45 protein-coding genes and 2 tRNA genes (2 of these 47 cut by a window edge) are annotated in these 57671 nt (G+C 33.7%); 22 read left to right on the plus strand and 25 right to left on the minus strand.

The genetic code is table 11. From position 1 onward, the window contains the following. Together bglX and AC5ZCW_RS06865 are read left to right on the plus strand one after the other, a co-directional pair. Window positions 1-239, plus strand: partial view of a beta-glucosidase BglX gene (gene bglX / locus AC5ZCW_RS06860; RefSeq protein WP_496118713.1) — the 3' portion only. The gene continues 2059 nt to the left of window position 1, outside the view; the window shows 239 of its 2298 coding nt (coding positions 2060-2298); its start codon lies beyond the left edge, outside the window; it ends in the stop codon at window positions 237-239. A gap of 372 nt (window positions 240-611) precedes the next feature. Further along, a complete protein-coding gene (locus AC5ZCW_RS06865; protein WP_343541281.1) occupies window positions 612-1178 on the plus strand; it encodes an HdeD family acid-resistance protein in 567 nt (188 codons plus the stop codon). Between the two features lie 93 nt (window positions 1179-1271). Here the strand turns inward: AC5ZCW_RS06865 and AC5ZCW_RS06870 are convergent, their stop codons facing one another. Further along, window positions 1272-1607 carry a DUF5615 family PIN-like protein gene (locus tag AC5ZCW_RS06870; RefSeq protein ID WP_343541282.1) on the minus strand — a complete coding sequence of 112 codons (336 nt, stop codon included), beginning with the start codon at window positions 1605-1607 and terminating at the stop codon, window positions 1272-1274. After that, complete coding sequence (locus AC5ZCW_RS06875) at window positions 1607-1837, minus strand: DUF433 domain-containing protein (protein ID WP_343541284.1); 231 nt, start codon at window positions 1835-1837, stop codon at window positions 1607-1609. Before AC5ZCW_RS06875 ends, AC5ZCW_RS06870 begins: the two co-directional genes overlap by 1 nt. 172 nt (window positions 1838-2009) lie before the next feature. Here AC5ZCW_RS06875 and mgrA point away from each other — a divergent pair, with 172 nt between their 5' ends. Next, window positions 2010-2966, plus strand: coding sequence for an L-glyceraldehyde 3-phosphate reductase (gene mgrA, locus AC5ZCW_RS06880; protein ID WP_496118716.1), 957 nt, complete (start codon window positions 2010-2012; stop codon window positions 2964-2966). 25 nt (window positions 2967-2991) lie between these two features. Further along, window positions 2992-4377, plus strand: a complete 1386-nt coding sequence (locus AC5ZCW_RS06885) for a hypothetical protein (protein ID WP_496118718.1) — start codon at window positions 2992-2994, stop codon at window positions 4375-4377. 31 nt (window positions 4378-4408) lie between these two features. On the opposite strand, the gene AC5ZCW_RS06890 is transcribed toward AC5ZCW_RS06885, so the two are convergent. From AC5ZCW_RS06890 to AC5ZCW_RS06915, 6 genes are all read right to left on the minus strand, one after another. Further along, window positions 4409-6388, minus strand: coding sequence for a retaining alpha-galactosidase (locus tag AC5ZCW_RS06890; RefSeq protein ID WP_496118720.1), 1980 nt, complete (start codon window positions 6386-6388; stop codon window positions 4409-4411). A gap of 145 nt (window positions 6389-6533) precedes the next feature. Beyond that, window positions 6534-7820 (minus strand): glycoside hydrolase 5 family protein, encoded by a 1287-nt coding sequence (locus AC5ZCW_RS06895; RefSeq protein WP_496118722.1) that lies wholly within the window; start codon window positions 7818-7820, stop codon window positions 6534-6536. A gap of 132 nt (window positions 7821-7952) precedes the next feature. Beyond that, window positions 7953-9143 (minus strand): AGE family epimerase/isomerase, encoded by a 1191-nt coding sequence (locus AC5ZCW_RS06900; protein WP_496118724.1) that lies wholly within the window; start codon window positions 9141-9143, stop codon window positions 7953-7955. Between the two features lie 7 nt (window positions 9144-9150). Then, complete coding sequence (locus AC5ZCW_RS06905; protein WP_496118726.1) at window positions 9151-10341, minus strand: glycoside hydrolase family 130 protein; 1191 nt, start codon at window positions 10339-10341, stop codon at window positions 9151-9153. Between the two features lie 24 nt (window positions 10342-10365). After that, window positions 10366-11757, minus strand: a complete 1392-nt coding sequence (locus AC5ZCW_RS06910; protein WP_496118728.1) for an MFS transporter — start codon at window positions 11755-11757, stop codon at window positions 10366-10368. A 37-nt stretch (window positions 11758-11794) separates the two neighbouring features. Then, window positions 11795-12931 (minus strand): glycoside hydrolase family 26 protein, encoded by a 1137-nt coding sequence (locus AC5ZCW_RS06915; protein WP_496118730.1) that lies wholly within the window; start codon window positions 12929-12931, stop codon window positions 11795-11797. Between the two features lie 305 nt (window positions 12932-13236). Here AC5ZCW_RS06915 and AC5ZCW_RS06920 point away from each other — a divergent pair, with 305 nt between their 5' ends. From AC5ZCW_RS06920 to AC5ZCW_RS06955, 8 genes are all read left to right on the plus strand, one after another. After that, window positions 13237-14115: an AraC family transcriptional regulator gene (locus AC5ZCW_RS06920; RefSeq protein ID WP_177212433.1), complete on the plus strand. Its 879-nt coding sequence runs from the start codon at window positions 13237-13239 to the stop codon at window positions 14113-14115. A gap of 312 nt (window positions 14116-14427) precedes the next feature. Then, window positions 14428-17595, plus strand: a complete 3168-nt coding sequence (locus tag AC5ZCW_RS06925) for a SusC/RagA family TonB-linked outer membrane protein (protein WP_496118732.1) — start codon at window positions 14428-14430, stop codon at window positions 17593-17595. An 11-nt stretch (window positions 17596-17606) separates the two neighbouring features. Continuing rightward, complete coding sequence (locus tag AC5ZCW_RS06930) at window positions 17607-19169, plus strand: RagB/SusD family nutrient uptake outer membrane protein (RefSeq protein ID WP_343541297.1); 1563 nt, start codon at window positions 17607-17609, stop codon at window positions 19167-19169. Between the two features lie 20 nt (window positions 19170-19189). Next, window positions 19190-20260, plus strand: a complete 1071-nt coding sequence (locus AC5ZCW_RS06935) for an IPT/TIG domain-containing protein (protein ID WP_343541298.1) — start codon at window positions 19190-19192, stop codon at window positions 20258-20260. Between the two features lie 83 nt (window positions 20261-20343). Continuing rightward, window positions 20344-21603: a fasciclin domain-containing protein gene (locus tag AC5ZCW_RS06940; protein ID WP_343541299.1), complete on the plus strand. Its 1260-nt coding sequence runs from the start codon at window positions 20344-20346 to the stop codon at window positions 21601-21603. A gap of 95 nt (window positions 21604-21698) precedes the next feature. Further along, window positions 21699-22931, plus strand: coding sequence for a glycoside hydrolase family 27 protein (locus tag AC5ZCW_RS06945; RefSeq protein ID WP_496118735.1), 1233 nt, complete (start codon window positions 21699-21701; stop codon window positions 22929-22931). Between the two features lie 12 nt (window positions 22932-22943). After that, window positions 22944-23909, plus strand: a complete 966-nt coding sequence (locus tag AC5ZCW_RS06950; RefSeq protein WP_343541301.1) for a glycoside hydrolase family 5 protein — start codon at window positions 22944-22946, stop codon at window positions 23907-23909. 595 nt (window positions 23910-24504) lie between these two features. Further along, complete coding sequence (locus AC5ZCW_RS06955) at window positions 24505-25593, plus strand: outer membrane beta-barrel protein (protein WP_343541302.1); 1089 nt, start codon at window positions 24505-24507, stop codon at window positions 25591-25593. A 283-nt stretch (window positions 25594-25876) separates the two neighbouring features. Here the strand turns inward: AC5ZCW_RS06955 and AC5ZCW_RS06960 are convergent, their stop codons facing one another. The 5 genes from AC5ZCW_RS06960 to AC5ZCW_RS06980 form a co-directional block, all read right to left on the minus strand. Next, window positions 25877-26782, minus strand: a complete 906-nt coding sequence (locus AC5ZCW_RS06960) for an N-acetylmuramoyl-L-alanine amidase (RefSeq protein WP_177212440.1) — start codon at window positions 26780-26782, stop codon at window positions 25877-25879. Between the two features lie 28 nt (window positions 26783-26810). Next, on the minus strand, window positions 26811-27368 hold the full coding sequence (locus AC5ZCW_RS06965; RefSeq protein ID WP_343541303.1) for a hypothetical protein: 558 nt from the start codon (window positions 27366-27368) through the stop codon (window positions 26811-26813). Window positions 27369-27410: 42 nt separating this feature from the next. Next, a complete protein-coding gene (gene rimO, locus AC5ZCW_RS06970; RefSeq protein WP_111378318.1) occupies window positions 27411-28724 on the minus strand; it encodes a 30S ribosomal protein S12 methylthiotransferase RimO in 1314 nt (437 codons plus the stop codon). Between the two features lie 208 nt (window positions 28725-28932). Beyond that, entirely contained in the window at window positions 28933-30516 is a 1584-nt protein-coding gene (locus tag AC5ZCW_RS06975; protein WP_496118739.1) for an OmpP1/FadL family transporter, read from the minus strand. Between the two features lie 42 nt (window positions 30517-30558). After that, window positions 30559-31560, minus strand: coding sequence for a hypothetical protein (locus AC5ZCW_RS06980; protein WP_496118741.1), 1002 nt, complete (start codon window positions 31558-31560; stop codon window positions 30559-30561). 102 nt (window positions 31561-31662) lie between these two features. On the opposite strand from AC5ZCW_RS06980, the gene proS reads away from it, so the two are divergent. From proS to rpsT, 4 genes are all read left to right on the plus strand, one after another. Beyond that, complete coding sequence (gene proS, locus AC5ZCW_RS06985; RefSeq protein ID WP_496118743.1) at window positions 31663-33141, plus strand: proline--tRNA ligase; 1479 nt, start codon at window positions 31663-31665, stop codon at window positions 33139-33141. A gap of 78 nt (window positions 33142-33219) precedes the next feature. Further along, a tRNA-Glu gene (locus AC5ZCW_RS06990) sits at window positions 33220-33291 on the plus strand. A 45-nt stretch (window positions 33292-33336) separates the two neighbouring features. After that, a tRNA-Glu gene (locus AC5ZCW_RS06995) sits at window positions 33337-33408 on the plus strand. Window positions 33409-33561: 153 nt separating this feature from the next. Then, window positions 33562-33813, plus strand: a complete 252-nt coding sequence (rpsT, locus tag AC5ZCW_RS07000) for a 30S ribosomal protein S20 (RefSeq protein ID WP_012026903.1) — start codon at window positions 33562-33564, stop codon at window positions 33811-33813. 158 nt (window positions 33814-33971) lie between these two features. Here the strand turns inward: rpsT and AC5ZCW_RS07005 are convergent, their stop codons facing one another. Continuing rightward, the gene (locus tag AC5ZCW_RS07005) at window positions 33972-34379 is read right to left on the minus strand and encodes a response regulator (protein WP_281633575.1); all 408 of its coding nucleotides are present in this window, start codon (window positions 34377-34379) and stop codon (window positions 33972-33974) included. Between the two features lie 5 nt (window positions 34380-34384). Then, on the minus strand, window positions 34385-36040 hold the full coding sequence (locus AC5ZCW_RS07010; protein ID WP_496118746.1) for a PAS domain-containing sensor histidine kinase: 1656 nt from the start codon (window positions 36038-36040) through the stop codon (window positions 34385-34387). A 222-nt stretch (window positions 36041-36262) separates the two neighbouring features. Between AC5ZCW_RS07010 and typA the strand changes: the two genes are divergently transcribed. Further along, the gene (gene typA, locus AC5ZCW_RS07015) at window positions 36263-38059 is read left to right on the plus strand and encodes a translational GTPase TypA (RefSeq protein ID WP_111378311.1); all 1797 of its coding nucleotides are present in this window, start codon (window positions 36263-36265) and stop codon (window positions 38057-38059) included. A 146-nt stretch (window positions 38060-38205) separates the two neighbouring features. On the opposite strand, the gene AC5ZCW_RS07020 is transcribed toward typA, so the two are convergent. Genes AC5ZCW_RS07020 through AC5ZCW_RS07030 form a run of 3 tightly spaced genes read right to left on the minus strand, consistent with a single transcriptional unit; the run spans window position 38206 to window position 42328 of the window. Then, window positions 38206-40563 carry a T9SS type B sorting domain-containing protein gene (locus AC5ZCW_RS07020; protein ID WP_496118748.1) on the minus strand — a complete coding sequence of 786 codons (2358 nt, stop codon included), beginning with the start codon at window positions 40561-40563 and terminating at the stop codon, window positions 38206-38208. A gap of 13 nt (window positions 40564-40576) precedes the next feature. Then, the gene (locus tag AC5ZCW_RS07025; protein WP_343541316.1) at window positions 40577-41413 is read right to left on the minus strand and encodes an ABC transporter permease; all 837 of its coding nucleotides are present in this window, start codon (window positions 41411-41413) and stop codon (window positions 40577-40579) included. 3 nt (window positions 41414-41416) lie between these two features. Then, window positions 41417-42328: an ABC transporter ATP-binding protein gene (locus AC5ZCW_RS07030; RefSeq protein WP_343541318.1), complete on the minus strand. Its 912-nt coding sequence runs from the start codon at window positions 42326-42328 to the stop codon at window positions 41417-41419. Between the two features lie 106 nt (window positions 42329-42434). Between AC5ZCW_RS07030 and AC5ZCW_RS07035 the strand changes: the two genes are divergently transcribed. Both AC5ZCW_RS07035 and AC5ZCW_RS07040 read left to right on the plus strand, forming a co-directional pair. Then, window positions 42435-43487, plus strand: coding sequence for a hypothetical protein (locus AC5ZCW_RS07035; RefSeq protein WP_496118751.1), 1053 nt, complete (start codon window positions 42435-42437; stop codon window positions 43485-43487). A gap of 98 nt (window positions 43488-43585) precedes the next feature. Next, complete coding sequence (locus tag AC5ZCW_RS07040; RefSeq protein ID WP_496118753.1) at window positions 43586-44449, plus strand: hypothetical protein; 864 nt, start codon at window positions 43586-43588, stop codon at window positions 44447-44449. 135 nt (window positions 44450-44584) lie between these two features. Here the strand turns inward: AC5ZCW_RS07040 and AC5ZCW_RS07045 are convergent, their stop codons facing one another. Beyond that, a complete protein-coding gene (locus tag AC5ZCW_RS07045) occupies window positions 44585-48316 on the minus strand; it encodes a metallophosphoesterase (protein ID WP_496118755.1) in 3732 nt (1243 codons plus the stop codon). Between the two features lie 26 nt (window positions 48317-48342). Here AC5ZCW_RS07045 and AC5ZCW_RS07050 point away from each other — a divergent pair, with 26 nt between their 5' ends. After that, a complete protein-coding gene (locus AC5ZCW_RS07050; protein WP_343541325.1) occupies window positions 48343-49521 on the plus strand; it encodes a Pycsar system effector family protein in 1179 nt (392 codons plus the stop codon). Window positions 49522-49691: 170 nt separating this feature from the next. Here the strand turns inward: AC5ZCW_RS07050 and AC5ZCW_RS07055 are convergent, their stop codons facing one another. After that, a complete protein-coding gene (locus tag AC5ZCW_RS07055; RefSeq protein ID WP_496118757.1) occupies window positions 49692-52061 on the minus strand; it encodes a GAF domain-containing protein in 2370 nt (789 codons plus the stop codon). A 226-nt stretch (window positions 52062-52287) separates the two neighbouring features. On the opposite strand from AC5ZCW_RS07055, the gene AC5ZCW_RS07060 reads away from it, so the two are divergent. Together AC5ZCW_RS07060 and AC5ZCW_RS07065 are read left to right on the plus strand one after the other, a co-directional pair. Next, the gene (locus tag AC5ZCW_RS07060) at window positions 52288-53040 is read left to right on the plus strand and encodes an SDR family oxidoreductase (protein WP_496118759.1); all 753 of its coding nucleotides are present in this window, start codon (window positions 52288-52290) and stop codon (window positions 53038-53040) included. A 71-nt stretch (window positions 53041-53111) separates the two neighbouring features. Beyond that, entirely contained in the window at window positions 53112-53693 is a 582-nt protein-coding gene (locus AC5ZCW_RS07065; RefSeq protein WP_496118760.1) for a TetR/AcrR family transcriptional regulator, read from the plus strand. 89 nt (window positions 53694-53782) lie between these two features. Here AC5ZCW_RS07065 and AC5ZCW_RS07070 read toward each other — a convergent pair whose 3' ends face one another. The 5 genes from AC5ZCW_RS07070 to AC5ZCW_RS07090 all read right to left on the minus strand — a co-directional run. Continuing rightward, window positions 53783-54841, minus strand: coding sequence for a nucleoid-associated protein (locus AC5ZCW_RS07070; RefSeq protein WP_035647713.1), 1059 nt, complete (start codon window positions 54839-54841; stop codon window positions 53783-53785). Window positions 54842-54878: 37 nt separating this feature from the next. After that, entirely contained in the window at window positions 54879-55244 is a 366-nt protein-coding gene (locus AC5ZCW_RS07075) for a four helix bundle protein (RefSeq protein ID WP_496118762.1), read from the minus strand. Between the two features lie 95 nt (window positions 55245-55339). Further along, window positions 55340-55882, minus strand: a complete 543-nt coding sequence (locus tag AC5ZCW_RS07080) for an IS1096 element passenger TnpR family protein (RefSeq protein WP_111378299.1) — start codon at window positions 55880-55882, stop codon at window positions 55340-55342. 211 nt (window positions 55883-56093) lie between these two features. Next, window positions 56094-56693, minus strand: coding sequence for an HPP family protein (locus tag AC5ZCW_RS07085; RefSeq protein ID WP_496118764.1), 600 nt, complete (start codon window positions 56691-56693; stop codon window positions 56094-56096). Window positions 56694-56777: 84 nt separating this feature from the next. Next, window positions 56778-57671 carry the 3' portion of a chloride channel protein gene (locus AC5ZCW_RS07090; RefSeq protein WP_343541335.1) on the minus strand. Its footprint extends 390 nt past the window's final position, so the window shows 894 of its 1284 coding nt (coding positions 391-1284); the start codon falls outside the window, past its right edge; its stop codon occupies window positions 56778-56780.

Consider the following 57671-nt stretch of genomic DNA (forward strand, 5'->3'; position numbering starts at 1 on the left):
AATTATACATTCATGATGAATTTGCAAGTATCGTTCGGCCAATAAAAGAATTGAAGGGTTTTGAATTGGTTAATTTGAAAAAAGGTGAAACTAAAACGATAAACTTTACTTTAACCGATAAGGAACTTGGGTTTTATGATAATGAAGGAAATTATTTGGTAGAACCTGGAACGTTTAAAATCATGGTTGGAGGAAGCTCTGATAAAGGTTTGCAGAGTGCTTTTGAAATTAAAGAGTAGCTTTTTTGAGGGACAAAGAAGCAAAGTGACAAAGGTTCAGCGTTTTTTAATCTCGCAAAGGCGCAGAGTCGCAAAGTTTTTTTGAATAGTCGCTAGTTTTAGCTAGGGAAATAAGATCTGAAGTTAGAGAGGGCTTTAGTCAAACCTGTAAAGTTTGGCTAAAGCCCTTTTCATTGTGATTATGTTTTCATCCAGCTAAAGCTGGAGGCTATTGATTTGTTAAGTGTTTATATGTCAGTATTTTATTATAGAAAAACTGTTTTGGCTTGCACTTTTGTCTTATCTTTGATAGACAGCCAATTAAAAATATTTTTTGGTAATTAAAGGTAAGCTGAAAACTTTATAGAGTAGGCAAGATTTTAAAATAGTATTATGGAACATTCTTTATTTAAAAAAGTGAAAGCAGCAATTGATTATTGGTACATTCCGTTATTAGTGGGAATACTTTTTGTAATCATCGGATTTTGGTCTTTTGCCACACCTGTAAAAGCATATTTAACATTGGCATTTTTATTTAGTGTGTCGTTTCTGGTCAGCGGAATTTTTGAAATTATTTTTGCACTTTCAAACAGAAAAAAAATAGACAATTGGGGTTGGACACTGGTATCAGGAATTATAGGTTTGGGTGTTGGAATAGTATTAATTGCTAATCCGTTAGTTTCGGTAACCCTTTTGCCGCTTTATGTTGGATTAGCTATTTTGTTTCGTTCTATAATGGCTATTTTTATGGCTTTTAATTTAAAAAGCTATTCGGTTCCAGATTGGAAAAATCTTTTAGGATTAGGGATTTTGGGAGTGTTGTTCTCCTTTTTATTATTATGGAATCCTATTTTTGCTGGACTTTCAATAGTATATTGGACTGCTTTTGCTTTCATCGCAAGTGGTATTTTTTATATTTATTTTTCTTTCAAACTGAAAAGAATTCATGATTTAGAATAAACAATATAGTTTGGTTTAGCTTTTATATAAACAATAAATCCGACCGTTTTTTGAAATTGGTCGGATTTATTGTTTATATGAATTAATAAGCACTTAGTAAATTTCTAGAATCATTAGTTCAGTATTAGTTATAAACGATTCGATTATATGCTTTTTTGAGAACAAAATTTCAGCTATTTGTTTAGTGTTTTTATTGAAAGTTTTTAGAATTATAACTTTTGGAGGGGCTCCTTTTAAAAGTAATAACTTTTCAAAATCATCATCATGAGTCAAAATAGTTAAATTATTTACTTTCGCAAATTGCCAAATCTCAATATCTTTTGCTGGTTGATTTACTGGAATATCATTAGCATGTAAACAATTGAAAAAAGTATTTTCAACTAATTTAATTATTCTCCATGAGATATTTGCATCCAGAAGTAGCTTCATTACGCGGCTATTATTTTCGTAATATTTTCTCTGTTAGCAGCAAAACTTAACGCAGCAAGAATGTGCTCTTTTTTTAATTCAGGAAAATCTTCAATGATTTCTTCAAAAGACATTCCTGTAGATAACCATGAGAGAATATCAGAAACACAGATTCTGGTTCCATTAATTATAGGTTTGCCAAACCTAATATCTTGGTTTATCGAAATTAAATTTTGCCAGTTATTTTCCATAGTTTTTATTATTTAAACAAATTTACAAAAATTAAAATGAATGATGTTTTTAATTTTCTCCCGCAGATTTAGCAGATCAAGTAGATTTTTTTAATCTCCAAAATCTGCTAAATCTGCGGGAGTTTTTTTTACCTTTAAAATCTATTAAAATTCCAACTTATAAATTAAGAACATGAAATATAACAGATGCGGAAAAAGCGGTTTGCTGCTTCCTGAAATTTCTTTAGGATTATGGCACAACTTCGGTTCGGTTGATAATTTTGAAAATGCCGAAAGTATTGCCATTGAAGCTTTTGATAAAGGAATTACCCATTTTGATTTGGCGAATAATTACGGACCAGTTCCAGGTTCTGCTGAGGAAAACTTTGGTAAAATCTTATGGCATAATTTTCAGGGAAATCTTCGTGATGAAATCGTAATTTCTACTAAAGCAGGTTATACGATGTGGAAAGGTCCTTATGGAGATTGGGGTTCGAGAAAATATCTATTGTCAAGTTTAGATCAGAGTTTGAAAAGAATGAGCATTGATTATGTCGACATTTTTTACTCACACCGCCCAGATCCAGAAACGCCAATTGAAGAAACCATGATGGCTTTAGATCACGCTGTTAGAAGCGGAAAAGCTTTGTATGTTGGAATCAGTAATTATTCTGCTGAGCAAACTAGAGTTGCGGTTGATGTTTTGAAACAATTAGGAACACCATGTTTGATTCATCAGGCAAAATATTCAATGTTGGAACGTTGGGTTGAAAATGGTTTATTGGATGTTTTAGAAGAAAAAGGAGTGGGCTGTATTGCATTTTCTCCTTTGGCACAAGGTCTTTTAACAGATAAATATTTAAACGGAATTCCTGAAAACTCAAGAGCGCATAATCCGAATGGGCATTTGAAAGAAGATGAGGTAACGCAGGAAAGAATTCAAAAATTAATACAATTGAATGATATTGCTCAGAATAGAAATCAGTCTTTGGCGCAAATGGCTTTGGCTTGGCTGCAAAAAGACAAACGAATTACATCTGTTTTAATTGGAGCAAGTTCTGTAAAACAATTGTGCAATAATATTGATTGTTTACAGAATACAGAGTTTTCGCATGATGAATTGAATGCAATTGAGAGTATTTTGGTTTAGACAAGTAATCTGGTTTTTCTTAATAATGAAGCGCATTTATCTTGATAGTAATGTTTTTAGGTACTTAAAACAGAATCCTGATTTGTTAGAGATGACTTTTGATGTCATAAATAATTTTATGTTTTACTATTCTTATGCACATCTAGCTGATCTATCTAGGGATAAGACTGATAAAAAGTTTGATGATCTAATTTTTATGGAAAATTTAGTCGATCAAAATTTTTTAAATCTTCAACCAGATAGAAAATATGTCAATGTCCAAATAGTTTCTCCTAGAAAAGCTTTTGAAAGTCTAACAAATTTCAATTTTTCGGATATAAATTTTCATGATATTATTGATGATGCTTTTCCAAAAGATAACTCGACTCCTGAAATTGACAAGGCTAAAGAATTATTAAAAATGTTCCTTACTTTTCCAATTAAATCTTTAGGAATGGAAGACTTAAATTTTCAAACAAAAGATTCTGCTGTAGATATTATTTCTCCAAATGGAACAAATTCTATTCTCGAATACTTGGAAAAGCTTGTAAATACGTTTGATAATTTAAATACGGATGTAAAATTATGGAGAGAATTAAGAAATTACACAATTGAGAGTTTGAATTTTTCAAATTTTGAAATAGATATTCAGAATATTGAATTTGATAAACAATTAGAAAACACAAAACTAAAATCAACATTTATTGAATTTGTTGAAAATGCTCTAAGTAGCTTTAAGAAAACAGAGAACAGAGATCAATATAATTTTTTTATTACTGCATATACATGTTTAAATCTTTTAGGGATTGATAAAGAAAAAAACAAAAAAGTAGTTTTTTCTAGTTTTCAGAATGATGCTCAGCATGCATATTATGCCGCCCACTGTGAGTATTTAGTTTCAGATGATGAACAGCTCTTATTTAAAGCAAAAGCACTTTACAATTTATTAAATATAAATACTAAAGTCTTGCATGCAAATGAGTTTTTTAATAATTTAAATAAAATTGGTTGTAATGGTGAATTAGAATTTGATGATTTTATGGATAGTTTGAAAAATTTAAAGAATAATATTAATTTTTCGGAGTCAACTTCTTTTGATGGGCGAACTTTTTTTCGTTTAAATGATTCGTATTTTGATTATTTTAATGAAATGCAAATTATTGAAGTAGAAAATGAAAATCCTATTTTTGCTTTTTATAAAGAATATGAAAATTATTCTAATTTTTCTTCATTTGAAGAAATGGAACTTATTACAAATAGAATAGTTAGGACACTTGGCCGAGATTTGTATAATCTTAAAAGTTATTCTGAAAATGATACTTTACAAATAAAAAATGATGAGTGGCAGGGAAGAATTTGGGATTTTGATTATTCAAAGTTTTATTTAGAAATAAATAATAAACGTTTCACACTTCATTATCAACTTAAATAAAAAGAGGAGAACATATATTGTTCTCCTCTTTTTATTTGATAATCATTGCCAATCCGCCGCCACTCGCTAAATGATATTTTAGTTTTGTCGTTGAATCGACTATTATAATTTCTCTTTTATAATCGGTTGCAGCTTTGTCTGCGTTTAGTCCGTCTGAGAAAATTTCAGCTTGGAATTTTTTGCCTTTTTCAAGGAAAGAAAAATCAATTGTAATGTCTCTGGAATCCCAATTGGTTATGGCACCCAAATACCAAGTATTTCCTTTTCTTCTGGCAATTGAAACGTATTTTCCAACTTCACCATCGAGAGCTACAGTTTCATCAAAAGTCGTAGGAACTTTAGCGATAAAATCAGTACTTTCTTGTTCTTTCATAAAAGCGGTCGGACTGTCGGCCATCATTTGTAAAGGCGCTTCAAAAATGGTGTAAAGTGCCAATTGGTGACATCTCGTTCCTTGACTCATTGGAGTTGAATGACTTGGCTTGAATTCGCTTTTTGTAGCATTTCGCATAGCGCCTGGCGTATAATCCATTGGACCCGCCATCATTCTAATAAACGGAATTGTGGTATCGTATAACGGAACATCATCATTTGGTGTCCATTTATTGTTTTCTAAGCCTTTTACGCCTTCAAAGTTTAAAATATTTGGGTATGTTCTCTGAATTCCAGTTGGTTTGTACATTCCGTGAAAATCGATTATCAATTTATGATTGGCTGCTTTTTGTGCAATATCATAAACTGAATTTACCATTTTGGCATCGTCGCGGTCAATAAAATCTACTTTAAAGCCTTTTACGCCTAGTTTTGCATAATTGTCAAAAACACCATCAATATTTTCATGCAAAGCCATCCACGAAGCCCACAAAATAATGCCAACGTTTCGTTCTTTCGCGTAAGCGATTAAAGCTTCCAAATCGACATTTGGATTGTGTTTCATAATGTCGGTTTCGATACTCCAGCCTTCATCCAAAACCACGTATTCGACTTTGTTTTTAGAAGCAAAATCAATATAATATTTATACGTCTGCGTATTAATTCCAGCTTTAAAATCTACGTTGTAAATATTCCAGTCGTTCCACCAATCCCAAGCTACTTTTCCTGGTTTTATCCATGAAATATCCTTTATTCTAGAAGGTTCTGCTAATTTCTGAACCATATCATTATTGGCCAAAGCCGCATCATTTTCACAAATGACAATCGCTCTCCACGGAAAAGTTCTCGTTCCTTTTGTTTTTACCAAATAATCGGCTCTTTCGGTAATCAGTTTGTTGAGATAATTAAATCCGCCGTTGGTTTCTTGAGTAGGGTATTTAGAAAAACGAGATTCAAAGCCAGTTTTATTTTTATTATTGGTTACAAAAAGTCCCGCATAATCTTCTAGATCAGCTTCTAAGAAAACGGCTTTTTTATGGTTTTTATAATCAATTAGAAATGGAAGAAAAGCCAGTGTGTCTTTAGAAAATTCACTTATTTTTTTGTTTTCATAATGCGATTCAAACGAAGATATAAACTGATCTTTCGGATTTCTTAAATCACGTACATACGGCATCAAAGTATTATAATCCTTGTCGAAATTCAGCACCACTTCTTCGTCTTTAACCGTAATCTCTTTTTTCTTTTTTGTGATGAATCGATATGCAGCCCCATCATCAAAAACACGAAATTCGAGAGCGAAATCATTTTTAAAATTTAGAATCAGTTTGTTGTATTGATCTTTTACGGTTTTCTTTTTGTAAAAAGGTGTTTCAAAAGAAGTATTTACATTTTCTTTTTTTGAATTTAAAACAACTGGATTTTTTCCTAAAACCTCATTTTGACCTAAGATCATCGACATTTCAGACGTAGCCAAAATCAAATCTTTTTCATGAGAAATTGACCAAGAGATTTTATCATGTACAGCAATTTTAACTTCGATTTTTCCGTCGGGAGATTTCAGAATAAAGTCTTGTTTCTTTTGTGAAAAAGAGATGTTCAGAAATAAAAAACAAAAAAGAATAAATATATTTTTCATGCTGTGCTTTTTTATCAAATTTCGATTTTGTTATTCTGTAGAGGCGCACCGCAGTCCGTATACGTCCAGTTTACGACGCGTATAATCGTTGCGCATAAGACGCACTACGGTGCGTCTCTACAGAAAATAGGGATGAATGATTCTTTTATTTCTTTAATTCTGAATTGTATTTTTTTACAATTTCTAATGTCGACTTATCTCCATTAAAAACAGAATTTAAACCTTGTGGTTCTTGTGGAGGATCTGTTGTAAAAGGCTCTCCGGGATTCCATTTTCCGTCTGGGTGAATTGCTTTTCCTTCACCGCCATAACCCCAGAAATTGGCAGCTCTTAACGGGCCATTGTTTTTAACGCTTTCAGCGACTCTTCCAAAAATGTAGCTGTAAAATTGATTTCTGTAAACAGAAGATGCTCCCGCATTCAGATTTTCATTTTCTCTCGGAAGTCCAAATTCTTCAATGATTATGGGTCTTTTCAGATTGTTTGCCACTTTTATATGATCGTCAATGTATTTACCAGCGTTTTCAATAGTTTTTGGCATTGTCGCTTCGGCATTGTCAGCTTTAAACCAATTCCAGTTTTTAGGCCAGATATGCATTGTCAAATAATCAATGTTCGGATTTTGATGTGTTCTTTCGAAGATTTCCATGCTGTCGTTCGAACTATTTTTTCCTTCAGAACCTGTAGAAACCAAATGGTTTTTGTCTAAACTATCAATCAAATCCACAATGTTATTGAGCCATTTTGTGAATTTAGCTTCATTTTCTACTGTAAAAAGTCTAGGTTCGTTTCCAACTTGCCAAGACATAATCGTGTTGTCTTCGTTATATTTCTTTTTAGAATAGGCATTTGTTCTTCCAATAATAAACTTCACGTGATTGTTTAAAGCTTCCATGCAAGGCTCACAGCTATGAAATTGTTCTGTATACGACATAAACTGTGGCCAAGTATTTGGCGAAATATTCGGAACAGGAACTGGGCCTTTACCATTCCATTCCAAATATTGCGACATTCCGCCCGACCATTCCCAGTTATTGGTCAAGTATAAAACGGCGTACATACCGCGTTTGCTCATTTCGTTAATCAGAAAATCCAATCCATCCAATAAATCTTCATCATATTTTCCTTGTTCATATTGCAGTGCTGGACGAACTGTAAAATCATATTTTCCGCCATCAGCACCAACTAAAACCCGTAAATTATCGATTCCGTTTTTCTTCATTAAATCCAATTCGCGCAAAAGTCTTTTACGATCGCCTATTTTTTTAGAAGCCAACATACTTCCATACCAATAATTGGTACCAATATAAGCGTACGGTTTATCACCTTTGTAAAATTCATTTCCTTTTACGGTTATTCTTTCCTGCGCCTGACAAGCAATTGCAGTAAAAATTAAGGCCAATGAAAGGGTTTTAAAGAATCTGTTTTTCATAATTTATATTTTAAGGAGCTAATCCCGCTATACGCTATATCTTTTATGGTGAACCCCACCATAAAAGGATGCCGCTTCTATCGGGGCTAGGGCTTTACGTTCTGTAAGACGTTTTGATTTTTATTTGAAACCTTAATTCTCAATTCGATGAATAAGTTCTAGGCAAGCACGGCCATTATGATAGGGGCATTTCCAGAATCCAGCTTTGTCTTTTTTCATTATACTATAATCGTCATAAACTCCCCAATACCATTCTCCGTTTTGTCGGTCGATCATGTGTTTTTTTATAAATTTCCAGTTTCTGTAAACACTATCCAGATATTCCTCTTTTCCTGTTAATTGATAAGCATTATAAAAACCAATTAAGGCCTCAGCCTGTGGCCACCAATGCTTTTCGGCAATTAACTCATTTTTTTTAGGATCAAATTCGTACCATAAACCGCCATCAGCATCTAAACCTTCTTTGGTTGCCTCTGCAATTTGAACGGCATGTTTTTGATAATTGGCAATCAAAGTTTCATTTTCTGAAATTTCGGCGCATTGCTGTAAAAGCCAAGCTGCTTCAATATCATGCCCGTATGAAATAACATCTGGTTTTTCTTTCCAATTTTCATCAAAAAACAAATGCAAATGTCCCGTTTCGGTATTGATAAAATATTTTTCGATGGTTTCTAATAATTCGATGATAGTAGCAAGCAGTTTTTCATCCTTCCAAACTTTATATAAATTCACATAACCTTCAATAATGTGAAGATGTGTATTCATGGTTTTCTTTTCATTGGCATCTTTTGCACTCAATCGCAAATCTTCAATTGGCTGCCAATCTCTTGTGAAAGCTTCAAAATATCCTTTGTTTATAGGATCGTAGCTGTGTTCCTCAATTTTTAGATACAGTTTCTTAGCAATTTCTAAAGCTTTTTCTTCTTTTGAAATCGAATAATATTCAGACAATCCATAAATCGCAAAGGCTAAAGCATAAATCTGGTTTTTGGTGTCTTTTGGAGTTTTATCCTCATTAATACTCCAAAAAAGACCTCCAAATTGGGTGTCATAAAAGTAAGCTGCAAGAAACTCAAATGCCCTTTCTGCCAGTTTTTTGTGGTTTTTGTTTTTTGTGGTTTTATAGCTGGCAGAGAATGTCCAAAGAATTCGGGCGTTTAAAACCGAACCTTTTTCGGCATGGGCAATCAGATGATCGTTAAAATCGATTTGACCAACAAAACCACCATTTTTCTCATCAATAGTTCGTTGCGACCAATAATTTAGAATGGAATCCAGTTCTGCAGTTAGTTCCGATTTTAAAAGCTTTATTTGTAATGACACGGTATTTTTAGATTGCGTTATTTTTTTCGATTTGATTAATAATCGTTTGAACTGAACCTGCAGAAATAAAAGTATCTGCGGGCGTATTAATCACATAATCAACCAATTTATCAACTGTAGAAACTGCCACATGCATTCTTGTATCAGACGAAGCATAATATATGTAAACTGTTCCGTTTTCGCCTTCAATCCATCCGTTAGAAAACAAAACATTCGAAACATCGCCAACTCTTTCAATTCCTTCAGGTCCCATAAAATGTCCTGCAGGAACATGTGTTACTTTCGAAATATCATTCAAATCCGTCATGAACATGTACAGAGTGTAGCGTAATCCTGCAGCCGTATTACGAACTCCATGGGCCAAATGCAACCAACCTTTTGAGGTTTTAATTGGAGCTGGACCCAAACCATTTTTCAATTCATAAATGGTATGATATTGTTTTCCAAAAATAATTTTTTCGTCTTTTACGACTGGATTTTTCATGTCTTCAACATAACCTAAACCAATTCCGCCGCCTGAACCAACATCAATAAAACCATCTTGCGGACGTGTGTATAAAGCATATTTTCCATCTACAAATTCAGGATGCAACACTACATTTCGCTGCTGTCCAGTATTCGAAATTAAATCAGGAAGTCTTTCCCAGTTTACTAAATCTTTAGAACGAACAATTCCAGCATTGGCAACAGCCGAACTTGTATCGCCTTTTGGAGCTTTTGGATCTTTTCTTTCGGTACAGAAAATTCCATACACGTAACCGTCTTCGTGATTGATCAGACGCATGTCGTATACGTTGGTGTCAGGTTCTTCTGTTTGCGGAATCACGCAAGGTTTATCCCAAAATTTGAAATTATCTATTCCGTTTGGACTTTCGGCGATAGCAAAAAACGATTTTCTGTCAATTCCTTCTACACGAACAGCAAGTAAATATTTGCCATTCCATTTCATTGCTCCAGCGTTGAAAGCGGCATTTACGCCAATTCTTTCCTGTAAAAACGGATTTGTGTTTTCGTTAAAATCAAAACGCCAGTTTAAAGGAACATGAGCAGCAGTAACAACAGGGTTTTTATAGCGTTCGTAAATACCGTTTCCTGCAATTTTTTGCGGTTCATTTTTTTGCTCAATCAGCGTTTTATGTTCTTTTTCTAATGCCGATTTTCTTTCTTGAAAATGGACTGAAGATGTTATTGTTGCCATATAATTGATTTCTATGTCTTTATTTTATTGATTTTGCTCTCTCTTTTCGTTTAAATCTTGTTCTATAATCTGTAATTTTTCTTCTGATAAAGGGTAAAATGCTATAAAAGCGACTGAGATTGCGGCGGCTATTGCAGGCAGTATGCTTAACATTAATTGAATTCCGTTTTGAGCTGTTGCAGTTTGCTCGACATTGGCCTGAAAACCAAAATAACCTAAAAGCCATCCAGCTCCTGCGCCGCCAATTGTCCATCCAAATTTTTGCGACATTGAGGATGCTGAAAATACCAATCCTGTTGCTCTGCGTCCTTGTTTCCATTCTGAATAGTCAGCGCTGTCGGCATACATTGACCAGATTAATGGGAAAATACAGCCCGCGCAAATACTAATTAAAATTTGGAAACTCATGATTAAGAAAACATCTTCTTTTCCGAATAAATAGAAAACAAGACTTAAAATTGCTGCCAAAGCCATTGCTCCAAAAAAGGTTTTCTTTTTACCTATTTTATTGGCAATTGGAGTTGCAATGATAACTCCGATAATATTTGCTGCTTGTCCTAGAACCAGGTAAATAGAAGTTGGTGTCATATGAAAATCGGTTCCGAAAAGTGAAAAATCGAAATTTACAGCACTGCTTACATAATATTTGAAGTAATAAACCGCAGCGCCATCACGAATTGAATTGAATACCAAAGCTCCAATTCCTGCTCCCAATAAAATCCACCAAGGTTTATTTTTCCAAAGATCTTTTAAATCTTCTTTTAAGTTGTTTTGTTCGTCTGCAATAGGTTTGATTCTTTCTTTTGTAAAGGCAAAACAAGCCCAGAAAAATGCGGTGGTAATTAAACCGAAAACGGCAATTGTTGCCAGCCAGCCAGTTTTAGAATTTAAATTTCCTCCAAAATAATTCACCAAAGGTTCAATTAGCCAAAGTGCCAATAAACTTCCTCCAAAAGCAAAAACCATTCGATAAGACGAAAGTGTATTTCTTTCTTTTCTATCAGATGACATTACGCCCAAAAGTGATGCGTAAGGAACGTTGATCAAAGAATAAATCATCATCATTAATGAATAAGTTACGTATGCATAAATGATTTTTCCTTTTTCGTCAAAATCAGGAGTGTAAAAAGTTAAAACCCCAATTACGGCAAAAGGTATCGCTACCCAAAGCAAGTATGGTCTAAATTTTCCCCATTTGCTTTTGGTTCTGTCAGCCAGAATTCCAACAATTGGGTCAAAACAAGAATCCCAGATACGGGTAATTAAAAACATGGTTCCGACTACAGCAGGCGCCAATCCGAAAACGTCGGTGTAGAAAAACAGTAAATACATACTGAAAATTTTCCAGAACATAGATGAAGCAGCGTCTCCAAGTCCGTAACCGATTTTTTCTTTTAAACTAATTTTGTCGTGCATTGGTTATTTTTTAAGGTTTTAATTTATTTTGGGGCAATTATTTTAATTTTTTCTGAATGTCTTTTTCAAAGATAGTCTGATCGAGATTGTAAAAATCAACAAAATCTTTTTCGCTTACTTGTCCGGAAAATGGTGCATAATAATGCATTTTTTGTTCTTTTTCTTGCCAGCCGTGATTTCTCCACATCAAGACATAAGAAATTTTATAATCTCCAATTGCTTTTAGTAAAGTTCCTGTCCACCATTTTGGATCTGGAATGGCTTCATAACCAGCTTCGGCAAGTGCCATTGGTTTATTTTTTTGAATAGAAATTTCATTTAAAATCTTAAATTGTTTTTGAACTTCACTTATAAATTTTTCACCATTCGGGTCATCATTGTTTTGATAAGTATCAAAACTTAAAATATCGGCATAATCATCTCCAGGATAATTGGCTAAAAAGTCTGCTTCGCTGCCAAAGCTACCAGTATTGTATACATAAATCAGGTTGTGAACACCTTTTTTCTGCAAATAATCAACTGTAAATTTCCAAGCCGTTTTAAATTCCTCTGGAGTGCAATTTCCTTTTCCCCACCAAAACCATCCGCCAGTAAGCTCATGAAAAGGTCTAAAAAGTATCGGAATGCTCTTTCCGTTTTTATCTTTTAAAGACAAAAAGAAAGCCGAAGCTTTATCTAGCCAAGAAGTAAATTTTTTATGATTTTCGGCACCAGGCAAAATTGTTTTTAAAGAATTAGGAACGTTATCCCAAGCATTTTTTCCAGTTGCAGGATTATCAAAATGCCAGCTTATGGTAGAAATTCCGCCTCTGGCATTGGCATCAATAATATATTGTTTCATTTTAGCAAAAGGAACGCCGTCAATATTATTAGGTTTGTCGTTTTCTAAACCTGCAATATCCCATCCATAAATAGCTGGATAATCGCCAACGACATCTTTTATGTCGCTTCGTCCTTCTTCATATTTCCATTTTACACCATAAGCCAAATCGTCTTGATGTCCAAACAGAAAACCTTTTTTCGATAATGTATTTAGGTTTTTATAAAGTGATTGCGTCTCTGAAGTGGCTTTTTTATCTGAAAGTGACAAAATTGTATTACTGTTGTTTTTTTGAGATTCACACGAAGTGCTTATCAAAACAGCAGTTAGGAGCATAATAAAATGTTTTTTCATTGTCGGATTATTGGTTGTTAATGGCGCTAAACGATAAATATACAATGATTTATGATTTGAAAATCTACTGTTTATATTACTCGAAAATTCTTTAGCGATTACTCTTTAAAATTATTAAAACTATAAAAAGATATTTGATTAAAAATGATTAATGTTTATTATTAATATTCTTTTTAAAGAAATGATAATTAATTTTTTCAAAGATAAACGGATGATAATAGTGTAATTAATATTATTTTATCAATTATATATCATATTATTGCAGTCAAAAATATACACATTACTTTCCTGAAAATAGTTTTAAGATGGGTACTACGAAAAATTTTTATAGAGAAATTGCACCGCTTGCTGCGGGTGACAGCTTTTTGGTTTTTGATCGTGTAAAAGATAGTTTTGATTTTCCGGTGCACTATCATCCGGAATTTGAAATTAATTTTATCCTGAACGGAAAAGGTGTTAAGCGAGTTGTGGGTGATAATATTGAAGAAATTGATAATGTCGAATTGGTTTTGATTGGTCCGAATTTATATCACGGCTGGGAATTGAATAAATGCACAAATAAAAAAATACACGAAATTACGATTCAGTTTCACAACGATTTATTTCATGAATCTTTACTTGCAAGACGTATTATGAATCCGATTCGGGACATGTTTAACCGATCGATTCATGGCATTCTGTTTTCAAAAAAAACTGCCGAAGAGCTGACACCAAGGCTTGTGAGGCTTTCAAAACTGGACGGGATGGATTATTTTCTTGAAATAACGTCTTTATTGTATGATCTTGCCAATTCTAGAAATCAGCGTCTGCTTTCGACTTATACCGTCGATTATGATACGTTTGATGATTATGATAAAATGAAATTAGTTTATGAGTATGTGCAGAAACATTTTGCTGAGAAAATCACTTTAGAAGACGTGGCAAATGTGGCGAGCATGTCAATCATTTCTTTTAACCGATTTATAAAAAAACGTACAGGAAAAACTTTCGTCAATTACATAAATGACATTCGAATTGGTTATGCAGCACGTTGGTTGGTTGAGAAAGATATGAGTGTTTCTGAGGTTGCTTTTAAATCTGGTTTTAATAATATAGCCAATTTTAACCGCAGTTTTAAAGCGACTAAAAATTGCACTCCAAGTCAGTATCGCGAAGAATTTTCTGGTTTGAAGCGTATTTTGTAGTGATACTTTTTTATCACTTATAAATATTATTTTTAACGAAATCGTTTGATTTTATAGATTTCATTAGTTTTTATTCATGGTTGAGTTGTTTTAGGGGTTTGTCTTTGCGAATAATTCAATTTTTACCCATATTTATTTTGATATGTGTTTTTTTAATCGATTATAGTAAAAATATTATCATTAAATGATATAATACTATTGATTTGATAATGGTCTCTGTTATAGATTTGTTAAATAATTTAAGAGTAACTTTTCCCTGGCATTTACTTTAAGATTATGCAATAAACAAATTTAACTAACCAAACACTTATTATGAAAAAACTAATTACTAGCTTCATTCATTGGAGGGCTGACCACAGAGCCGTTCCTTTGATATTATTTTTGTTACTGACCAGTAATTTTATTACAGCACAGGTAAAGGTTTCTGGAACAGTATCTGACGAGAAGGGGTTGTCTATTCCTGGTGCCAACATCATGGTTACAGGTACAAAAAAAGTAGCCTCGACAGATTTTGATGGGAAATATTCTATAGAAGCACCCGCAAATTCTACTCTTTCTATTTCATTTATTGGCTACGTTACACAGACAGTCAACATAAAAAATGGAGGAACATTCAACGTGATTTTAAAACTAAGCGCTGAGGATTTGCGTGAAGTATTGGTAAATGTAGGATATAGAAGTGTAAAGAAAAAGGATTTGACAGGCGCTATTTCTACTGTTACTTCTAAAGATATTGCAGACTCTCCACAAGTATCTGTAGATCAATTGTTGCAAGGACGTGCTGCTGGGGTAACAGTTACGAACAACTCTGGACAGCCAGGAAGTAGTGTGTCAGTTAAAATACGTGGAACTACTTCTATTTCTGGAACCAATGAGCCATTGTATATTGTTGATGGTATTCCTATTTCTGGAGATGCGGCCAATACTGCAACTGGAGGTTCTATAGTTACAGGTTATTTGGGAACAAATACAGGAAACGTAACTTCGAGTCCAATCTCTTTTTTAAATCCGAATGACATTGAAACGATGGATATTTTGAAAGATGCTTCTGCAACAGCTATATATGGTTCTAGAGCGTCGAATGGAGTTGTTATTATTACTACAAAAAGAGGTAAGAAAGGAACAGGAAAAATCACTTTTGATTCTTATTTCTCTATTCAAAATGTAACTAACTTGTTAGATACAATGACTTTGAGTCAATATGCTGCACAGCAGAATGCTTTGGCTGCTGTTTATGGCGTTACGCCGAGAGACGAATTTGCTGTTCCGTCTGTTCTTGGTAAAGGAACAAATTGGCAAGATGAGATTTATAAAACGGCTATAATGAATAATTATCAGGTTTCGTTTTCTGGTGCAAAAGATGGTACAAACTATTATATTTCTGGAGGTTATACCAATCAGGAAGGTATTGTTATAGGTTCTGCTTTTAAAAGATATAATTTTAAAACAAATGTTGATAGCAAAATAAAAGATTGGCTAACAGTTGGAGTGTCTGTTGGTGCTGGTATAACAAATGAAGATATTACTATAAATGGAGCGAGTAATGGTATTATCAGTACTTCTATTTTATCTACTCCAGATGTTGCGGTAAAAGATACGAATGGTAATTATTCTGGTCCGCCAGCAGACGGATCAATTGGAGTTTGGATCAATCCTGTTGCTTCGGCTTTGATGAATACCAATAAATTAATCAAAAAGAATTTCTTGGGGAATTTTTATGCGAGCTTTAGAATTGCAAAAGGATTGGAATATCGTTTTGATTTTGGAGGCTCTACAAATGTTGATAATTTTGAAGGTTTTCAGCCTACTTATAAGTGGGGCTCAGCGGTTAGAGAAACCAATATGCTGACAGAAAGAGCAAGCAATTGGTATCAGCTTAATGTTAAAAACCTTTTGACTTATAAAGCTGATGTAGGGAATCATCATTTTAACGTCTTAGCTGGTCAAGAGGCAAATGATAGTCATTGGTTTGGAAATTCGCAATCTGTTTCTGGGTTATTGAGTAATGATATTCATTCTATTAGTTTAGGGGATCCTGATTCAGTTGTTGCTTCAGAATATAAAGGGAGCTCTGCTTTGTATTCTTTCTTCGGATCTTTTAATTACGATTATGATAATCGATATGGTTTGCAGGCAACTATGAGAGCGGATGGAAGTTCAAATTTCGGGCCAGGTCAAAAATGGGGTTACTTTCCTTCGGTTTCAGGTTATTGGAAACTTTCGAACGAAAAGTTTATGGAAGGAACGAGAGAATACATTGATAATATCAAGTTCAGAGGTGGATATGGAGAAACTGGAAACCAGAATATTGGCGGTGGCGGTTACATGAGTACTGTTCGCGCAATAAAATCGGCAATGGGTAACTTCTTTACGGTTAATAATATTGCAAATCCAGATCTAACTTGGGAAACTTCTAAACAAACCAACTTTGGTTTAGATTTTACACTTTTCAAATCAAAACTTCAAGCAACATTTGATGTATACAAAAAAGAATCTGAAGGATTTTTATTTGTATTGCCATTGCCGTACTACGTTACAGGTACAGATGCTTATCAAGGTGGTTTAGGAGCGCCAAGCGTAAATTTAGGAAGTTTAAGAAATCAAGGTTTTGAAATGACTTTAGATTATAATGAAAAGTTCGGAAAAGACTTTTCTTGGAATTCAAAAGTAATTTTCTCTACAAATAAAAATAAATTGTTGAGTCTTCAAGACAATTTTGATTTGACAAAAGATGTAATGCTTAATGATTATACGACTAAAGCAGTAACCAAAACTGTAGTTGGTCAGCCAGTTGGACAGTTTTACGGATATCAAGCAGTTGGTATTATCAGAACAAACGAGCAATTGGCCAATGCACCAATTCCTTTTACAGGAAATAAAGCGGTAAAAAGCCAGTTGGGAGATGTTGAGTATGTAGATCAGAACAAAGATGGTTTGATTGATGATAAGGACTTAACCTATATTGGTAACCCAGCACCGAAATTTACTTATGGCTTCAACAATACTTTTAAATATAAAAATGTTGATTTAGGTGTCTTCTTACAAGGATCTTATGGCAATAAAGCAATGAACCTAACAAGACGTGCTGGTACAAAAAACCAACGTTTGTATGAAAATCAGTTGGCAGAAGCTGCAGATTTTTGGACACCAGAAAATACCGATGCAAAATACCCGAGACCTGATGGAGGAGACGGACATCCAAATATTGCAATCTCTGATCGTTATGTAGAAGATGCTTCTTATTTAAGAATCCAGCAAGTTACTTTAGGGTATAATATGCCTTCAGATGTGATTTCAAAAGCGAGCATTAGTAAATTAAGATTTTACTTTGGTATTCAAAATCTTTACACATTTACCAAATATACAGGCTATGATCCTGAAATTGGATCATATAACCAAGATCCATTATTAACTGGAATCGATTCAGGGCGTTACCCAACCAATCGTAGTTTCACTTTTGGAATGAATTTAGAATTTTAATTACTACTCTTATGAAAAAATATATCAATATAAAGACCTTAGTTTTATTCTTAACGCTAGGTTTGGCAACTACTTCTTGCAGCGAAGATTTTTTGGATCGCCCATCAGAAGATAGTTACAGCAGTGACCAGTTTTATAATACTGATGAGCAGGTTGCAAGAACTACTTATGGAATGTATGGTGCAATGTGGGCTCCTTATTATACTAAAAACTTTTACGCATTGTCAGAACTGTCATCAGGGAATTGTTTGGCTTATGCTGATGGGCCAGAATTGATTCAGTTTAAATTGACTTCTGATAGTCCAATATTGTTAGATCCTTGGAGAGCTTGTTTTGCAATTATAGCGCAAGCCAATAACTTAATTAACAATATTGAAAAAAATGCCACAGCAGATGTGAATAGGGCAGTTATTAAAAACACAATTGCAGAAGCACATTTTTTTAGATCGATCGCGTATTTTTATTTGGTTCGTTTGTATGGGCCAGTGCCTATTATAGAAGATAATTTGGCTTTGGCAAAAAATCCAATGGTGAATACAAATAGAATTGAAGACGTATATACCTTCATTGAAAACGATTTAAAATTTGCCGCAGCAAATCTAAAATCAAAAATTAGATCTAGGACTCCTAGTGGAGACAATATTTTTGTAACTCAAGGTTCTGCTGAAGCATTTTTAGCCAAAGTATATTTATATGAAAAGAAATATGCAGATTCTAAATCAATGGCTGAAAAAGTAATCAATTCTGGTGAGTTCGATTTGATGCCAAACTTCGGAGATTTGTTTCTCACAAGTAGAAATAATAATCAGGAGTCTATTTATTCATGGCAGTGGTCAGGAGCTATAAATACTTATGGAGGAGGAAATTTTTCTAATATTCAATATGGTTTAGATATTTTAAATGATAACGCTTCATACGGTGCTACTTATGTGCCGAGTAATGATGTTCAGGATGCTTTTGAAATCGGAGATTTAAGAAGAAAAGAGTCTTTTATGATTTATGGAGATTCTTATCCTAACATTAAAGGAGATGGTGTTGTAGGTTTTGTTATGGATAAAACAAAATATCCAGATGCGCTAGCCAATACAGGAGCAGCGGTTAAAAAATATGTTGTTGGGCAAGTGACTAGCGAGACAGGACCAGCTGATGGATGGGGAGGAATGAATAACTGTAATTATATTATGCGTTATGCCGATCTTTTATTAATACATGCCGAAGCAACTATGGCTGGAGCTGATGAAACTACAAATGCTGCAGCAAAAGAATCATATAACAAAGTGAGACTTAGAGCAGGTCTTGGCATTTTAGGGACTAATGTGCCTTTAACAAAAGCAGCTTTATTTCATGAGCGTAGAGTTGAATTTGCTTTTGAAGGAGAATTTTGGTTCGATTTAGGAAGACTGCCACGTCAGGAAGCAATCAATATAATTTCTAAGCAAGATAGAGGTTTCGATTCTCAAGGTGTAATACATTATACGCCAACGCCAACTGATTTTATTTATCCAAAACCAGATGTCGAAGTTAGAAAAAATCCAAAATTGAAAGAGGCACCAGTTCCTTACACTTTCAAATAATTTTTTAAAAGTAAATCACTATGAAAAATATAAAAAATAGCATGTTATTGAAGTTGTATTTTTTGGCTTCGATTTCAATTTTCCTCTTCGCTTCCTGTTCAAATGATGATTCGGCAAGTTCATCTGGAAAACTCGAAGTAACAGGTATCAGCAGATCTGTTGTTGACGACCCTTTGGTTGAAGGAGACAGAAAAGTAGATGTTCCTACAGATGTTATTAATGCAGGAAACTACTATATCATTAGAGGATCTGGTTTTTCGACATTAAAATCAATTTCGTTCAACGGATTAGAGTCTTATTTTAATCCGGCATTCGTAACAGACAACGCAATTGTGGTTTTAGTAGATTCAAAAACGCCATACTATAATGAGATGGACGAAATGAAGATCGTAACCGGAAATGGCAGCTTGAGCTATAAAGTAGCGATTAGACCTCCAAGTCCTAATATTACGGGATTTCCTGTTAATCCAAATCCAGGAGATATCATTACCATTACAGGTGAATATTTCTTGCGTCCTGTAGTTAATTTTGGGGACATCCAAGTTGAGCCAATATCTTCTACATTGACAGAGATTCAGGTTAAAGTTCCTGAAGGAAGTTACTTGAAAAGTTTATCTGTAACAAATGTATCTGGAACAACAGTAGCTCCACAAGTAATAGGTTCTGAAATTTATGATGATGCTTTCACTAATATTTGGGGCTGGCAATCTCTTTGGGACGGAACTAATGAATTTGATGCGGCCTATGCTAAAGATGTTTATCAGGGAACTAAATGTATTCAATGGAAAGCTGGTGAATGGGATGGGTATGTAATTGGTATTAACAACTGGTCTTATCACGATACGGATAAATTTAAAGCAGTAAGATTTTGGGCTAAAGGTGAAAAGGCAGGAAAAGTGAAGTTTTTTGCTAATGGAGATGCTGAGAAAAACATTGTGGTTGTTGATGTTAGAACATCTTGGACTTATATTGAAGTGCCATATAGTTCACTTGGTAATCCAACTGAATTAACCCAAATTGGATATCAAGAATTTGGCGGTTTTGGAGGAAATGTAATCTATCTAGATGATATCGGTTTGGTATTGAAATAATTGGGTGGGATTCGAAAATAAATTTCGATTCTTAAACTGAGTTTGTTTAGTAAGATCCATAATTAAAAACTAAAAAAGAATTTATGAAAAATATATATAATAAAGTAAAACATATTGCTATATGCGCCTTTTTGGTTGTCGCAGCTTCTTCCTGCGATAACGAAATTGAAGATATTGGAGGAGCACAGCAAAATTATAATACGGCATACGGCTTGCTTCAGGCAAATAGTAATTTAACTACGTTTACAAAAGCGATAAAACTGGCTGGTTTAGAATCGACATTAGATACAGCTGATAATTACACTTATTTCGTGCCTAACAATACTGCTTTTGATGCATATTTGGTAGCTAATGGTTATGTAAATGATTTAGGATATCCAGATGTAAACTTAGTTCCTGTAGCAGATTTGAAACAGCTTGTTTTAAGTCACGTTATTAAAGGTGTTAAGAAAAGAGTGGCTAAATTGGAAGGGGTTCAAGCAGACTATCTGGAAACAGGAGATTATGCGACAATGGCAAATGCAGTAAATGCAGATTTATATTTGTTAAGTATTAATGTAACCAATAACACTTTAAAGGTAAACGGATCAGATAAAGAAGCGCCAGGATTGGATTATTACGGAACAAATGGTTTTGTCAATGTTTTAAGTAATGTGATTGAATTGACTCCTCCGGCTCCAGTAATTAGCAGCTTGTCGCAAGTTCTGGCTTCTCCAGGAGATGTTATAACTATTACAGGACAAAATTTTGTAAAAGTTAAAAGCGTTAAGTTCGGATCTACTGAAGCGACATTTACTACGGTTTCTAAAACAGAAATAAAAGCAACTGTTCCAGCTGATTTTGATTCGTATGCGCTTATTGTTATTGAAACGGAGTTTGGAGTGTCTGCTCCAAGCGGAATCGGACTTAAATATTTATTATACGAAGACTCATTGAAAGGATGGGGCTGGGGCTGGGGAGGAGACATAACCTGGGAAAGCACTGAAAAAGTTAGCAGAGGAACAAATGCAATCAAAAAAGTTGCTGAAGCTTGGAGCGGACTTTTCATGCACTCTGATCTTCTTCTAAAAGCATCAGATTACCAATTTGTTAAAATGTCTATTTTCCCAACAGAAAGCACTAAAATTATGGTTACCATAAATAGTGATACGGGCGATTCTGCCAAAGGTACGACGGTTACTTTAGTGCCAGGGCAATGGAATAATATTTCAATTCCTATTTCGGCTTTGCATCCTGAACTTTTAACTGATGGAAATTTTGATAGTGTGTTTATTCAGGAGTTTTCTGGAGGAACAATTACTCCGTCTAGTATTCTTTATATAGATGATATCGGATTTTTATAAAAAAAGAAATAATAGGTTATGAGTTAGTTTGAGGTATTCCCTAATTGAGAAATTAGGGAATATCTTTTTATATGTCTTTTTTAAATGAATAAAGAATGAAAAAAATAATTTTAGGGCTTATTCTGGGTATTTCGAGTTTTGCTTTTAGCCAAGGCAATACACATAAACAGCAAGGCGGTAAATTTGAAGGATTAGCAATGACACCGCCAATGGGCTGGAATTCTTGGAATACTTTTGGAACCAATATAAATGAGAAATTAGTGAAAGAAACTGCAGACATCATGGTTTCTTCGGGTTTGGCGGCTTCGGGTTATAATTATATTGTTTTAGATGATGGCTGGATGACGCACGAACGTGATGTAAACGGTGATTTGGTGCCCGATCCTGAAAAATTTCCAAACGGAATGAAAGCGCTTATTGATTATGTGCATAGTAAAGGTCTGAAATTTGGTTTGTACAATTGCGCAGGAACAAAAACCTGTGCAGGTTATCCAGGAACAAGAGGTTACGAATATCAAGATGCTAGATTTTATGCAAAACTCGGAATCGATTTTTTAAAATACGATTGGTGTAATACAGAAGGAATTACAGCAAAAGAAGCTTACACCACAATGAGCAATGCAATTAAAACAGCTGGAAGACCAATTGTTTTCAGCCTTTGTGAATGGGGAGACAATCAGCCGTGGGAATGGGGAAAACCAATTGGGAATCTTTGGAGAATATCGGGAGATATTTATCCATGTTTTGACTGCGAATTCAAACATCCAGAAAATTGGTCGTCTTGGGGATTCATGAAAATTGCCGATATGAGAAAAGATATTCGAAAATATTCAGGTCCAGATCATTGGAATGATTTTGATATGATGGAAGTTGGAAATGAAATGAACGATACAGAAGATAAAACGCATTTTACAATGTGGTGTATGCTTTCATCGCCTTTGTTTACAGGAAATGATTATCGAAAAATGTCTAAAGAAACTCTGGCTATTTTAACGAATAAAGAATTACTGGCTGTCAATCAAGATAAATTAGGGATTCAAGGCTTTAAATATGCTATATTAGATGGAGTAGAAGTATGGGTAAAACCACTTTCACATGGAGATTGGGCAGTTAGCTTTGTAAATAGAACAGAAACTTCAAAAAAGATCGCTTTCGATTGGAATAAAAATAGCTTTAAAGACGCAGATTTTGGTTATGAAGCTGATTTCGTAAAAACGACATTTAAAATAAAAGATCTTTGGAAAAATAAAGAAGTAGGAAATACGAAGAAGCCTTTTAGTGCAGAAATAGTTTCACATGATGTTGTTACTCTAAAACTAATTCCTTAAAACTAATGTAGTATGAAATCAAAGTTCTGTTATGCTGCTATTTTACTTTTGATGTTTATAAATATTTCAAAAGCACAATTTGTGAAAAAACATGGTCAATTAAGTGTTCTTGGAACTCAGCTTGTTGATAAAGATAATAATCAGGTTGTGCTTCGCGGATTAAGTTTTGGTTGGCATAGCATGTGGCCGAGATTTTATAATGAAAAAGCAGTGAGTTGGCTAAAAAAGGATTTTAATTGTAATGTGGTTCGTGCCGCAATGGGTGTCGAACTTGGAGATTTCTCCTATATCAATAATCCGCAATTTTCTAAAGAGAAGATAGAAGCTGTTGTAAATGGTGCTATAAAATCTGATATCTACGTAATTATAGACTGGCATAGTCATAATATAAATCTGAAAGAAGCTACAGCCTTTTTTTCAGAAATATCCAAAAAGTATGCTAAGTATCCTAATATTATATATGAGGTATTTAATGAACCAGATTATGAAACTTGGTGGGAGGTTAAAAATTACGCCGAAGAGATAATTCGAGTAATTCGTGAAAACGATCCTAATAACATTATTTTGGTCGGCTGTCCGCATTGGGACCAGGATATTGATCTTCCAGCCGAAGATCCGATAAGAGATTATACTAATATAATGTATACTATGCATTTTTATGCGGCAACTCATGGTAAAGAATTGAGAGATAGAACAGATATGGCCATTAAGAGAGGGTTGCCAGTTTTTATTTCAGAATCTGCTGGAATGGAAGCTTCCGGAGACGGACCTTTAAACTATAAAGCTTGGCAGGAATATATCGATTGGATGGAAGCTAGAAAATTAAGTTGGATCACATGGTCCGTGTCTGATAAAGATGAAACTTGCTCTATTTTGAAAAAATCTGCCAAATCGGATGGGAAATGGAAAGATGAGGATTTGAAAGAGTCAGGAATTAAAGTTCGCGAGTATTTAAGAAAATATAATATAGAAGAATAGATCATTCGAGTCGTCTATACAAAAGTCCGTTCATTTAAATGAATGGACTTTTTTTTGTTTTTCTATATCGTAAAAGTGCTTTTCGGGTCTTAAGTAAGAGGTGTTTTGTAAGGGTGTTATTTGTAAGAATTGTTTTTGTTTGAAAATGGCTGGTAAACTGTTGTTTTTTGAAAATATTCTAGGTTTTTATTTTTAGTTATTTTATGATCACCCCTAATTTTTTATGGGGTGTTTTGTTTTTTAGTTCTTTTTATGGTGTTTTGTATTTGTTTTTTGTAGTAAATTTTACTTATACCCATTGTAAAACTTGAAAATTTATAAAGAATGTGTTATTGAATTTTCAAAAACAATTATCTATAAATGTCAAATAACGATTATTGTCGACTTAATTTTTGTAATCCATAATTCTTTGTCTAAAACGTCAAAAAAGCAGTTTTGAATTATTCTACTCATACAAAAGTTAATAAATTCGCTAATGAAAATGATGATGATTTGAAGGCGCATGAAAGGTTTTAGAAATGACTTATACTATTAAATAGATATATAAAAGATTAACTAACCAGAATCAATTAATAACTAAAAACCAAATTAAAACATGAAAAAAGCATTTCACATTTTAGCCGCGATGTTAACAAGTTCTTTTGCCTTTGCCCAAGAAGAGGAAGCAGCCGCTCCAGCAACCACATGGGGAGGTTCTGCAGATGCGTACTATAAATATGATTTTTCAAAACAAATGAATGGATTAACGAGCTTTACCAACTCACAGAATTCATTCGAATTAGGAATGGCATCGATCGAAGCGGGCCATACTTTTGGAAAAGCTTCAGTTTTTGTAGACTTAGGTTTCGGAAAAAGAGCAGCAGAATTTTCATATAATGAGACACCAGATAAAGATGCAAGTGCAAAATTTATGATTAAACAATTATTTTTCACATACAATTTGACTGATGAATTTAAAGTAGTAGCAGGTAGTTTCGGAACTCATATCGGTTATGAAGTATTAGATGCAGTAGATAATAAAAACTACAGTATGTCTTATGCGTTTTCTTACGGACCATTTTTTAATACTGGGGTTAAAGCGCAATATACTTCTGGTAAATTTACAGCTATGTTAGGTTTAACCAACCCAACAGACTTTAAATCAGCTATGGATGCAGGTTCGTATCAAAAAACGTTCATTGGACAAGTAGGGTATATTGGAGATACAGGAAGCGCATATTTGAATTTTACAACAGGAAGTACTAACCCAATACCAGGAAGTTTAATTCCGGTTTCAGACGAAAACAAAACGCAGTTTGATTTAACAGCTTCTAAAACAATTTCAGATAGTTTCTCGCTTGGGTTAAATGCGACTTATGCTAAAACTACAAATGATTTTGATAGTAATTTAGACGGAGATTGGTTTTCTTTAGTAGGATATGCTACTTATTCGTTCAATCCAGCATTGCTTTTGGCTTACAGAATGGAATATTTTGATGCTAAAGATGCAGCACCAAGTTTAGGAACTTTAGCAGGATCAAATGTATTTGCTAATACTGTTTCTTTAAATTATAAAGTTGGAAAATTGACTATAATTCCTGAGCTAAGATACGATGCAGCGTCTGAAGATATTTTCTTAGATAAAGATGCATTACCAACAGGCGGAAGCTTCTACGCCTTAATTGCAACAACATACTCTTTCTAGAGATAAAGATTGATATTTTTTTTTTTTTTTGGAGCTGTCGAAACATACTCATGTTTTGGCAGCTTTTTTATTTGTTGTGGTTTCAAGTTTCAAGTTTAAGGTTTCAAGTTTGAGATTTTAGGTTTTAGGTATCTTTGCTCTTTATTTTTCTTTCTTTCTTTCTTTCTTTCTTTCTTTCTTCTTATCCCTCTTTACAGTATGTCTCTTCGTTATGATGAGTTATTATGAAAAAAAAGCGTTTCTGAATTAACAGAAACGCTTTTTTTATTTTTATGATGAGGTTTTACTGAACCTGTTTTTTGTAAATCGAATAAATAGTATCTATTGTTTTTCTGTCTAAAACCGATGTTGCATCAGTTTGTATATAATGCAATTTAAATGCCTGAATTGCTGCGGTTAGATTTTTGGTGTTGTAACCTATTATTCTTAATGCAGGTTCAATCTTAAAATCAAATGGAGCTGGTTCTAAGACTTCATCTGGCCAGATTCCAAATCCTTTTTCTGCTAAGGTTTTCCATGGAAATAAGGCGCTTGGATCTTGTTTTCTTCCTGGGGCAATATCCGCGTGACCTAAAAAGTTTTGTGTCGGAATATTGTAATCCTTTTTTAATTTGGTCAACAAAGCTACCAAACTGCTTATTTGAGCTTCTGTAAAAGGTTTAAAACCGTTATTGTCTAACTCAATGCCTATAGAGCAAGAGTTTAGATCTGTTGTTTTTCCCCATGTTGAATTTCCAGCATGCCAAGCTCTTAAATAATCATTCAGCATTTGCACTACTTTTCCGTTTTCAGAAATAATATAGTGTGCACTTACTTGAGTTTTGGTTTTGGTAAAAGTGTTAATGGTTTGCTGTAGCGAATCTTGAGCTGTATGGTGAATAATAACGAAGCTTGGTTTTCTTAAATTGAAATTTACAGTACCAATCCATTCTGTATTAATTCCGTTTTGTAAATAAGTAGAATTTGTCTTAGACAAAGTGTCTTTTACAATTCTCAGTTGCTGCGCATAAGAAGTGTCAATAACAACAGGTGAAACTGCTGGAATTGGTTTGGCTTCTTTACTTGTGATTTGGTTTTCCAAATTTTTTAGCTGTTGATCATAAGCCTTTTCAGTATTCTTGTACGGATTTGTAGAACAGGCGCTGACAATAACTGCTAAAATCAGATAACAAAAATGTTTTTTTGTCATAATTCGTTGTTTTATAGATTAATAACGATTATTCTGATATTTTCGTATCTGGGGTATCTTTTACTTCTTTTGAATCTTCTTTAGAATCTTTATCTTTTTTCTTTTTTGATTTGGTCTTTTTTACTTCTTTTAAAGTATTCATGAAGGTTTTGTACTTTTCAACTTGGTCTGGATTTAAAAAAGCAGTAATCTTTTTATCGGTACTTTCGCGTAAAGCTTTTATCTGTTCAATTTTTTGATCTTGATTGCTGCTTTCGTTTTTTAATAAAATACCTTGTTCACGTATACTATCTGCTAAAACATTTGTAATAGCAATCGCCTGTAATTCATCTAGATTTACTTGCGGTTTCATTTGTTCTACAATAATACCTGCAGTTTCTTCAGGAGGAGTTTCTTTAGGTTTGCTTTGAGAACCCTGCTGTGGTCCAGCCATCATGCTTCTATCCATACCCATTCCGCTACCTCTTCCGTAACCATTGCCATAACCGCCACCATAACCATTATTGTATCCTCCACCGTATTGAGCAGAAACAGTAAAAGTAAATAAGCCAAAAACTAAAATAAATAAAGTTTGAAAAGGTTTCATAAAAGTATTTTTATCTGTGATTAACAATTGTTCAGCGTAAATTTAAGCAGGTTCCCCGTATAAATCAAATTCTGTTGCTTCAATTATCTTGATATTAACAAATTCTCCTGTTTTTACATAATGTTTAGAAGCATCGATTAGAACTTCATTGTCAACATCTGGACTGTCAAATTCTGTACGTCCAACAAAATGAGCGCCTTCTTTTCTGTCAATGATGCATTTGTATACTTTACCTACTTTTTCTTGATTCAGATCCCAAGAAATTTGAGATTGCAGTTCCATAATTTCGTTAGCTCTTGCTTGTTTTACATCATCTGGAACATCATCTTCCAACAAATAAGCATGAGTATTTTCTTCATGAGAATAAGCAAAACATCCCATTCTGTCAAATTTCATTTCCTGAACAAAATCTTTCAAAATTTCAAAATCTTCCTGAGTTTCACCTGGGTAACCAACAATTAATGTAGTTCTAATTGCCATTCCAGGAACTGCTGCACGGAAATCCTTTAATAACTGAGTCGTTTTTGCTTGCGTTGTACCACGACGCATTGATTTCAAAATTGAATCTGAAATGTGCTGTAACGGAATATCAATGTAGTTACAGATTTTAGGTTCGCGCTTCATTACTTCCAAAACATCCATAGGGAAACCAGTAGGGAAGGCGTAATGTAAACGAATCCATTCAATTCCTTCTACTTTCACCAAAGCTTCCAATAATTCAGCAAGATTTCTCTTTTTATAAAGATCAAGACCATAATAAGTTAAGTCTTGAGCAATTAAGATTAATTCTTTAACTCCGTTTTTAGCTAATCCTTCTGCCTCTTTAACCAATTTTTCAATTGGCTGAGAAACGTGTGAACCTCTCATTAACGGAATTGCACAGAAACTGCAAGGTCTGTCGCATCCTTCTGCGATTTTTAAATAAGCATAATTTTTTGGAGTTGTCGTCAAACGTTCTCCAAGTAATTCATGTTTATAATCGGCTCCAAGAGCTTTTAGTAGTTGAGGTAATTCTGTAGTTCCAAAATATTGGTCAACATTCGGAATTTCTTTTTCTAAATCTGGTCTGTAACGTTCAGACAAACATCCTGTTACGAAAACTTTGTCAACAAGTCCTTTGTCTTTTTTATCTGCATATTCCAAAATCATATTTACTGATTCTGCTTTTGCATTATCAATAAATCCGCAAGTGTTAATTACAATAATGTTTCCTTCTTTTTCTGCAGGAGCTTCATGTTCAACTTCTTTTCCATTCGCACGTAGCTGTCCCATTAGGACTTCACTATCATAAACATTTTTTGAACACCCAAGAGTGATTACGTTAATTTTGTTCTTTTTTAAAGACTTGGTTCTCATACTTTTATAAATTGGAGTGCAAAATTACACTTTTTTTATTCAAACAACGATAGTTTGCCGTTTGTTTTAGCTGTTTTTTATGAAGTTGGACCTTCTTGTTGCTAGTATTTCTTGATTTGAATTTAAAATAAAGGGCTTTTGAAAGGATAAAAAAAATCCGTCAGATAAAATTCTGACGGATTTTTCAATCATCTATTTTGATTTTTAATTACAATTCAAATAATAAAGTCATAGTGACATTGTTTAATTTAGAGGTAATGTTAGCTCCGTCAGTGAATCCTCTTGTAAAGAAACCTTGATTTGAATCTCTTTCTAAATAAGAGTAAGCTAAGTCTAATTTTGTAGATCCAAAGTTATAACCTAAACCAGCAGAATAACTGTTTAGCTCTCCAACTGTAATTCCGTTTTTATAAGGGCTTCCTTCATAACGGTATCCACCTCTTAAGCTTAATTGTTTTATTTTGTATTCAGCGCCAATACGAAGTTCGCCAGTACTCGCTAGACTATTGTCTATCTCATTGTTAATGCCGCCAAAGCCTGCACTGCTGGGTTTGAATTTCGTGTTTCCGTAATTTCTTATGCCATAATCAATGCTTAATAAACCAGATTTCCCAAATATGTATGCGGCACTAAAAGTCCATCTGTCAGGTGTTTGTAAAGTATAAGATTCGTATACGTTTACAACATTAGGGGCTACATTGGCATTGACAATCGGCCCGCCTGCAGCTTGTCTTGTAGTGTATAAACTTTGTGAAAGCTCGTCGTACAATTCATACCAAGTGTTAGATTCGTATGCTACACCAAGTCTAAAATTGTCAGTTACTTTTCCTATTGCTCCAAGTTGGAAAGAAAAGCCATTTCCATAAGTATATAAATCATTATTGAATCTTATACTTGATATTGTTTCGTTTGGTGTAAGCACGCCATTATTGGTTTCATAAAAACTTGTTGATCTTCTATAGTCTGTGATATGAACATTTAAATTTGCTCCTAAATATAGTCGATCTTTATAAGAGGTTGCGATATTGAAGCTTAATTTACTATTATATCCTCGTGAGTAAATGTCGTTAGTTTGGTAATAGTTGGTGTTGTTGCCTTTTGGAACGTTTGTTGAATAAGGGCTGTTAGGATTATTTACATCATCAATGTTTATAATATATCCCTGATATCCTAACAAGGCTTGTTGTGCAGAAAACCCACTTAGATTAGGATATTGGCCATTTGGAAAATTAGACCCTAAATAATGATATAAATCAGAAACTGTTTCGTTGTCTTGTGTGTTAACAAATTCATGAGGAACAGGCGCGCCTCCATTACTGTAATTTGCATAATCGAGGAAATAAGCGTCAACCGAATGAGTGGAGTTGTTTCCTGCAGAAAAAACTTCGTTATTGAAATTATTTGTGTTTTCGTAAGTTGCGCCAATTGCAATTTTACTCCAGCCAACTCTTGGATCGTGGTTTTTAAAAACAAAAACACCTCCTGCTTGGTTTAGGATAAAAGAGTTTTCTTTATCTGATGTTTGAGTTCCGTTGTAATTGGAATTGTTTTTAATGTTCTGATTGCTAAAGGAAACTCCAACTTGATTACTGTTGAAAATTGCAGATCCAGCAGGGTTAACGCTTAAAGCAGAGATGTCTCCTCCAACCGCTCCAAAAGCACCACTCATGGCTCTAAAACGTGCAGTTCCAGTGAGGTTTTCTTGGGAATAACGTAGAGCATCTGAAACTTCTTGTGAATATGACGCGCTGATAGTTAGTCCTGTTATAAATAGGAAAAGTATTTTTTTCATTTTGATGAGTTTTAGTTCGAATTAAGTGTGCTGAGAAAAAAATTATCTTCTTCCTCCGCCGCCACCGCCGCCAGATCTCATTCCTCCACCGCCGCCACCGCCGTTGTACGATCTTGAGCCGCCACCTCCGCCATTACTAGGAGAGTAGCTTCTTGAAGAGCCACTATTACTAGGAGTGTAGCTTCTTGATGAACCACCGTTGTTGCTAGGTGTGTAGGTTCTGTTTGTTGTGGTATTTCCGTTGTTGTAAGATCTTCTGTTGCTATAGTCGTAATTAGAACCGTTGTTGTAATTTCCTCTATTGGTGAAAGTAGGGCTAGTAGTTCCTCTGTTTAAAGTAGAGGTTCTTCTAAAGTCAGTATAGCTGTTAGATCTATTTGTGGTATAATTTCTATTTGTTGTGTAGTTTCCTCTATTGGTAGTATAGTCACCTCTATTAGTGGTGTAGTTTCGATTGGTTGTATATCCTCTATTGGTGCTATAATTTCTGTTGTAAGCATAGTTTCTGTCTCCATAATAAGCTGCAGAGCCTCTTCTTCCATAATTGTAAGAGTAGTTATATCCGTAGCCATAGTATGGATAGCCTGGATAACCCCATCCTGGGTAGCCCCATCCTGGATATCCCCATCCGTAATAAGGGTAGCCCCATCCGTAGTAGCCATAGCCATAATAAGGATAACCCCATCCAAATCCAAATGACCATGTTGGGGTAGTATAGAAGTTTACAGAAACATCAGAACTGCTGCTTCCCCATGCAGGATAAGCTACAGATGCTGTTTGGGTGCTGTCTGAGTAATTAGTATAATTGTCAACGTCAGTGAAAATTTCAGTTGGTTGATTGTCATCTTGCAGTGATCTGAAATATTCCTTGTATTGATTGTTTGTTCCATTTGCTACATATTTAACAGATGAACCACCATAAACTCCATCGTTATCATAATAAGAGGAATTTTGGTAAGAACCACACGATGCTAGCAATAAACTCAATAATCCAATTAAGTAAAAATGATTAGAGTTTTGGCGGAGTGAAAGGTAAGTTTTCATATCTGTGGTGTTTTTTATTGTTGCACATTACAAAATTAGTTAGTTTTGTCAAACTATTTAGTTAAAATTGTTTAAAACAAAATTTGTGCCAAAAAATATAATATGAGTAAGAACCTTACTACAAGATCAGAAGATTATTCGAAATGGTATAACGAACTGGTTGTAAAAGCAGATCTAGCTGAAAATTCAGGAGTTAGAGGATGTATGGTAATAAAACCATACGGATATGCTATTTGGGAAAAAATGCAGGCTGAGTTAGATCGTATGTTCAAAGAAACTGGACATCAAAATGCTTATTTTCCTTTGTTTGTGCCGAAAAGCATGTTTGAGGCTGAAGAGAAAAATGCTGAGGGATTTGCAAAAGAATGTGCGGTTGTAACGCATTATAGATTAAAAAATGACGAGGAAAGACCTGGAAAATTAATGGTTGATCCAAATGCAAGATTAGAGGAGGAGCTTATTGTTCGTCCAACAAGTGAAGCTATTATTTGGTCTACATATAAAGGATGGGTGCAATCTTATAGAGATTTACCTTTGTTAATTAATCAATGGGCTAATGTGGTTCGATGGGAAATGCGTACGCGTTTGTTCTTGAGAACTGCAGAGTTTTTATGGCAAGAAGGGCATACGGCTCATGCTACAAAAGCAGAAGCAATTGAGGAATCAGAAAAAATGATGAACGTTTATGCTGATTTTGCTGAAAGTTTTATGGCAATTCCAGTTGTCAAAGGTTTTAAAACAGAAACAGAACGTTTTGCTGGAGCAGATGAGACTTATTGTATTGAAGCGTTAATGCAAGACGGAAAAGCATTGCAGGCTGGTACATCTCACTTCTTAGGGCAGAACTTTGCAAAAGCATTTGATGTTAAATTTGCAAACGCTGAAGGGAAACAAGAACATGTTTGGGGAACTTCTTGGGGTGTATCTACTCGTTTGATGGGAGCGTTGATTATGACGCATTCTGATGATCAAGGATTGGTATTGCCTCCAAATTTGGCTCCGATTCAAGTGGTTATTGTTCCTATATATAAGACTGATGAACAATTGGCTCAAATCACTGAAGCGGTTAAGGATTTGACGGCTAAACTGAGAAAATTGAAAATCACTGTTAAGTTTGATGATAGAACAACGCAAAAACCAGGGTTTAAATTTGCGGAATGGGAATTAAAAGGAGTTCCTGTTCGAATTGCAGTTGGTCCGAAAGATTTGGAAAACGGAACTTTTGAGGTTGCAAGACGTGATAATTTGACAAAAGAAGTAGTTTCTAGCGAAAAAATCGTTGAACATGTAAACGATCTTTTAGAGCAGATTCAAACCGACTTATTTACAAGAGCATTAGAGTATCGAAATAGGCATATTACGGAAGTAAATAATTTTGAGGAATTTAAAGAAGTTTTAGAAGGAAAAGGAGGCTTTTTATCTGCTCATTGGGATGGAACTGCAGAGACAGAAGAAAAGATAAAAGAATTGACAAAAGCGACGATTCGATGCATTCCTTTGGACGCTATTGAAGAGGCGGGAACCTGCGTATTTACTGGGAAACCATCCTCTAAAAGAGTGCTTTTTGCTAAGGCATATTAAAAAATTATATATTTTTTTGCATTAGGTATTGCGCAACTAAAAAATAGATGTATCTTTGCATCCGCAATACAGAAGCGCGGTCCGTTCGTCTATCGGTTAGGACGCCAGGTTTTCATCCTGGTAAGGGGGGTTCGATTCCCCCACGGACTACAAGTTATATTACATATTGAAAAGTTTCCAACTTAGGAGAATATTGGTCCGTTCGTCTAGGGGTTAGGACGCCAGGTTTTCATCCTGGTAACAGGGGTTCGATTCCCCTACGGACTACAAATTAGTTGTAAATAAGTTTTGTAAAACAAAAATTGGTGTCTCGGTTTTTGTTTTATTAGTTAAAACCAAAGTGATTGTTATACGATTGTGGGAGGTTTTTCTTTTTTAACTAGTATTTATAATAATTATTACATCTAAAATTAAAAGAAAATGGCAAATCATAAGTCAGCATTAAAAAGAATCAGAAGTAACGAAAAAAGAAGAGTTCTTAACAGATATCAGCACAAAACTACTCGTAACGCTATTAAAGCATTAAGATTAGCTACTGATAAATCTGATGCTGCTGCTAAATTATCTACTGTAATCTCTATGATTGATAAATTAGCTAAAAAGAACATCATTCATGATAATAAAGCTTCTAACTTGAAGTCTAAATTAACAAAACACGTTGCTAAATTGTAATTAAAACAATTTGCTAAAAATATAAAAAGTCCTCTTTTAGAGGGCTTTTTTTGTTTTAACACTAGTGTGAAAATTCCAATAAAAAAAAATAAATTCCAAATTCCAATCTTTATATATATTGGAATTTGGAATTTTAATTTGTGTAGAATTTTGAAATTTTACAAATCAATTTTCTTTTTAAGGTATTCCAGCATTGGTTGTGTAATAGGTTTAGAAAGAAAATCTATTATTATAGGATATTTTTTTGCTTTAGCAAGATCTTCGGGGTCAATTGTTGAAGAGAGTACAATTACAGGAACGGTATTAAATTCTGTGTAATCCGGAGAGGTGAAATGGTCTAAAAATTCCCATCCTCCCATAATAGGCATGTTCAAATCTAAAAAAATTAATTCGGGTCTTTTCTTTGCTTTGTCGTTTGTGTATTTTAAGACATTGAAATGATGAAGAGCCTCTTCGCCGTTTTGAGCCGTAATAACTTCATGTGAAAATGAAGATTTTGAAATTACTTTTTTGCATAACATCAATGTGATTGGGTCATCATCGATGCATAAAATCTGCTCAAGCATAATAATTAATTTTTAAATGTTATTGTAAATGTGGTTCCTTTATTGACTTCGCTATCAATCGAGATTGTTCCTCCCATTGTTTCTACCTGTGATTTTACAAGATATAATCCTAGACCTTTGCTGTCAGGGTAATTATGAAATCTTTGATATAATCCAAATATTTTGTCGCGATTTCTCTCTAAATCAATTCCGATTCCGTTGTCTTTAAAAGTCAAGATTGTTCTTTGTTCTATTTGTTCTGCCGTTATGGAAATCTTTAACTTTCTGTTTTCCGATTTGTATTTTATAGAATTGGTAAGCAAGTTTAATAAAATGCTTTCTATGTAAGCTTTGTTTGTAATAAGTTCTGGGACTTTGTCAAACTTAAGTTTAATTATAGGCTTGTGTAATTCAATTTGAAATGAAAGTTGGCTGAATACATTCTCAAAAACTTCTTTTAAGGAAACTTCTTCTTTTTGCATCGAAGGATTGTCCTTAATGATAATAACCTTTACTAAATCGTTGATGGTTTCGTTAAGTAAATGTGTCGATTTTGTAAATCCAGCTACTATTTCTTGAAGTTCTTCATTTTCTATCGGAATGTCTTCCATTAAATTTAATAACCCAATTAAGTTTGAAAGTGGTGCTCTAAGATTATGCGATGTAATATAAGAGAACTGTTTTAAGTCCTTATTGTTTTGAGTTAACTCTCGAATAAGATGTTCTTTTTCTGTTTCAAGTTTTTTCTCATCTGTAATATCTCTCTGTATCGAAATCCAGTGAGAAATTAGTCCTTCGTTACTAAAAATTGGAATCATAGAAAAGCGTACCCAATATTCTTCTTTGCTTTTTGTATAACTAATAGTTTCAATCAGGCATTCTTCTTCATTTTTTATGGCACTTAAGAGTTTTTTTAATTCATCAGAATCTGATTTTGGTCCTTTAAAAATGTTTGGCGATTTCCCGATTATTTCATTTGACTGGTAGCCAGACATTTGGGAAAATGCAGGATTTACGTAAACTATTTTAGGTATTTTTCTTTCAGAAGAATTAGCCTCAGTAATTAATATAGAATCTTTAGATTGTGTAATTACGGTTTCTAAAAGTTTTAATCGCTGTTCTTCTTCTTTTTGTTTGGTAATATCTTGAATGGCTCCAATCATTCTTATGGCTCTGCCATTTTCGTCCTTTAATAAAAAACCTCTGTCCAAGACATATTTGTAAGATCCGTCTGCACATCTAAAACGATATTGATCCTGCCATTTTTCGGTTTTTTGTTCTATAAAAGAATATAATTTTATTGACATTCGGATACTGTCTTCTGGGTGAATTTTGTCGAACCACCATTTAGAAGTTTTGCCTACTTCTTTTGGATCGTAGCCAAAAACACCTTCAATTCCTTTGTTCCAATTAATACTGTCCTCTTGAATTTTCCAGTCCCAAATCGTATCGCTTGTTGCTTTTGCTACAATGTCATATTTCTCATTTGATTCTTTTATTTCTTCATTGGTTTTGTTTAACTTTTCAAAGATGGTTATATTTCTTTTTTCGTTTTTTGAAAGTATAAAACTGAAAACCAATACTGTGATTAGAATAAATACAATGTCTTTTATTAAAGATAAATATGGATATTCTGAAGAAGAAAAGTAGGTTGTGAGTAATTTATGACATATGACCGCCATAATTATCGAGATGATTGTATAAATAAGAGTAATTTGGAGAGTTTTACTTTTCATCACCTCAAATATAGTTAATTTAACCATAACTAAACGTATGTTAATATCATTTTGAGGTCGATATTTTCATGATTTATATTAACTAATTGATTGTATATACGCAAACTATGGTAGAAACATTTTTTTTTAAAAAATAAAGTGTACCTTTGCGCCCATTAAAAATCACAGATGGAATCTATTAGAAACATTGCAATTATTGCCCACGTCGATCACGGTAAAACAACTTTGGTTGATAAAATTATGTATCACTGTCAGTTATTTCGTGAGAACGAAAACACAGGTGATTTAATCTTAGATAATAATGATTTAGAGCGTGAGAGAGGTATTACAATTACTTCTAAAAACGTATCGGTTCAATATAAAGGAACAAAAATCAATATTATCGACACTCCTGGCCACGCCGATTTTGGAGGTGAAGTAGAACGTGTATTGAACATGGCCGATGGTGTATGTTTGCTAGTTGATGCTTTCGAAGGTCCAATGCCTCAAACTCGTTTCGTTTTACAAAAAGCGATCGATTTAGGATTAAAACCATGCGTGGTTATCAACAAAGTAGATAAAGAAAACTGTACTCCTGAAGAAGTTCATGAAAAAGTTTTTGATCTAATGTTTGAATTAGGTGCTACTGAAGAGCAGTTAGATTTCCCAGCTGTTTACGGTTCTGCTAAAAACAACTGGATGTCTGATGATTGGAAAAATCAAACAGAAAACATTGAACCATTATTAGACATGGTTATTGCTAATGTTCCAGCTCCTAAAGTTTCTGAAGGAACTCCACAAATGTTAATCACATCTTTAGATTTCTCTTCATTTACAGGTCGTATCGCTATCGGACGTCTTGAAAGAGGTACTTTAAAAGAAGGTATGCCAATTTCTTTGGTAAAAAGAGATGGAAAAATCATCAAATCTAGAATTAAAGAATTACACACTTTTGAAGGTTTAGGCCGTAGAAAAGTAGAAGAAGTTGTTGCTGGTGATATTTGTGCTGTTGTAGGTATCGAAGGTTTTGAAATTGGTGATACTATCGCTGATTTTGAAAATCCAGAAGCTTTACAGACAATTGCTATCGACGAGCCAACAATGAGTATGTTGTTTACAATTAACGATTCTCCTTTCTTTGGTAAAGAAGGTAAATTTGTCACTTCTAGACATATTCGTGAAAGATTAACAAAAGAGCTTGAGAAAAACTTAGCGATGAAAGTTGGAGAAACTGATTCTGCTGATAAATTCATGGTTTTTGGTCGTGGTGTACTTCACTTATCTGTTCTTATCGAAACAATGAGAAGAGAAGGATATGAGCTTCAAATTGGTCAGCCACAAGTTATCATCAAAGAAGTTGATGGTGTGAAATGTGAGCCAATTGAGGAATTAACTATCGATTTACCAGAAAACCTTTCAGGTAGAGCGGTTGAATTCGTTACTATCCGTAAAGGTGAAATGCTTTCTATGGAAGGTAAAGGTGAGCGTATGATCATTAAATTCAACATTCCATCTCGTGGAATTATCGGTTTAAGAAATCAATTGCTTACTGCTACTGCTGGTGAAGCTATTATGGCGCACCGTTTCATTGGATACGAACCATACAAAGGAGAAATTCCTGGACGTAACAACGGTTCATTAATCTCTATGGAAAACGGAAAAGCAATTCCTTACTCTATCGATAAATTACAAGATCGTGGTAAATTCTTCGTTGATCCAAACGAGGACATCTATGAAGGTCAGGTAATTGGAGAAAACACTCGTAGCGACGATATGACTGTTAACGTTACTAAAACGAAAAAACTTTCTAACGTACGTTCTTCTGGAGCTGATGATAAAGCTAGAATTATTCCAGCTATCAAATTCTCTTTAGAGGAAGCTTTAGAGTATATCCAAAAAGATGAGTATGTTGAAGTTACTCCAAAATCTTTACGTTTAAGAAAGATTTACTTAAGTGAAACGGATAGAAAAAGATATAAAATCTAATTCGATTTAAATTTTAATATAAAAAATCCCAAATTCCAATTAAGGAGTTTGGGATTCTTTTTTATGTTAAATTAAAATTGTTTAAAAAACTGAATTTTTGATCAAGTATTGGAATTTGGAATTTCAGAGTTTGAAATGTATAAAAGTTATCTTTTTAAAGAAAAGTGTCCTTTAACATTTTTACCATTAACAAAAAGAAGCGTAAACCAATAATCGTCTGAAGGCATTTCTCTTCCGTTGAACATTCCGTTCCAGCCTGAGCCATTCTGATTCATTTGTTTTAATAATTTTCCGTAACGATCAAAAATTGAGATTGTATAATCGGGCATTTGATCAATGTTTTTGATTACCCATAAATCATTGAACCCGTCTCCGTTTGGAGTAAAGAAACGCGGATAGTCTAAAACATATATGGTAAAAGAATTAGATATACCACAACCATTTTTGTCTTTAGCGATTGCAGTATAAACTCCTGGGGTTACTTGTGTAAAAGTTGGGGCATCTTGAAAAGCGATTCCATCAAGAGAAAATTCATAATTTCCAACACCTGTATATAGAATTTTTACAGAATTATCTATTCCAGAGAAGTCCTTTACATCTGCTCCTGTAATTGTTGCCGGTTCAGATAAAATTATTTTGAAGTTTTTAGTTTTTTTACATCCATTTACATCGGTTACGGTTACGGAGTAATCTCCAGGACTCGTAACAAGCATTGAGTTTGTTGAACCTCCGCTATTCGTCCAAGCATAACTGCTAAAACCTGTAGCGACAGATATTGTTATTTGATCTCCTTTACAAAGATATTGCGTCTCATCTTCAAAATTTGGTGGATCAAAAGTGTGTACAATCAATTCGATTGAAGTTATATCATAACAATCTGAACCGTTTGCGGCACGCGCATAAATAGTCTGGCTATTTGGCGTAGTATTTTTAAAAATATTCGGTAGCTGATTTGTCTCTGTAATAGCATCAAAAGAAGTCAGAAAGTAATTAACTATCAGTTCAGATGGCAAACCTGTTAAAATTTGAGGAGTTACTTCTTGTTCTAAATTAAATTGATAAAGTCCATCTTGTATTTCATCTTCGTCACATTTAGCAATTGGCGATTGATCTGGAATTACAGTATTAGAAACATTTAGAGTAACTTGAGCTATTGCACTACAACCAAAAGTATTCTCAATCCTTGCAAAAACAATTTGATTTGGAGCTTTATTGGTATAACGCTGCGGATTTAAAATTGGATTTGTTTTGGCCTGTGCATCGTCCAAAATTTCATAATATCCTTGATTGGTAATCTGCGTATTATTATTTTTTACAATATTGGCAACTTTAGTCAGATCAAAAATGGTGATACCGTCTGTATTATCATCACATTGCAATAAAGAAGTATTGGTTGATTGAATTTGAGGTGAAAATTCAACTGTAATTTCTCCAATTGATGTACATGTTGTACTGCCCAAAGTTGCTTGTACTTTATATGTTCCTGTTGCGGAAACGGCATAAGATGGAGATGTAGCACCTGGAATTAGGACATAATTGTTTGAAGCGTCTTTTTTGAACCATTCAAACGTATGAGTTGTTGAACTTAAATTGGTATCTAAAACATAATTTTCTCCAAAGCAAACAGGATTGTTATTAGCCACAGTTCTATCTTCGCCAAAATTTATTTTCGTTACAAAACTGCCTGCTTCTATAAAAACGGCAGAGTTGTATTGTCTTGTGGCATCATCTGCAATAACCAGTTTTAAATGGTATTTTTTATTTGGAATGACATCTGTATATGCATTCATTACTACTGTTTGACCAGCATAATTAATAGGGCTTGCGGATGTATTATAACCATTAAAGTAGTTTTCATTAACGGCTTCACAGCCAATTAAAGGAATTCCGTTACTGTTATTTACAGTATTAATTTTTGGATGAACCGTTGTTGCAGAAACTGCAGTTGTAGAATTAGGTAAAACTGCGAGATTTTTGTAAGCTTCACTGGGATTGTCTGCGTCTTTAATTAAGAAGGCAAATCCATCGGAATAGATGCAAGGAAAATTAAGTTGATATTCATTCGAGGCAAAAATATAATTAAAGCTAATCGAATTAGTTAATGCTATAAAATCAAATTCTATAAATGTTGCTTGTGTGCTGTTATTAATTCCTAAAGCTTGATTAAGATCAGGGTCACCATTCCAGCCTGGCACTTGGGTGCCCTTTGATTCTTGCTGATTATAAGGACCTTCTGCTTTTTTGCTTGGTGAAGTGCTTAAAACTATTCCGCTTGAAAAAGGAAAATTTGCACCTGCCATAAAAGAGCCATAACTCTGCTGATTTGGGGTTGGATTTCCTAATGAATTTACACTTTCAGTATCAATGCAAGAACTCTTAATTAAAACATTCTGAATTAAATCTGCTGCTGTTACGTTAGAATCTACAGTAATACTCTGTGCGCTGATCTTATTATAAAAACAGCACAAAATGAAAAGTGGTATTAAAATTCTTGGAAGACTCATAGTAACAAATATACTACAAATCTCTATTTTTTAATAATTTGTAAGAAAAATATATAAATGTAAAAGTCCAAGCTAAAACGATTAATACAGCAAAATAATCAACACTAAAATCAGCATCTGTTTCAATTCCCATTTGTGTGCCAATGTTTTTTACGACAGACAATCTTGGACCTGGATTAGCAATTAAATTCGACATTGATTCCAAAGGGAAAAACTGCGTGATTTTTTTATCAGTATCACTATCTGGAAAAATTTTAAATGCTAAAGTGCCTCTCACAATTGCCTCAATTATGTTCCAAACCAAAAGAAAGCCCAATGCAAAAGCAGAACGTTTTACTAAAATTCCTAAAAATAAGCAGAATGAAAAGAAACCAGTCAATTTTACAAAAAAAGCCAAAAGGTAATCTAAGTCGCTAAAAATAATACTAAACTCTGTGTAAGAAGAAAAGCATAATCCTAAAGCCAAACTCATTACAAAGACAAAAACGGTAGACGCAAAAGCAAATAAAACTACAGTTAAGAATTTTGATAAAATAAATTCTTTTTTGCTTAGACCGTCAATCAAGTTTTGTTTTAAAGTTCCGTAGCTATATTCATTCGCCATCATTGAAACAATTACAATGGCAAGAAAGAATTTTAGCCATGCTGCAACATAAGTGTTAAAATGCCAGATAAACGGAAAATTAAAGATTCCCATTTCGGCTAAATGAAATTTGAAAGGCCCTATATCAAACTTAATTACTGCGATTAAGGCTATAAAAGAAAGTAATATAAAATAAGTTAAAGTTAATATACGGCTGGCTTTGTTCATCCAGATTTTTTGTAATTCTATAGAGAGAAGTCTTTTCATGGTTTAGTTTTTTTGGGCGATCGCGTTTTTGGTTAATTCTAAAAATTGTGCTTCTAAACTGTTTTTGCGTTTTACTAAATGACTTAAAACAATATTTTTAGAAAACAAAAATTGATTTAAATCTGAAGCCGATAAATCAGATTTTAGGTAAACTAAAACTCTCCCGTCTTCTTCAGAAATTCTATCTACGGCAGGATGTTCTTGCAAAGCCGATTTTAAAACAAAATTATCATTTGACTGCACTTCAAAGAAACCTTCATTTGAAGACATTCCATCAACTGAACCTGAGTATAAAACTTCGCCTTTTCTTAAAACAATGACCTGCGAGCATACTTTTTCTACTTCATCCAATAAATGTGAAGCAAGTAGAATAGTAGTTCCTTGCGAAGCAATTTTTTTTATAATATCACGAATTTGATGAATTCCTTGCGGATCTAATCCGTTGGTTGGTTCATCTAAAATTAAAATTTCCGGATCGTTTAAAAGTGCTGATGCAATTGCCAGACGCTGTTTCATTCCTAATGAAAATGTACTGAACTTACTATCTTTTCTTTCAATCAAACCTACTAATTCCAATTTTTCATTGACTTTAGAATAGTTGATGTTTTTGATTTTGCAAACCAATTTCAGGTTTTGCTCGGCTGTCATGTATGGATAAAAATTTGGCCTTTCTATAATAGCGCCCACTTTTTTCAATGCGTCATGAGTTTCCACATTACCATCAAACCAGCGATAACTGCCAGACGATTTATTAACAACATTCAATACAATTCCTAATGTAGTCGATTTTCCGCTGCCGTTTGGCCCTAGAATGCCATAAACACGACCTTTTTGTATTTGAAAAGATACATTTTTCAAAGCCTGAATTCGGCCGTATCTTTTACTTAAATTCTCGATGGTTAATATGGTTTCCAAATTTTTCTGGTTTTAGTTTTTAGTATGACGAGCCAAGTTGATTTTTGTTACTTTAAATTCTGACTTTAAATCGTATTCACGTAAATTTGTAATAAAGATATTCAAAATGAGCGAGCCTTTAATGGTTTTAAAAAAACCGTCTTACCCTTTAACACAGCCACTTTTAAGTTATTTAGAGCGATACGAACGTATTTCTAAAGTTTCTGTGTTTTATGATGACTTGCTTCGTTTTTCAGGTTCTATAAATGTTTACGACAAACACGATACAGATACACTTTGGATCAGAGTTTATTATGGAGAATTTGAACGTAACGAAATTGATTTAAATCTGAAGAAAATTTATTCGCTTCTGCATTCTGATGGAAATAGTGAAATTATTCAATATCTAAATGTCGATGCAATTGATTATTGTACGTTCGGAAATTCGAAACCTTTTAGAATTAAGGTTCGAAATATTCTAAATGACAACTATGTTCATTTTTATATCAAAAAAGCAGATGCTTCCCGTATTTATGGATTAGAATTGGAAGATATTCTATCGCCAGATAAAATCAACTTTCTAGTTTATAAAGATACTCTGATAGAGGAACATATTATAGGAATTCCAGGCGATGTTTTTATGGATACGTTGCTGGATAAATGCAGTGAAATGGAAAAGGCTCAAATTGCCAAAGAATTCGTCAAGTTTAACGAACGCTGTATGATTCGTCTTTTGGGGGATATGCGTGCCTATAATTATGTAATTGTCCCAATTCACGATTTTGATCAAGTGGTTTATAAAATTCGTCCAATCGATTTTGATCAGCAATGTTATGAGGGAAATTTTAAAGTATATCGCCCTCAGTTCTTCAAGGAAAATTTCCCGATGATTCAATTAATTAAAGAGAAATTAGAAGAGCGTTCTATTATTCAGTATAAAGATGAAGAAAGAGCAATTTTAGCAAAACGTATTCATTCTGCTGAAACGAGAATCAAAAAACTGCTGAATATTATGTGCCACGATACCATTTCAACGCAGGAGCATTTACTGCAATTAAAAATGGAATTATACCGTTATACAAACGATATGAAATTCAAAAACGCAAAATCGATGGGACATATCATGCATGCTGCATTTGAATTTATTACACGTAATTTTAAAAATACTAACTTAGTTTAAAGTTTTAGCCACTCCCGATAGTTATCGGGATTCACAGATTAAAAAGATTTTGGAATTATTATAATCCTTTTAATCTGTGGCAAAATAAAAAAAATATTATGAAAAAATCTTTTTTAGTAGTTGTTTCTATAGTCTTACTAGCTTGCCAGAAGCAATCAGGTTCTGATTTAAAAGAGCTTTATTCCCTTCCAAAGAAATTAAAGGAAGTTTCTGGAATTACCTATTTTCCTGAAACCAACATTCTTTATACCTTAGAAGATAGTGGAAATAAAAATGCTCTTTATGCTATCAATTCTAAAGGGAAATTGGCCAAAACCGTTACGATTTCAAATGCTACAAATGTAGATTGGGAAGATATTACAAAAGATAAATCTGGAAATATTTACATTGGTGATTTTGGAAATAATGATAACGAAAGAAGAGATTTGTGTATTTATAAAGTCGCAAAAAATCAATTGAATAATGATGTGGCTAAAGCCGAATATAAAATTTCATATTCATACCCAGAGCAAACAGAATTTCCTCCAAAGAAAAAAGAAATGTTCTATGATGTTGAAGGTTTCTTTGAACTGAACGGCTATTTCTATCTATTTACAAAAAACAGAAGCAAAGGTTTTGACGGCACAGCTTTTATTTACAAAATAAAAAATGCTGCTGGAACTCAAAAAGCAGTAAAGATTGGAGAATTTAAAACCTGCAACAATTATAATCATTGCGTTCTTACAAGTGCAACCATCAGCCCTGACGGAAAAAAAGTTGCTTTATTAAGTCATGACAAAGTGCTTTTATTTAAGGGTTTTAAAGGAGATTTATTCCATAAAGGAACTCAAACCGAAATAAACCTGAATCACTTCTCACAAAAAGAAGCTATAGTTTTTAAAGATAACAACACCTTACTTATAGCCGACGAAAAAACAAACAAAATAGGAGGAAAGGTTTATGAGTTTCTTCTAAGTCGCTAAGGTTTTAAGGTACTGAGGTGCTAAGAAAAGATTAGCCACGAATTCGCGAATTTTAATTAAATTATTCGTGAATTCGTGGCTGTTTTTTTAACTCAGAGTAGAAAACCTTAGCATCTCAGTACCTTAGCACCTTTTTTAAAAACTATATGCTGCCCCAAAAATCACTCTTCCAATTTCGTCAGGAGATTTAAAGTATGAGATTCTAGCTGTAATAACATTTATGGCATTCAGCCAGAGTCCGCCACCATAATCTTGGTGCCATTTTCTTGATTCTTCGCCATCAAGCCAAACTCTTCCGTAGTCGAAACCGCCTAAAATTCCGTATGTAAAAGGAACAATCGTTTTACGTATTTTCCCGATACTTAAACGCAAATCAGAGCTTTGAGAGAAATACGAACTTCCTAAGAAACGCTCATTTCTATAACCGCGTAAATCGGTGTCACCACCAAGAGAAGCACCTTGATAAAACTCATAATTATTGTTGAAAATAGCTTTTCCTTTTACGTAAGTGGCTAATATCAATTTTCCGTTATGATCAATTTTATGAGTGAAACCTAAGAAGCTTTCCAGGGTAGGGAAATTTTTCTTTGTGTCATCTAAATTAGTTGTCCAAGTTGCTGCAATCATAAATGCCATTCCTAAAGTTGGTTTTGCGGCAAAATCTGAATTTTTAAACTGATATTTTACTTTTAAACTTCCGTAATTCTGACTGTCAAATACATCTGGATTTACAATTCCAGGAATATTTATGTATCTGTTTTCGGTATCTTCAACTGTCATTCTCTGGAAAATTGGCTGAACGCTAAACTCACTTCCATATCTTCCAACATGACGAATGGCTCCCGAAGCATTAAATTTTCTAATGCGGACACGATTGTAATCCATTCCTAAATTATCATCATATTGCGATTCATTTCCATAACCAAAATAATTCATGGCAAAGTTTGGAGTCGTATATAATGATTCCACATCAATAACCCATTTGCCTAATAACCCAGGGAAATGTGCAGCATAATTAAACTCTAAACCGCCAGTAGCAAAGTAGTAGAAAGCATTAAAAATATGTCTTTGCGTATACGGATTTTGCTTGAAATTATTAACGGTATAATTTACATTAACTCCCATTTTTACTCCATCATCTGGATTGTATCCAATGTTTGGAAGACCAGAAACTACATTATACTTTGGTCTTTCATAATTGTAGGCATTAACTTCGTAGTCGTCTGTAAGTTGTGTTTGAGTTTTAGAATCGAGATTATACGTGTTTTCTTTTGATTTGAAATCGTAAACAATAACCTTTCTTCCGTTTTCAATGTTATAAGTATCATTATTTTGGCCTCCAATCAAACGAATTTTGATACTAGATTTTTGATCTCCTTTTACCTCAAAAACATCATTATCGTCTAGTCCGTAAATCCAAAGATTTTTGGTTTTGTCGTCGGTTACGTTTTTGGTATAAAGCAATTCATCACCTTCTTTTTTGATTCTGAAAACCTGTATTTCAATGCCTTTCTTTACATTATGATTTAAAACAAACTTATCTTTTTTGTCAGTTCCCGCAATCATAACAGTTTTATCTAACACATCAGAATATTCACGAGCATATTTCTGAAGATCTTTTTTTCTGCTTTTTAGTTTTGTTTTAATTTCATCTACCGTTTCGTCCTGAACTTCTTTAGGCATATTTTTGAAAGCTAGATCGATATCTGCATCAGTCAAGTTTTCTTGAATGTATTTGGCTTGTTCAACCCAGTCTTTTTCTCCAGCAGTTTTTAGAAATGCCAAATCCATTGGGTACGGTTCTCTTCCAAGCCATTTAACATTGATTCTGTCTCCTTTAAAAGTTCGCATGTGACGAAGAGGTGGCATATTCATTAAAAGTGAAAGCAAAGCGCCATCGTATTTTACAAAAGCCTGATCGCGATCTCTCGGAATCGGTCTGTAAATCACCTTTCCATCTTCTTTATATTCAGCCCAACGCCATTGATCGCTGTGTCGGTCCCAATCACCTAAAAGGATATCAAATAAACGCGCTTTAATATATTCCTTTTCGTCAACAGTATATTTTTCATCTTTATGAAGGTTCAGCATCATATCATCAGTTCCGATAATATTGCTTGGTTTTCCAAAATTCTTGCCATCAAGATGATTGTCGGCTGGTCTTTCTTCAACCATATATAATTGGTCACCAAAACTTGCATTAAATTCGCCTAAACCATTTTGTTTCGGAATATAATATAAAATAGGATTCGTATGTCTAAGTCCAATTTGATCAGACATGCTTCCGATAGCAAAAGAAGAATAAGGATGAGAAGTGGTATAAAAATCAAATAAGAAATCTTCGGCGTATGTTTTTTCAAATTCATTTACCACATATTGATCTTTAAAAGCTACTGACTGTAAAAATACGGTTGCACTTTTTTTCATTGCACGCATGATGTATTCACGTCCTTGAGGATCAGACATTCTTAAGGAAACAGATTGATGTCCTCCGCCTTCGCGAATTGGTTTCAATCCGCCTTTTAAAGTGTCGACTGTTGCTGTTGTAGCTTCAATTGGCATACTGTAATACTTTCTATAATGCTGACCAAATAAAAACCTGTGAAATGCACCTTTTTGAGTCATTTTTGGAGAATAAATCGAAGTGGTCACAGTTGCAGGAAACTTGTTCGGAATATCTGAAGCCCAGTTGATTTCTTTGGCTTTTATTATTTCGCGTTCAAAAAGCAGTTTTTCTTTGCCATTTTCATTTCCATAAAAAGAAACTTTTGCATCTCCGCTTTTAAACATCGTTAGTGTTGCATAACCATTTCCGCCATACGAAAAATCATACGGACTAATAGCTCTTGCAGCTTCCGATTTTGACCCTGCGCCACTAATAATCTGCTGAATATTTTCTTTACTGATATATTGAAGGTTATGATCATGACCCGAAACTACAATTACATTTTTCTGCTTCTGCAAAAGGGTCTTAATTCTTTTTGCGTAAATTGTATATTGTTTGTTTTGAATGTCCTGCGGACTTACACCAGAAGTTTTTCGCAATAAATTAATAAATGAACCAATTACCGGAAGCGGAATTTTTTGCTCCAAAGGAAATAACTGTTTTTCTAATGAAAATTGTCCACCATGTGTTCCGTTGCTTAATAGCGGATGATGAATCGCCAAGACAACTGTCTTTTCTTGGTTTTTATTTAAAAGTCCTTCTAACTCTTCAAAAAAAGCTTCTCTAGTTTTGATTTCGCAATTGTCATTTATTGTCGGGTGATCGTTCCAATCTTCTAGAAACCACTCACTATCAACAGCTATCAAAGTTGTAACGCTATCAATTTTTACATTTTCAATAGGACAGGATTTTCTCGGAAGAAATGCTTTTTTATCGTTTAAATATTTCGTTACAAAATCGGCCTGACGTTCCAAGCCTTTAATGCCGTTATACCAATCATGATTTCCAGGAATTACAACTGTTTTTCCTTTAAAACCTTTAGTTAATTTTAATTGATTGGTGAGTTTAGTTTCTGCCAAAGCTTTGTCTTCAGGATGTTTATCACTAGGAAAGCCTTTTGGATAAATATTATCACCCAAGAATAGCAGTGTCGATTTTTTGCTCGCTTTTTTAAGTTTTTGATGTAAAAGCTCCAGTGTTTGCTGCGCCTGTTCTTCATCGGCATTTCCAGCATCTCCAACAAGAAAAAAGGTGTGTGCAATTTTTATAGTATCTGTCGCGTTTTCTGTTTCGTTGGCACTTACACTTTTTCCATATTGCGGTTTGCGGGTCGCGCAGGAATAAACAATGAAGAGTGACACTATTGCTATTAAAAAGTTTTTAATCTTGGCAATAAAATGATTATCCAAAAACAATTTCATAATTTAGTGGTATAAAAATATTCTTTATGAATCTAATAGAACAATCCGAGGATTTTGTCGGGAATTTACTCAAAGATAAACTTTCTAATTTATATTCTTACCATAATTTTAATCATACTTTTACGGTTGTTACAGCAGTAAAAGAACTTTGCAAAAAAGAAGATGTAAGCGGTGAGGATAAGGAAGCGCTTTTGGTGGCGGCATGGTTTCACGATACCGGATATATTGAAGGGTATGAAAATCATGAAAAGAAAAGTACCGAAATTGCTGCCAACTTTTTACGCGAAAAAGGAAAATCGGAAGAATTTATAGCTCTCGTTTCGAGTTTAATTTTGGCGACAGTTAAAGAATATGAACCAAAGACACATCTTGAAAAAATTATAAGAGACGCAGATTATGCTCACTTAATGGGAGCTGAATATGCTACAACTTGCGAATTATTGCGTTTGGAATTGAAAAATGCAGGGATAGTTAGCTTTTCCAATGCAGAATGGACAAGAGAAAACCTCAATTTCTTATTAAACAAACATAGATTTTATACCGATTATGCTTTGAGAAAATGGCAGCCTTTGAAAGAAAAAAATCTATTATTAATTCAGAAAAAAATAAATAAACAGGAATTGAAGGCAGCTGAAGCGTTAGAAGAAGAATCCAAAAAGAAAGATAAAACAGAAAAACCAGACCGCGGAATTGATACTTTATTTCGTGTCACTCTCGGGAACCACACCCGTTTAAGCGGTATTGCAGATAGCAAAGCCAATATTTTATTGTCTGTTAATGCGATTATCATTTCGATCGCATTATCGTCTATTATTCCGAAATTAGATAGTCCCAAAAATGCGCATTTGGTTGTTCCAACATTTATTATGCTAATGTCGAGCGTGATTACGATTATTTTTGCGATTCTTTCTACACGTCCAAAAGTAACTTCTGGTTTTTTTACGAGAGACGATGTCGAGGCTAAAAAAGTGAATCTGATGTTTTTTGGAAATTTCTACAAAATGCCTTTAGAAGATTATGATTGGGCAATGAACGAAATGATGAAAGATCGTGATTATTTGTACTCGACGATGATCAAAGATTTGTATTATCTGGGATTGGTTTTACAGCGAAAATATAATTTACTCCGAATTGCTTATAACTTTTTTATGTTCGGTATCATCATAACAGTGATTGCGTTTGTGATTGCTTTTAAGTCTATATAAAATTTAGACGCTGATTTTACGGATTCGCTATCGCGAAAACGCGGATGAATACAGATTTTTTTTTTTGATTTATTATAGATTGAAAAAATCCGTTTTTTTCCGCGTTTTCGCGATAGCGAATCCGTTTTTTTCGTGTTCAATTATTTGGTCAATAAAAAAAGCTCAACTATTTAGTTGAGCTCATCTAATAAATCCTGATAAGTTATTTTCTTAATTCCTGGGTTTGAACTATTGTTTATTACTTTGACACGAATTGCTCTTAAACCAGAAACTCCCTGAAGATCTTCAACTTCAAATTGCTCTATTGACGGTTCAAGTATTTTCTTGTGCTGTAAATATTTAATATACTTTAAATATTCTGCCTCTTCGCTATTTTGAGAATATACAATTGTAATTTTCTCTTTCTCGGTAATTCTTTCGTTTGTTCCTTTAATATGCGATTTGTCAATTCGTTTTTTAACAACTTCATATCTTGCATTGTAAGTTCCATCTACATCAAAACGTTTTTCGTCCATTCTAAAACGGATAGAAAGTGCAGAACTAAAAACGAGAATTAAAGAAGTAACATCCAGTTCGTATGGAAGAGATTCCTTAAGTTCATGGTGTTCCAGTTCCATTTCGCATAAAGTTTGCAGCTGCCACAAACGAAGATTGTGCAAATACATAATATCGAAAGGTTTTGTTGGAGAAATTGAAGCTCCGATATATAAGTTGTGTTCAACACCATCCGTTTTAAAACGTTCGTAATAATGCGGATAAATCTGCTGCGCTTCAACTTGTTTTTTATCCAAAACCGTTGCTAGTCTTTTATTGATAATCGACATGGCATTATCAAACTTCTTTCTTTCCTGATAAAACATTCCTGTTTTTTCATCCAGACTGTCAAAGTATAATTGCTCTAATTTTTCAGATTTAGGATTGCTTTTAGTGTTTTTCAGTATCGGATGAATTTCTTCTTCTATATAACGCTGAATATGCTGTTCAGTATCTGCTTTTAGTGGATAATCCAATTCGCTTCGAAGCGATTCCAATTCAAATTTTCTTTGTTCTAGAAGAACTAGGTTTGAATTTTCTTCTTGATTATCAAAAATTTCCATAAGAGCAGTCAATTGACTTTTCAAATCAATTTTTACCGTTTCATTACGATGTTCAGAAGAGCCTTTAATATCAATTTGTCCATACAGCGGATATACATTTTTAAAGACAATTTCTTTAAAAATATAATCTTTAGTATGATTCATATTTTGAAAATAGTTCTGAGATTCTCTTTTGAATTTCCAATATACGCTTGGGTGAATCGTAGTATATTCGCGCTGAATAATCGCTTCAATCTGATGCTGCATATCGGTATTATAACGATCAATAGTATCAGTTAAATACGGTAGAACCAAATCTAGTTTTGTGGCATTGACACTGTTTAAATCTCTCGGGTTTTCAGAAACCAGTTCAACAACGCCCAATAATTGTCCGCTTTTAATTACCGGAGCAAAAATGCAGCTTTGAATACCTTGCGTAAGTAAATGTTCGCCAAGTCTTTTATTTGTTGATTCTTCGGTAAACTTGCTGACATTAGAAATAACAAAAGGTTCTCTTTTGTCCAATAAATTTTCGAAAGAACAGCCAAAAAAAGCATTTTTGCAATCTACTTCCTGATCAGCTGAAAGCAAAAAGCTCTTCATCTGATTTTCGTATTTTGCAGGCCTCATAAATTTCTCTTCTTCAGGATTATAGATAATAAACCCGACTTTTAAATTCGGAAGATTAAAAATCGACTGAAAAATATTAGAAACTTCCTGATCCGTGGCAACTGTTTTTGGGCCAGGTTTTAGTAAACTGCTTTTCAATATAGAAATAGCACTTTCGGTTGTGGCATCAAATAAAGAAACAATACCGAAACCTCTTAATATCCAGCTTCCTTTTGGGAATTTAGATTTCCATAAATTGATATCGTTATAATTATCAAGTAATTGATCAATATCTTCTTGAGTTAGGGGAACAGCACTTTCGGTTGGAGTAATTTCCATGAAATCAGCATTGTACAAAATGCGATAATGTTTTTCAATTCCATTTTCATTCGGAATGTCATAGAAAAACGGCTGATTGAAATCGATTTGCTGTTTGTAATAACTGCTCAAAATTAAACAACAGTTATTGATATAGAATTGATGGTCACTAAAGTCACGAATTTCCATATAAAATTCGTCTCCCGCATTTTTGAGGATTTTTTTGAAACGCTCTGTATAATTAAAGGAGATGTTTTGAAATGGAATCGTTATCGCTTTTATTTCGTTGTACGTCAATGCAGTCGGAAATAAATCGGCTAATATATTTTTAATTAAAGCTTCATTGTTTTTGATAACCGAATAATCCTGGATTCCAGTCCTTAATTCCGGAATTAATTCAATTTGTTCTAAAATTGCTTTGGCATAATTTGATCTGTAATCAACGTCTGACTGCGCAATCTCTTCAAAAGATTCGATTAGCTTGTGAAATGAAATTATAGTGGTAAAAGGACTTTCTTTAAAAAATTGAATATCCATCTGAGTTATTTTTTAATGCAAAATTAAGCATAAATTAAGAATCAGCCTCATTTTGCGATTTCTTTCGTTTATCATTCTATAGATAATTCCTTATTTGGCGGGCGTTTCTATTCTAAGTTAAATATTTTAACATAAATTTAACTTTAATAATAACGGAACGATCGTTCCGTTATTATATCTTTGTGTCATAATAATTGAATAATCAATAACTTAAATAATAAATAAAATGAAAAATTTAGAAAACAAAGTAGCAATCGTGACAGGTGGAAACAGCGGAATTGGATATGCAGCCGCAGCAGATTTAGCAGCAAAAGGAGCAAAAGTAATTGTAACAGGAAGAAACAAAGAAGCTTTGGCAAAAGCGGAAAAAGAATTGAATGTTACAGGAATTGTAGCTGATCAATCTGATTTAAAATCAATCGACAATTTAGTTGAAGAAGTAAAAGCAAAATTTGGTAAAGTTGATATTTTATTCTTGAACGCTGGAATTGCAGCTTTTGCGCCACTAGATTCAGCTTCAGAAGATCATTATGACAGTATTATGAATGTCAATGTAAAAGGAGTTTATTTTACAGTCCAAAAAGTGCTTCCAATTTTAAATGACGGCGGTTCAATTATCTTTAATACTTCTGTAAACGCTCATGTTGGAATGCCAAATTCAAGTGTATATGCAGCGAGTAAAGCAGCTGTATTATCTTTAAATAAAGTTTTTGCTGTAGAATTGGCTTCAAGAAAAATTAGGGTAAATGCGGTTTCTCCTGGTCCAATCGAAACACCATTGTACGGAAAAGTTGGTTTAGAAAAAGAAGAAGTAGAAGGTTTAGGATCTGCTTTGGGGGAGAAAATTTTATTAAAACGTTTTGGACAAGCTGCTGAAGTTGCAAAAACAGTTAGTTTCTTAGCTTCAGATGATGCTTCATTTATCACTGGATCTGAAATTGTTGTTGATGGTGGACTTATCGTAAATACAGTGCTATAATTTTTTTGACTTATTCAGGAACGATTGTTCCGTATTTTTATATCTTTGTAAATGAATTTAATTTGAATGTCATGGCTAGAACGAAAGAATTTGATGAAGATCAGGCTTTAGATAAAGCAATCGAAATTTTTTGGCACAAAGGTTATAACGGCACTTCTGCTCAGGATTTGGTGACGCATTTAGGTTTAAGCCGTTCTAGTTTATATGATACTTTTGGAGATAAGCAGCAATTGTTTACAAAATCTTTGCAGCGTTATCAGAAGCAAGCTCAAGATGCAGTCAAAGAACTTTTAGAAAAATCTGAGAATGTCAAAGAAACTTTGCAGGCTATTTTTAAGCAAGCAGTGATCGAAAGTTTAGAAGATCGAATTACAAAAGGCTGTTTTATGGTTAATTCTTCTGTAGAGTTAGCGATGCACGATGAAGAAATTGCCAAAATTGTAAAAGACAATAGCCAAACTATGGAAGAAGTTTTTTCAAATGCTGTTAAAAAAGGGCAGGAGGCAGGACATATTTCCAAACAGCTGGATGCAAAAGTTTTGGCTCGATTTATCTTTAATAATTACTCAGGAATTCGAGTTTTAGCTCGCACTGGAGAAAGAAACAAACAAGTGTACGATGATATTGTAAAAGCCGTATTCTCGGTTTTATAACATTGAAATTTAAGATAATAAAAAAAACGGCAGTTACTTTTGTAATTGCCGTTTTCTGTTTTAAGTAAGTAATAGAAAATGAAAACTTCTTAGCTTTTCTCTTCTTTATTGAAGTAAACTAAGTAGTAATACATTTGTTTTTCTTCATCCCAGCCTTTTTCAACAAATTTTTCTGCACTTTCAGGGTTGATGAAATCCATTTTAATCTGAATATGAGTATCCAAATTAATGACGTTTTTAATCGATTTTCTAGCGTCAGAAACTGCTGCGTTGGCGATAGGGAATGAGGTTACATCTTCGATGCTGTATTTTTCTCCTTTATCAACTTTATAGTTTTTAAATTCAGGAATCAAATCAGGATTGTCTAGTACTTCATTCAAGAAATTCTGCTCTTCAAACTGATCGTTTTTAGCGAAATAATTCACAGATCGGTTCATAAACATTACTTCCTCTTTCTTGTCTTCTGCTGGCAAAACCACGTCTTTTGCGAAGTTTTGACAGAACTTTAAATATTTTTTTGTGATGAAATTTTCATCTTCAAAAGCATCAACAGATAAAAAGTGTTCTAACCAGTAGCGTGCGTCATAGCGGTTGCTGTCTACAGTTAAAATTTTGTATCCTTCTTCTTTTTTATAGTTGAAAATCAAACACCCTTTATCCAATTTACTCAAGTTGATACCTTGCTGTAAAATCATTTCAAGGTTACTTCCGTTTTCTTCAAACTGTAAAAAGTCGGCTTGTAACTCGCTTTTAAAAATACCGATGGCATCAACTACATTATTATCAATGCTTAAGTTTGTTAAGTAAGTTACGTAAACCTCTCCGTTTTTAATGTGCGGGTGATTTGACTGCTCAAATAAATGCTTTGTGATGTTCTTAGAAACCTCATGAACATTTGACGGATTAGCAAAAATCTCAGTTGCATATTTAAACATGTCGTTGTAATCCAAGTCCACTTCGTGTGCAAACTGATAATAGTTTTCTTCTTTTTCTCTAAAAGGCTTAAAAAAGAATTCTTTTATCAAAGGAACGATCTCGTCATTTAAATTAAATGGCTGCTCCGATAAAAAAATTGCTTCGTTACGGCTTTTGTTTCCTACGCGGTGTATAGACAGCGTGTCGATGTGGGTGTTGAATAAATTTATCATATTTTTTTAGGTACTGAGGTTCTGAGATGCTAAGGTACTAAGGTTTGGTTCTGTCTTTTATTTTTTTTATAAAAGAAACTAACATTCTTTCTATCTCTCGGGTATCCTCATATAAATTGTTAAAATCGTCTTCTTTTAAATAAGATATATTTTTTGCGATTTCTAATTGCGTTTGCATTTCGAATAGAGAACCAATAGAAATGCTTAAAAAACGCAAAAGTTCTTTATTGCTTTCTCTTCCATATCCTTCGGCAATATTACTGGGAATTGAAATCGAGCTTCGTTTAATTTGAGAAGTTAATCCGAAGACTTCTTCTTTTGGAAATTTGTTTGTTAAGGAATAAATTTTGGTAATCAAGGTCATAGATTTCTGCCAAACCAATAAAGTTCTAAAATTGCTCATGCTTAATATTTTTAATTCGAAGAATTAAAAACAAGAAAAAACTTTCAAAAATAAAACCTTAGAACCTTAGCGTCTCAGAACCTTAGAACCTCAAATTAATTCCAATTCTCCTCAAATCCATAATCTTCGAAGCTGTCATCACCTTCGAACATGTCAAGATCGTCTTCGTCTAAGTCGTCTTCAAATTCTCCGTAGATATCGTCGTGCATGTCATCGGCTTCGAAGTTTTTTTCGTGAGCTTCGTCTGGCATTTCACCGTGAGAGAATAAAGTTTCTGGATACGTTGCTCCTACAGCTTCGTCTTCGATTGCAGCCAATTCAACTAAGAAAGTCCACATACTTATGAAATCGTAAACGTAGATAATCTTTGTATTTTCTTTGTCTAAAATACTAGATAACGGATAATCGTTCATGGTTCTCATTTCGCCAGGAACATCTCCTGTATCAAAAAGCGGAATTTCATCTTCCTGATTCCAAGTGTCATCACAAGTATAAAATGAAGCCACTTCTGATCCGTCAAAGCCAAAAGCATTGAAGATTGCATTGTGTAAATCTTCAAGTGTATCTTCCTCAAGAATAGCAATGTCTCTAAAAATATCTTCTTCGGCGTCTAGAATAACTCTAAATTTATAAACCATAATCTTTGTTTTTATTGAGAGGTCAAAGGTAAAATATAAAAAACGAAATACGAATCACGAATTACGATTTGTTGAAAAGATTTTAGTCTCTTGTTTTTCTGTGTTTTAATTTTTTTGTGATCCTGAGAAGTTTTCAAAACCTCGTAGGTCTTATTAGTGCTGAAGTTTATGCCTACAAAGTTTTGAAAACCTTGCAGGAGAAGGGCCAGAATTATTTTCTCGCCAGTCTTTTTCTAATTTTATGATAATGTTTATGATAAGTGCTATGGCTTGGATAACTTCTGCTTGAAGTAATATTATTAAAAAACAAGGCAGTCACAAATAAAATTAAAACACCAACAAGAACAGGAGAAATCACATACATATATCCTAAGCCCTTTATTTGTGCAGAACCGGTAACAGCAATTAAAGCTGTTGCACCTCCAGGTGGATGTAAGGTTTTTGTAATCTGCATGAAAATAATCGAAAGAGAGACAGCAAGAGGAGCCGAAATCCATACAATATCAGGTACTAGTTTATTTACGGTAACTCCTATAAAGGCTGAAATAAGATGTCCTCCAATTAAATTTCTTGGTTGTGAAAACGGACTTTGTATAATTCCGTAAATCAAAACACTCGAGGCGCCAAAAGATCCAATCAAATAAACGACATCGCTTCCTGTAAATTGTGAAGATTCAAGATAGGCAAGAATCCCAATTCCAACAAACGAACCTAGAAATGACCAAAAATGCTCTTTATAATCAATTAAAGTTTCTTTATAAAGAATGTAACGTGTTTTGCGATAGCTTCTTTTTATTTTTTCTGTTGGCATTATTGTGGTTTTATATTTTACTCGTTATGCTTTTAAATATACTTTGCTATATCCTTTAAATCTTCAGATTGTAATAGCCTGAAATTATTTAACTAAACTTGGAGAATAGCTATAAACAGTGTAAGGATAAATTGTTTTGGCTGTATATTTTGAAATCAAGCAAACTGCAAGAATCGGAAAAAACAAAGTATAATCGTTTGTTAAACCGCAAACTAAGAAAATAGCTGTAAATGGTGCATGAATACTTGCACTAAGAACCGCAGCCATTCCGATAATCATAAAGTTAACCGGAATTACATTTACATGAAAAAAGCTGTTTAAGATAGAAGCCAACAATAATCCTAAAAATGCACCGATGAATAAACTTGGTGCAAAAACACCGCCGTCACCGCCAGAAGCTAGAGTAATTGAAGTTACAATAGGTTTTAGAATCAATATTCCGATAAATGTTACGGCCAATGTAATGGTTAGCGGAAGCTGAGATGAAGGCCCAAAAATTCCTTTAATGGCATGATAACCTTCTCCGTATAATTGAGGAAAAAAGAATAATGAAATACTTAAAACCGCAGATCCTAAAATGATTTTGTAATAATGCGTATCGATTTTTCCAAATTGAGATTTGAAGAATAAAACACAACGTGTTAGATAAACAGAATTCATTCCCGCTAAGATTCCTAAAAGAATGAAGTACGGAATTGCTTTTAAGTTCCATGTTGTGATGGAAACTGCAAATAATGGTTCTTCTTTTAAAATCGTTAGTAAACCAAAAGCGATAGAAACGGCAATTAAATTTGAAATGATAAATGCTCGCGTTACTTTTCTAGAAATTACTTCGAAAGCAAATAAAACTCCTGCAATCGGACTGCTGAAAAGTGCTGTGACTCCCGCCGCAACTCCCGCGCAGATAAGTTCTGTTTTATATTGACGGAAAACATTTTCTTTTTCATGCGCTACAGAACCAATAGTTGCTGTGGCTAC

Source organism: Flavobacterium sp. PLA-DH12, from assembly GCF_059511845.1.

Excerpts from the sequence above, each read along its gene's own strand:
- AC5ZCW_RS07075 (WP_496118762.1), bottom strand. The coding sequence starts at position 55,244 with ATGAGCAATTTTAGAACTTTATTGGTTTGGCAGAAATCTATGACCTTG.
- mgrA (WP_496118716.1), top strand. The coding sequence starts at position 2,010 with ATGAAATATAACAGATGCGGAAAAAGCGGTTTGCTGCTTCCTGAAATT.
- AC5ZCW_RS07065 (WP_496118760.1), top strand. The coding sequence starts at position 53,112 with ATGGCTAGAACGAAAGAATTTGATGAAGATCAGGCTTTAGATAAAGCA.
- AC5ZCW_RS06870 (WP_343541282.1), bottom strand. The coding sequence starts at position 1,607 with ATGAAGCTACTTCTGGATGCAAATATCTCATGGAGAATAATTAAATTA.
- AC5ZCW_RS07045 (WP_496118755.1), bottom strand. The coding sequence starts at position 48,316 with ATGAAATTGTTTTTGGATAATCATTTTATTGCCAAGATTAAAAACTTT.
- AC5ZCW_RS06955 (WP_343541302.1), top strand. The coding sequence starts at position 24,505 with ATGAAAAAAGCATTTCACATTTTAGCCGCGATGTTAACAAGTTCTTTT.
- AC5ZCW_RS07010 (WP_496118746.1), bottom strand. The coding sequence starts at position 36,040 with ATGGCGGTCATATGTCATAAATTACTCACAACCTACTTTTCTTCTTCA.
- AC5ZCW_RS06975 (WP_496118739.1), bottom strand. The coding sequence starts at position 30,516 with ATGAAAAAAATACTTTTCCTATTTATAACAGGACTAACTATCAGCGCG.
- AC5ZCW_RS06935 (WP_343541298.1), top strand. The coding sequence starts at position 19,190 with ATGAAAAATATAAAAAATAGCATGTTATTGAAGTTGTATTTTTTGGCT.
- AC5ZCW_RS06950 (WP_343541301.1), top strand. The coding sequence starts at position 22,944 with ATGAAATCAAAGTTCTGTTATGCTGCTATTTTACTTTTGATGTTTATA.
- AC5ZCW_RS06965 (WP_343541303.1), bottom strand. The coding sequence starts at position 27,368 with ATGAAACCTTTTCAAACTTTATTTATTTTAGTTTTTGGCTTATTTACT.
- AC5ZCW_RS07040 (WP_496118753.1), top strand. The coding sequence starts at position 43,586 with ATGAAAAAATCTTTTTTAGTAGTTGTTTCTATAGTCTTACTAGCTTGC.
- AC5ZCW_RS06910 (WP_496118728.1), bottom strand. The coding sequence starts at position 11,757 with ATGCACGACAAAATTAGTTTAAAAGAAAAAATCGGTTACGGACTTGGA.
- AC5ZCW_RS07085 (WP_496118764.1), bottom strand. The coding sequence starts at position 56,693 with ATGCCAACAGAAAAAATAAAAAGAAGCTATCGCAAAACACGTTACATT.
- AC5ZCW_RS06890 (WP_496118720.1), bottom strand. The coding sequence starts at position 6,388 with ATGAAAAATATATTTATTCTTTTTTGTTTTTTATTTCTGAACATCTCT.
- AC5ZCW_RS07050 (WP_343541325.1), top strand. The coding sequence starts at position 48,343 with ATGAATCTAATAGAACAATCCGAGGATTTTGTCGGGAATTTACTCAAA.
- AC5ZCW_RS07080 (WP_111378299.1), bottom strand. The coding sequence starts at position 55,882 with ATGGTTTATAAATTTAGAGTTATTCTAGACGCCGAAGAAGATATTTTT.
- AC5ZCW_RS06960 (WP_177212440.1), bottom strand. The coding sequence starts at position 26,782 with ATGACAAAAAAACATTTTTGTTATCTGATTTTAGCAGTTATTGTCAGC.
- AC5ZCW_RS06930 (WP_343541297.1), top strand. The coding sequence starts at position 17,607 with ATGAAAAAATATATCAATATAAAGACCTTAGTTTTATTCTTAACGCTA.
- AC5ZCW_RS06895 (WP_496118722.1), bottom strand. The coding sequence starts at position 7,820 with ATGAAAAACAGATTCTTTAAAACCCTTTCATTGGCCTTAATTTTTACT.
- AC5ZCW_RS06925 (WP_496118732.1), top strand. The coding sequence starts at position 14,428 with ATGAAAAAACTAATTACTAGCTTCATTCATTGGAGGGCTGACCACAGA.
- AC5ZCW_RS07060 (WP_496118759.1), top strand. The coding sequence starts at position 52,288 with ATGAAAAATTTAGAAAACAAAGTAGCAATCGTGACAGGTGGAAACAGC.
- rimO (WP_111378318.1), bottom strand. The coding sequence starts at position 28,724 with ATGAGAACCAAGTCTTTAAAAAAGAACAAAATTAACGTAATCACTCTT.
- AC5ZCW_RS06905 (WP_496118726.1), bottom strand. The coding sequence starts at position 10,341 with ATGGCAACAATAACATCTTCAGTCCATTTTCAAGAAAGAAAATCGGCA.
- AC5ZCW_RS06875 (WP_343541284.1), bottom strand. The coding sequence starts at position 1,837 with ATGGAAAATAACTGGCAAAATTTAATTTCGATAAACCAAGATATTAGG.
- AC5ZCW_RS06920 (WP_177212433.1), top strand. The coding sequence starts at position 13,237 with ATGGGTACTACGAAAAATTTTTATAGAGAAATTGCACCGCTTGCTGCG.
- AC5ZCW_RS06980 (WP_496118741.1), bottom strand. The coding sequence starts at position 31,560 with ATGAAAACTTACCTTTCACTCCGCCAAAACTCTAATCATTTTTACTTA.
- AC5ZCW_RS07035 (WP_496118751.1), top strand. The coding sequence starts at position 42,435 with ATGAGCGAGCCTTTAATGGTTTTAAAAAAACCGTCTTACCCTTTAACA.
- rpsT (WP_012026903.1), top strand. The coding sequence starts at position 33,562 with ATGGCAAATCATAAGTCAGCATTAAAAAGAATCAGAAGTAACGAAAAA.
- AC5ZCW_RS07020 (WP_496118748.1), bottom strand. The coding sequence starts at position 40,563 with ATGAGTCTTCCAAGAATTTTAATACCACTTTTCATTTTGTGCTGTTTT.
- proS (WP_496118743.1), top strand. The coding sequence starts at position 31,663 with ATGAGTAAGAACCTTACTACAAGATCAGAAGATTATTCGAAATGGTAT.
- AC5ZCW_RS07055 (WP_496118757.1), bottom strand. The coding sequence starts at position 52,061 with ATGGATATTCAATTTTTTAAAGAAAGTCCTTTTACCACTATAATTTCA.
- AC5ZCW_RS07070 (WP_035647713.1), bottom strand. The coding sequence starts at position 54,841 with ATGATAAATTTATTCAACACCCACATCGACACGCTGTCTATACACCGC.
- AC5ZCW_RS07025 (WP_343541316.1), bottom strand. The coding sequence starts at position 41,413 with ATGAAAAGACTTCTCTCTATAGAATTACAAAAAATCTGGATGAACAAA.
- AC5ZCW_RS06915 (WP_496118730.1), bottom strand. The coding sequence starts at position 12,931 with ATGAAAAAACATTTTATTATGCTCCTAACTGCTGTTTTGATAAGCACT.
- AC5ZCW_RS06945 (WP_496118735.1), top strand. The coding sequence starts at position 21,699 with ATGAAAAAAATAATTTTAGGGCTTATTCTGGGTATTTCGAGTTTTGCT.
- AC5ZCW_RS06940 (WP_343541299.1), top strand. The coding sequence starts at position 20,344 with ATGAAAAATATATATAATAAAGTAAAACATATTGCTATATGCGCCTTT.
- AC5ZCW_RS06885 (WP_496118718.1), top strand. The coding sequence starts at position 2,992 with ATGAAGCGCATTTATCTTGATAGTAATGTTTTTAGGTACTTAAAACAG.
- AC5ZCW_RS07005 (WP_281633575.1), bottom strand. The coding sequence starts at position 34,379 with ATGCTTGAGCAGATTTTATGCATCGATGATGACCCAATCACATTGATG.
- typA (WP_111378311.1), top strand. The coding sequence starts at position 36,263 with ATGGAATCTATTAGAAACATTGCAATTATTGCCCACGTCGATCACGGT.
- AC5ZCW_RS06865 (WP_343541281.1), top strand. The coding sequence starts at position 612 with ATGGAACATTCTTTATTTAAAAAAGTGAAAGCAGCAATTGATTATTGG.